The organism is Streptomyces sp. NPDC006326, assembly GCF_040612915.1.
Classification (GTDB): Bacteria; Actinomycetota; Actinomycetes; order Streptomycetales; family Streptomycetaceae; genus Streptomyces.
Map to the genome: position 1 here is coordinate 1 of NZ_JBEXRC010000026.1, position 56621 is coordinate 56621.

At 70.3% G+C, this 56621-nt stretch carries 53 protein-coding genes and 1 pseudogene (1 of these 54 running past the window's edge); 33 read left to right on the top strand and 21 right to left on the bottom strand.

The features are described from left to right. Positions 1 to 247: 247 nt before the first annotated feature. The 5 genes from ABZ128_RS20630 to ABZ128_RS20650 are packed head-to-tail and all read right to left on the bottom strand — an operon-like array spanning position 248 to position 6118. Complete coding sequence (locus ABZ128_RS20630) at positions 248 to 1276, bottom strand: LacI family DNA-binding transcriptional regulator (RefSeq protein ID WP_356850098.1); 1029 nt, start codon at positions 1274 to 1276, stop codon at positions 248 to 250. Further along, the gene (locus ABZ128_RS20635; protein WP_356850100.1) at positions 1264 to 2883 is read right to left on the bottom strand and encodes a glycoside hydrolase family 13 protein; all 1620 of its coding nucleotides are present in this window, start codon (positions 2881 to 2883) and stop codon (positions 1264 to 1266) included. The genes ABZ128_RS20630 and ABZ128_RS20635 overlap by 13 nt, the downstream gene beginning before the upstream one ends. Before the next feature lie 60 nt (positions 2884 to 2943). Beyond that, complete coding sequence (locus ABZ128_RS20640) at positions 2944 to 3801, bottom strand: carbohydrate ABC transporter permease (RefSeq protein WP_356850102.1); 858 nt, start codon at positions 3799 to 3801, stop codon at positions 2944 to 2946. Beyond that, positions 3798 to 4835, bottom strand: coding sequence for a sugar ABC transporter permease (locus ABZ128_RS20645; RefSeq protein ID WP_356850104.1), 1038 nt, complete (start codon positions 4833 to 4835; stop codon positions 3798 to 3800). Before ABZ128_RS20645 ends, ABZ128_RS20640 begins: the two co-directional genes overlap by 4 nt. 8 nt (positions 4836 to 4843) lie before the next feature. Beyond that, positions 4844 to 6118: an extracellular solute-binding protein gene (locus ABZ128_RS20650; protein WP_356850106.1), complete on the bottom strand. Its 1275-nt coding sequence runs from the start codon at positions 6116 to 6118 to the stop codon at positions 4844 to 4846. A 222-nt stretch (positions 6119 to 6340) separates the two neighbouring features. Between ABZ128_RS20650 and ABZ128_RS20655 the strand changes: the two genes are divergently transcribed. From ABZ128_RS20655 to ABZ128_RS20670, 4 genes are all read left to right on the top strand, one after another. Beyond that, positions 6341 to 7960, top strand: a complete 1620-nt coding sequence (locus ABZ128_RS20655) for an alpha-amylase family glycosyl hydrolase (RefSeq protein ID WP_356850107.1) — start codon at positions 6341 to 6343, stop codon at positions 7958 to 7960. A gap of 25 nt (positions 7961 to 7985) precedes the next feature. Further along, complete coding sequence (locus ABZ128_RS20660) at positions 7986 to 9017, top strand: LacI family DNA-binding transcriptional regulator (RefSeq protein ID WP_356850109.1); 1032 nt, start codon at positions 7986 to 7988, stop codon at positions 9015 to 9017. 105 nt (positions 9018 to 9122) lie between these two features. Further along, entirely contained in the window at positions 9123 to 10016 is an 894-nt protein-coding gene (locus ABZ128_RS20665; protein WP_356850111.1) for a phosphatase PAP2 family protein, read from the top strand. A gap of 156 nt (positions 10017 to 10172) precedes the next feature. Then, positions 10173 to 11069, top strand: a complete 897-nt coding sequence (locus ABZ128_RS20670) for an immunity 49 family protein (RefSeq protein WP_356850113.1) — start codon at positions 10173 to 10175, stop codon at positions 11067 to 11069. A 165-nt stretch (positions 11070 to 11234) separates the two neighbouring features. Here the strand turns inward: ABZ128_RS20670 and ABZ128_RS20675 are convergent, their stop codons facing one another. The 3 genes and pseudogenes from ABZ128_RS20675 to ABZ128_RS20685 form a co-directional block, all read right to left on the bottom strand. Continuing rightward, complete coding sequence (locus tag ABZ128_RS20675) at positions 11235 to 12404, bottom strand: hypothetical protein (protein WP_356850114.1); 1170 nt, start codon at positions 12402 to 12404, stop codon at positions 11235 to 11237. Beyond that, on the bottom strand, positions 12401 to 12559 hold the full coding sequence (locus ABZ128_RS20680; protein ID WP_356850116.1) for a DUF397 domain-containing protein: 159 nt from the start codon (positions 12557 to 12559) through the stop codon (positions 12401 to 12403). The genes ABZ128_RS20675 and ABZ128_RS20680 overlap by 4 nt, the downstream gene beginning before the upstream one ends. Continuing rightward, positions 12556 to 12923 (bottom strand): annotated as a pseudogene (locus ABZ128_RS20685) (Scr1 family TA system antitoxin-like transcriptional regulator); the annotation flags it as partial. The pseudogene ABZ128_RS20685 and the gene ABZ128_RS20680, both read right to left, overlap by 4 nt. A gap of 360 nt (positions 12924 to 13283) precedes the next feature. On the opposite strand from ABZ128_RS20685, the gene ABZ128_RS20690 reads away from it, so the two are divergent. Then, the gene (locus ABZ128_RS20690) at positions 13284 to 14087 is read left to right on the top strand and encodes a helix-turn-helix domain-containing protein (RefSeq protein WP_356850118.1); all 804 of its coding nucleotides are present in this window, start codon (positions 13284 to 13286) and stop codon (positions 14085 to 14087) included. Between the two features lie 67 nt (positions 14088 to 14154). After that, the gene (locus tag ABZ128_RS20695) at positions 14155 to 15603 is read left to right on the top strand and encodes a hypothetical protein (protein WP_356850120.1); all 1449 of its coding nucleotides are present in this window, start codon (positions 14155 to 14157) and stop codon (positions 15601 to 15603) included. Here ABZ128_RS20695 and ABZ128_RS20700 read toward each other — a convergent pair. Continuing rightward, positions 15600 to 18587, bottom strand: coding sequence for a bifunctional [glutamine synthetase] adenylyltransferase/[glutamine synthetase]-adenylyl-L-tyrosine phosphorylase (locus ABZ128_RS20700; RefSeq protein WP_356850121.1), 2988 nt, complete (start codon positions 18585 to 18587; stop codon positions 15600 to 15602). The two genes, ABZ128_RS20695 and ABZ128_RS20700, sit on opposite strands and share 4 nt — an antisense overlap. Before the next feature lie 243 nt (positions 18588 to 18830). Between ABZ128_RS20700 and ABZ128_RS20705 the strand changes: the two genes are divergently transcribed. The 3 genes from ABZ128_RS20705 (at position 18831) to ABZ128_RS20715 (ending at position 24773) form a co-directional block, all read left to right on the top strand. Then, positions 18831 to 21692, top strand: coding sequence for a PIG-L family deacetylase (locus ABZ128_RS20705; RefSeq protein WP_356850123.1), 2862 nt, complete (start codon positions 18831 to 18833; stop codon positions 21690 to 21692). Positions 21693 to 21928: 236 nt separating this feature from the next. Next, positions 21929 to 24010 carry a PIG-L family deacetylase gene (locus tag ABZ128_RS20710; protein ID WP_356850125.1) on the top strand — a complete coding sequence of 694 codons (2082 nt, stop codon included), beginning with the start codon at positions 21929 to 21931 and terminating at the stop codon, positions 24008 to 24010. A 73-nt stretch (positions 24011 to 24083) separates the two neighbouring features. Continuing rightward, a complete protein-coding gene (locus ABZ128_RS20715; protein ID WP_356850126.1) occupies positions 24084 to 24773 on the top strand; it encodes a response regulator in 690 nt (229 codons plus the stop codon). Positions 24774 to 24775: 2 nt separating this feature from the next. Here the strand turns inward: ABZ128_RS20715 and ABZ128_RS20720 are convergent, their stop codons facing one another. From ABZ128_RS20720 to ABZ128_RS20735, 4 genes are all read right to left on the bottom strand, one after another. Next, complete coding sequence (locus ABZ128_RS20720; protein WP_356850127.1) at positions 24776 to 25234, bottom strand: hypothetical protein; 459 nt, start codon at positions 25232 to 25234, stop codon at positions 24776 to 24778. 131 nt (positions 25235 to 25365) lie between these two features. Next, a complete protein-coding gene (locus ABZ128_RS20725; protein WP_356850129.1) occupies positions 25366 to 26331 on the bottom strand; it encodes a hypothetical protein in 966 nt (321 codons plus the stop codon). Further along, positions 26328 to 28157 (bottom strand): alpha/beta hydrolase, encoded by a 1830-nt coding sequence (locus tag ABZ128_RS20730; protein WP_356850131.1) that lies wholly within the window; start codon positions 28155 to 28157, stop codon positions 26328 to 26330. Before ABZ128_RS20730 ends, ABZ128_RS20725 begins: the two co-directional genes overlap by 4 nt. A gap of 7 nt (positions 28158 to 28164) precedes the next feature. Further along, positions 28165 to 28584, bottom strand: coding sequence for a hypothetical protein (locus ABZ128_RS20735; protein WP_356850133.1), 420 nt, complete (start codon positions 28582 to 28584; stop codon positions 28165 to 28167). A 231-nt stretch (positions 28585 to 28815) separates the two neighbouring features. On the opposite strand from ABZ128_RS20735, the gene ABZ128_RS20740 reads away from it, so the two are divergent. After that, positions 28816 to 29145 (top strand): hypothetical protein, encoded by a 330-nt coding sequence (locus ABZ128_RS20740; protein ID WP_356850134.1) that lies wholly within the window; start codon positions 28816 to 28818, stop codon positions 29143 to 29145. A gap of 63 nt (positions 29146 to 29208) precedes the next feature. Continuing rightward, entirely contained in the window at positions 29209 to 29634 is a 426-nt protein-coding gene (coaD, locus tag ABZ128_RS20745) for a pantetheine-phosphate adenylyltransferase (protein WP_356850135.1), read from the top strand. Positions 29635 to 30091: 457 nt separating this feature from the next. Here coaD and ABZ128_RS20750 read toward each other — a convergent pair whose 3' ends face one another. Beyond that, positions 30092 to 30637: a hypothetical protein gene (locus ABZ128_RS20750; RefSeq protein ID WP_356850137.1), complete on the bottom strand. Its 546-nt coding sequence runs from the start codon at positions 30635 to 30637 to the stop codon at positions 30092 to 30094. A 156-nt stretch (positions 30638 to 30793) separates the two neighbouring features. Between ABZ128_RS20750 and ABZ128_RS20755 the strand changes: the two genes are divergently transcribed. Next, positions 30794 to 32044 (top strand): DUF262 domain-containing protein, encoded by a 1251-nt coding sequence (locus tag ABZ128_RS20755; RefSeq protein WP_356850138.1) that lies wholly within the window; start codon positions 30794 to 30796, stop codon positions 32042 to 32044. A gap of 13 nt (positions 32045 to 32057) precedes the next feature. Beyond that, entirely contained in the window at positions 32058 to 32741 is a 684-nt protein-coding gene (locus ABZ128_RS20760; RefSeq protein WP_356850139.1) for a hypothetical protein, read from the top strand. Positions 32742 to 33087: 346 nt separating this feature from the next. Here the strand turns inward: ABZ128_RS20760 and ABZ128_RS20765 are convergent, their stop codons facing one another. Continuing rightward, positions 33088 to 34680 (bottom strand): hypothetical protein, encoded by a 1593-nt coding sequence (locus tag ABZ128_RS20765; RefSeq protein WP_356850140.1) that lies wholly within the window; start codon positions 34678 to 34680, stop codon positions 33088 to 33090. A gap of 128 nt (positions 34681 to 34808) precedes the next feature. Here ABZ128_RS20765 and ABZ128_RS20770 point away from each other — a divergent pair, with 128 nt between their 5' ends. Both ABZ128_RS20770 and ABZ128_RS20775 read left to right on the top strand, forming a co-directional pair. Further along, on the top strand, positions 34809 to 35261 hold the full coding sequence (locus ABZ128_RS20770; protein ID WP_356850141.1) for a GntR family transcriptional regulator: 453 nt from the start codon (positions 34809 to 34811) through the stop codon (positions 35259 to 35261). Between the two features lie 27 nt (positions 35262 to 35288). Then, the gene (locus ABZ128_RS20775) at positions 35289 to 35852 is read left to right on the top strand and encodes an HD domain-containing protein (protein ID WP_356850143.1); all 564 of its coding nucleotides are present in this window, start codon (positions 35289 to 35291) and stop codon (positions 35850 to 35852) included. Here ABZ128_RS20775 and ABZ128_RS20780 read toward each other — a convergent pair. Next, positions 35845 to 36318, bottom strand: coding sequence for an NUDIX domain-containing protein (locus ABZ128_RS20780; protein ID WP_356850241.1), 474 nt, complete (start codon positions 36316 to 36318; stop codon positions 35845 to 35847). The two genes, ABZ128_RS20775 and ABZ128_RS20780, sit on opposite strands and share 8 nt — an antisense overlap. A 2-nt stretch (positions 36319 to 36320) precedes the next feature. Continuing rightward, positions 36321 to 37061 carry an XRE family transcriptional regulator gene (locus ABZ128_RS20785; protein WP_356850144.1) on the bottom strand — a complete coding sequence of 247 codons (741 nt, stop codon included), beginning with the start codon at positions 37059 to 37061 and terminating at the stop codon, positions 36321 to 36323. A gap of 702 nt (positions 37062 to 37763) precedes the next feature. Between ABZ128_RS20785 and ABZ128_RS20790 the strand changes: the two genes are divergently transcribed. The 8 genes from ABZ128_RS20790 to ABZ128_RS20825 all read left to right on the top strand — a co-directional run bounded on the left by ABZ128_RS20790 (position 37764) and on the right by ABZ128_RS20825 (position 43647). After that, entirely contained in the window at positions 37764 to 38021 is a 258-nt protein-coding gene (locus ABZ128_RS20790) for a DUF6284 family protein (protein WP_356850145.1), read from the top strand. Beyond that, complete coding sequence (locus ABZ128_RS20795) at positions 38018 to 39085, top strand: hypothetical protein (RefSeq protein WP_356850146.1); 1068 nt, start codon at positions 38018 to 38020, stop codon at positions 39083 to 39085. Before ABZ128_RS20790 ends, ABZ128_RS20795 begins: the two co-directional genes overlap by 4 nt. Then, positions 39082 to 39420: an RRQRL motif-containing zinc-binding protein gene (locus tag ABZ128_RS20800; protein ID WP_356850147.1), complete on the top strand. Its 339-nt coding sequence runs from the start codon at positions 39082 to 39084 to the stop codon at positions 39418 to 39420. Before ABZ128_RS20795 ends, ABZ128_RS20800 begins: the two co-directional genes overlap by 4 nt. A gap of 31 nt (positions 39421 to 39451) precedes the next feature. After that, positions 39452 to 39967, top strand: coding sequence for a hypothetical protein (locus tag ABZ128_RS20805; protein WP_356850148.1), 516 nt, complete (start codon positions 39452 to 39454; stop codon positions 39965 to 39967). Then, the gene (gene traA / locus ABZ128_RS20810; RefSeq protein ID WP_356850149.1) at positions 39967 to 40590 is read left to right on the top strand and encodes a plasmid transfer protein TraA; all 624 of its coding nucleotides are present in this window, start codon (positions 39967 to 39969) and stop codon (positions 40588 to 40590) included. Before ABZ128_RS20805 ends, traA begins: the two co-directional genes overlap by 1 nt. A 27-nt stretch (positions 40591 to 40617) precedes the next feature. Further along, a complete protein-coding gene (gene traB / locus ABZ128_RS20815) occupies positions 40618 to 42654 on the top strand; it encodes a plasmid transfer protein TraB (RefSeq protein ID WP_356850150.1) in 2037 nt (678 codons plus the stop codon). Between the two features lie 198 nt (positions 42655 to 42852). Continuing rightward, entirely contained in the window at positions 42853 to 43311 is a 459-nt protein-coding gene (locus tag ABZ128_RS20820) for a hypothetical protein (RefSeq protein WP_356850151.1), read from the top strand. Positions 43312 to 43317: 6 nt separating this feature from the next. Then, positions 43318 to 43647, top strand: a complete 330-nt coding sequence (locus ABZ128_RS20825; RefSeq protein WP_356850152.1) for a hypothetical protein — start codon at positions 43318 to 43320, stop codon at positions 43645 to 43647. A 41-nt stretch (positions 43648 to 43688) separates the two neighbouring features. On the opposite strand, the gene ABZ128_RS20830 is transcribed toward ABZ128_RS20825, so the two are convergent. Next, positions 43689 to 44672 carry an HNH endonuclease gene (locus tag ABZ128_RS20830; RefSeq protein ID WP_356850154.1) on the bottom strand — a complete coding sequence of 328 codons (984 nt, stop codon included), beginning with the start codon at positions 44670 to 44672 and terminating at the stop codon, positions 43689 to 43691. Positions 44673 to 44897: 225 nt separating this feature from the next. Between ABZ128_RS20830 and ABZ128_RS20835 the strand changes: the two genes are divergently transcribed. The 5 genes from ABZ128_RS20835 to ABZ128_RS20855 all read left to right on the top strand — a co-directional run bounded on the left by ABZ128_RS20835 (position 44898) and on the right by ABZ128_RS20855 (position 49439). Then, the gene (locus tag ABZ128_RS20835; RefSeq protein WP_356850156.1) at positions 44898 to 45449 is read left to right on the top strand and encodes a DNA cytosine methyltransferase; all 552 of its coding nucleotides are present in this window, start codon (positions 44898 to 44900) and stop codon (positions 45447 to 45449) included. Beyond that, entirely contained in the window at positions 45446 to 46336 is an 891-nt protein-coding gene (locus ABZ128_RS20840) for a bifunctional DNA primase/polymerase (protein ID WP_356850158.1), read from the top strand. The genes ABZ128_RS20835 and ABZ128_RS20840 overlap by 4 nt, the downstream gene beginning before the upstream one ends. 196 nt (positions 46337 to 46532) lie before the next feature. Further along, the gene (locus ABZ128_RS20845; protein ID WP_356850159.1) at positions 46533 to 47651 is read left to right on the top strand and encodes a DUF3631 domain-containing protein; all 1119 of its coding nucleotides are present in this window, start codon (positions 46533 to 46535) and stop codon (positions 47649 to 47651) included. A gap of 261 nt (positions 47652 to 47912) precedes the next feature. Next, positions 47913 to 48107, top strand: a complete 195-nt coding sequence (locus ABZ128_RS20850; protein WP_324615668.1) for a helix-turn-helix domain-containing protein — start codon at positions 47913 to 47915, stop codon at positions 48105 to 48107. 66 nt (positions 48108 to 48173) lie between these two features. Then, positions 48174 to 49439 (top strand): site-specific integrase, encoded by a 1266-nt coding sequence (locus ABZ128_RS20855; protein ID WP_356850160.1) that lies wholly within the window; start codon positions 48174 to 48176, stop codon positions 49437 to 49439. Between the two features lie 75 nt (positions 49440 to 49514). Here ABZ128_RS20855 and ABZ128_RS20860 read toward each other — a convergent pair whose 3' ends face one another. Next, positions 49515 to 50876 carry a glutamine synthetase family protein gene (locus tag ABZ128_RS20860; protein ID WP_356850162.1) on the bottom strand — a complete coding sequence of 454 codons (1362 nt, stop codon included), beginning with the start codon at positions 50874 to 50876 and terminating at the stop codon, positions 49515 to 49517. Between the two features lie 172 nt (positions 50877 to 51048). Between ABZ128_RS20860 and ABZ128_RS20865 the strand changes: the two genes are divergently transcribed. The 4 genes from ABZ128_RS20865 (at position 51049) to ABZ128_RS20880 (ending at position 53475) form a co-directional block, all read left to right on the top strand. Then, positions 51049 to 51453: a hypothetical protein gene (locus ABZ128_RS20865; protein WP_356850164.1), complete on the top strand. Its 405-nt coding sequence runs from the start codon at positions 51049 to 51051 to the stop codon at positions 51451 to 51453. 68 nt (positions 51454 to 51521) lie between these two features. Continuing rightward, on the top strand, positions 51522 to 52187 hold the full coding sequence (locus ABZ128_RS20870; RefSeq protein ID WP_356850165.1) for a DUF3105 domain-containing protein: 666 nt from the start codon (positions 51522 to 51524) through the stop codon (positions 52185 to 52187). After that, positions 52184 to 52930 carry a DUF305 domain-containing protein gene (locus tag ABZ128_RS20875; RefSeq protein WP_356850166.1) on the top strand — a complete coding sequence of 249 codons (747 nt, stop codon included), beginning with the start codon at positions 52184 to 52186 and terminating at the stop codon, positions 52928 to 52930. Before ABZ128_RS20870 ends, ABZ128_RS20875 begins: the two co-directional genes overlap by 4 nt. Before the next feature lie 125 nt (positions 52931 to 53055). Continuing rightward, a complete protein-coding gene (locus tag ABZ128_RS20880; RefSeq protein ID WP_356850168.1) occupies positions 53056 to 53475 on the top strand; it encodes a CBS domain-containing protein in 420 nt (139 codons plus the stop codon). Between the two features lie 23 nt (positions 53476 to 53498). Here the strand turns inward: ABZ128_RS20880 and ABZ128_RS20885 are convergent, their stop codons facing one another. Together ABZ128_RS20885 and ABZ128_RS20890 are read right to left on the bottom strand one after the other, a co-directional pair. Then, positions 53499 to 54395: an alpha/beta hydrolase gene (locus ABZ128_RS20885; protein ID WP_356850170.1), complete on the bottom strand. Its 897-nt coding sequence runs from the start codon at positions 54393 to 54395 to the stop codon at positions 53499 to 53501. Then, complete coding sequence (locus ABZ128_RS20890) at positions 54392 to 55084, bottom strand: DUF998 domain-containing protein (RefSeq protein WP_356850172.1); 693 nt, start codon at positions 55082 to 55084, stop codon at positions 54392 to 54394. The genes ABZ128_RS20885 and ABZ128_RS20890 overlap by 4 nt, the downstream gene beginning before the upstream one ends. A gap of 270 nt (positions 55085 to 55354) precedes the next feature. Between ABZ128_RS20890 and ABZ128_RS20895 the strand changes: the two genes are divergently transcribed. Continuing rightward, on the top strand, positions 55355 to 56621 hold the 5' portion of the coding sequence (locus ABZ128_RS20895) for a DUF4352 domain-containing protein (RefSeq protein ID WP_356850174.1). The gene runs 131 nt beyond the window's last position; 1267 of the gene's 1398 nt are visible here — the first part of the coding sequence; its start codon is at positions 55355 to 55357; its stop codon lies beyond the right edge, outside the window.

Below are 56621 nucleotides of genomic sequence, written 5' to 3' on the forward strand. Positions count from 1 at the left end.
AGGCCATCGCGAAGCGACGCGAACGAAGAGAGCGCCCTTGACGGCCCGGCACGACACGGAAGGACAGTGGACTGACGGGACGCCCCCGGACCCTCTCCGATGCCGGGTGCGGGTATCCCGCCCCCCGAAGCCCCCGCCCCACCCTCCAACCCGGTCCGGCAGGGGCGGCGGTGTCCCGCGTCCTCTGCCTTCGCCTTCGCAGCCGCCCTGCGGGCGGGTGGGCAGCCGCCGGGTGCGGGTGGGGTGCTCAGGGGGCGGAACCTCCCCCCGGCCCCTCCCCCGTGGACCCCCTCACCACCAGCTCCGGCTGGAAGACGTACTCCGTGCGCTGCACCGGGGTGCCGCCCACCGACTCCAGGAGGGCGCCGACCGCCGCCGTCGCCATGGCGCGGACCGGCTGGCGGACCGTCGTCAGCGGCGGGTCCGTGAACGCGATGAGCGGCGAGTCGTCGAAGCCGACCACCGACACGTCCTGCGGTACGCGCAGCCCCCGTTCGCGGGCCGCGCGGATCACGCCGAGCGCCATGGGGTCGCTCCCGCACACGATGCCCGTGCAGCCGCGGTCCAGCAGGGCACCGCCCGCCGCGTGGCCGCCCTCCACCGTGAACAGGGTGCGCTGGATGAGGCCTTCGGCCTCCGCCTGCGGGACCGCCGCGAGGAAGCCGGCCTCCTTGCGTGCCGAGGGCACGTAGCGCGTCGGCCCGATGGCCAGGCCGATCCGGCGGTGGCCCAGGTCCTCAAGGTGGCGTACGGCCATGTCCGCCGCGGCGCGGTCGTCCGGGGAGATGAACGGGGCGTTCACGTGCTCGTTGAAGCCGTTGATCATCACGAACGGCACCCCGCGCGCGGCGAGGCGCTGGTAGCGCGCGGGGTCGGCCGCCGCGTCCGCGTGCAGCCCGGACAGGAAGACGATGCCGGTGACGCCCCGCTCCTCCAGCTGCTCCACCAGTTCGTCCTCGGTGGCCCCGCCGGGCGTCTGCGTGCACAGCACCGGCGTGTAGCCGTGCCCGGCCAGCGCCTGCTCTATGACCTGCGCGAACGCGGGGAAGATCGGGTTGGTCAGTTCGGGGATCAGCAGTCCGACCAGACCGTTGCTGCGGCGGCGCAGCCGCACGGGCCGTTCGTAGCCGAGCAGGTCCATGGCGGCCAGCACCTTGTGCCGGGTGCCGGCCGCCACGCCTGCCTTGCCGTTGAGCACACGGCTGACGGTCGCCTCGCTGACCTGGGCCTGCGCGGCGATGTCCGTCAGCCGGAGCGGGGAGGTCACCCCTGCCACCACACCGCCGTGTCGGCGGGCAGCGTGTCCGGGTCGGCCGGGTCCGTGCTGGCCAGCAGGACGGTGCCGGGCGCCGTCATCCGCACCGGCTCGCCGGTGGTGTTGACGGTGCACACGAAGTCCCCGCGGCGGAAGGCCAGTACGCCGGCCGGGGCCTCCAGCCACTCCACCGCGTCGCCCGCCCCCAGGGCGCCGTGCTCGCGGCGGATCCGCAGCGCCGCCCGGTACAGCTCCAGGGTCGAGCCCGGGTTCCCGGTCTGGGCGGCGACGCTCAGCCCCGCCCACTCGGCCGGCTGCGGCAGCCAGCTGCCGCCCGTCCCGAAGCCGTACGGGGCCTCGTCGCCGGACCAGGGGATCGGCACGCGGCAGCCGTCGCGCAGCCCGTCCTGGCCGTTCTCCTTGAAGAACGACGGGTCCTGGCGGACCTCGTCGGGCAGGTCGACGACCTCCGGCAGGCCGAGTTCCTCGCCCTGGTAGACGTACGCCGAGCCGGGCAGCGCCAGCATCAGCAGGGCTGCGGCGCGGGCCCGGGCGAGGCCCTGTGCGCCGCCGCCGTAGCGGGTGACGTGCCGTACCACGTCGTGGTTGGACAGCACCCACGTCGTCGGAGCCCCGACGGGGCGCATCGCGTCGAGCGAGTCGTCGATGGCGGAGCGCAGCGCGTCCGCGTCCCAGCCGGTGTTGAGGTAGTGGAAGTTGAAGGCCTGGTGCAGCTCGTCGGGGCGCAGGTAGAGCGCGGTGCGCTCGGCCGTCGGCGTCCAGGCCTCGGCGACGCCAATGCGGTCGCCGGCGTATTCGTCGAGGACCGTGCGCCAGGAGCGGTAGATCTCGTGGACGCCGTCCTGGTCGAAGAAGGGCAGCACCTGGTTGCCGAGGAGCTTCAGCTGCTCGTCGTGGCCGAGGTCGGGCAGGCCGGGGGCCTTGACCAGGCCGTGGGCGACGTCGATGCGGAAGCCGTCGGCGCCGAGGTCGAGCCAGAAGCGCAGGATGGAGCGGAACTCGTCCTGGACCGCGGGGTGTTCCCAGTTGAAGTCGGGCTGCTCGGGGGCGAACAGGTGCAGGTACCACTCGCCGTCGGCGACGCGGGTCCAGGCGGGGCCTCCGAAGATCGACTCCCAGTCGTTCGGGGGCAGTTCGCCGTTCTCGCCGCGTCCGGCCCGGAAGTGGAAGCGTTCGCGCAGCGGGCTGCCGGGGCCTTCGCGCAGTGCCTGCTTGAACCATTCGTGCTGGTCGGAGCAGTGGTTGGGGACCAGGTCCACGATGATCCGCAGGCCCAGTGCGTGCGCTTCGCGGATGACGGCGTCGGCGTCGTGCAGGGTGCCGAACATGGGGTCGATGGCGCGGTAGTCGGCGACGTCGTAGCCCGCGTCGGCCTGCGGGGAGGCGTAGAAGGGGCTGAGCCAGACGGCGTCGACGCCGAGGTCCTTGAGGTAGGGCAGGCGGCTGCGGATGCCTTCGAGGTCCCCCATGCCGTCCCCGTTGGAGTCGGCGAAGCTGCGCGGATAGACCTGGTAGATCACCGCTTCTCTCCACCAGCCGGGCCGCGTGCCGGTCGTGGTGGGGAGGTCACTGTCCGAAGCCAGTGCGTCGGCGAGGTGCTGGGTCATGTCGTCCTTGTGAGATCGGGCCGGGGGTGTGTGGGGGCGGGCGGGGGCTGGCCGGGGTGGTCAGCCCTTGGTCGCGCCTGCCGTCATCCCGGCGACGAGGTGACGCTGGGCGAAGAGGAAGAAGAAGGCGGCGGGGATGGCGATGAGGACGGAAGCGGCGCTCATCGCACCCCAGTTGGAGGTGTACTGCGTGACGAAGGTCTGCAGGCCGCCGGCGAGGGTGAGGTGTTCGTCGCCGACCATGAAGGCGGAGGCGTACGCGACTTCGCCCCAGGCGGTGATGAAGGAGTAGAAGCCGGTGACGGCCAGGCCGGGCTTGGCCAGCGGGAGGATGAGGCGCCAGAAGGTGCCGAAGGGGTTGAGCCCGTCGACGCGGCCGGATTCGTCGATCTCGACCGGGATGGTGTCGAAGAAGCCCTTCATCATCCAGGCGCAGAACGGCACCGCGATGGTGAGGTACGTGATGATCAGGCCGATCGGCTGGTTGAGCAGCCCCAGCTGTCCCATGAGGTTGTACAGCGGGACGATGAGGATGGCCATGGGGAACATCTGCGTGATGAGCAGGGTCCACATCAGCGGCTTCATGCCGGGGAACTTGAACCGGCTGACCGCGTAGCCGGTGGTGGCGGCGATGAACACACCGAGGACGGTGGTGACGCCGGCCACGAGCACGGAGTTGCCGAACCAGGTGAGGAAGGAGGTCGACTCCAGCAGGTACCGGTAGTTGTCGAGGGTGGGTTCCTTCACGAAGTCCGTGGAGATGGCGTGCTTCGCGGGCTTGATGGAGGTCAGCAGGACCCACAGCACCGGGAAGACGGCGATCACGGACGCGACGATCAGGGTGGCGTGCAGGCCGGCGGAGGCGAGCGGCGAGCGCTGCCCCCTGGTGCGCGGGGTACGCGGGGTCGTCACGGTCACCACACCTCTCCCTGCTTGCGCAGCGAGCGCCGGTAGACCAGCGCGAAGATCATGAGCAGGGCGAGGATGAGCACGCCCCAGGTGGCGGAGCCGGCGAAGTCGCGCGGGCTGGCCACGAAGGCCTCGCGGAAGGCCTGGGTCACGAGGATTTCGGTGGAGTCGCCCGGTCCGCCCCGCGTCAGCAGGAAGATCACCGGGAACATGTTGAAGGTCCAGATGGTGGAGAGCAGGATCACGGTCATGCTGACCGCGCGCAGCCCGGGCAGGGTGATGTGCCGGAACCGCTGCCAGGCCGTGGCGCCGTCCATCTCGGCGGCCTCGTAGAGCTCCCCGGGGATGGACTGCAGCCCGCCGAGCAGGGCGACCATCATGAAGGGGATGCCGAGCCAGACGTTGACGGCGACGACGGAGAACTTCGCCCAGGTGGGGTCGTCGAGCCACGGGATCGCGGAGATGCCGCCACCGTCGAGGATCTTGTTGAGGATGCCGCTGTCGCGGTTGAAGAGGAACCGCCAGGCGAAGACGGAGACGAAGCCGGGGACGGCCCAGGGCAGGATGAGCGCCATCCGGTAGGCGGCGCGGCCCCGGAAGTCCCGGTTGAGCATGTTGGCCAGGGCCAGTCCGAGCGTGAAGGTGATCGACACGCACAGGACGGTCCAGGCGATCGTCCAGGCCAGCCGCTGGAGGAAGACCGGGTCGCCGAGGACGGCCGCGTAGTTGTCGAGCCCGACGAAGTGGTACGTCGCGTCGATGTGGCGGACGCCGATGGTGCGGGCGACGTTGCGCTCGTTGGCGTCGGTCAGCGACAGGTAGATGCCGCGGACGAGCGGCCAGCCGATGATCACGCCGAGGACGAGCACCACCGGGGCGACCATGGCCCAGGCGTACCAGTGGGTGGCGAGGGCGCGCCTCAGTCCACCGCGGTTCCCGCTGTTCGCGCTGTCAGTCCTGCGGCTCCGGCCGCGGGCGGCGACGGTGTCCTTCCCGTCGCTGCCCGCGGCCTTCGCCACCGACTGGCTGGTGTCAGCAGCCATCGTTTTGTTTACTTCCAGCCCTTGAGGATCTTGCGGAACTCGACGCCGGCCGCCTTGGCCGCGTCCTCCGGGCTCGACGCCCCGGTGATCGCCTTGGTGTACTCGACCTTCAGCGGCTCGAAGAGGGAGCCGTTCTCGGGGATCCAGGCACGCTCGACGGCCTTGTCCACGGCCGGCTTGAAGAACTGGACCATCTCGCTGGACTTGACGTCGGGCTGCTCGTAGGCGGCGGTCCGCGTCGGCAGCAGGCTCAGCTCCTTGGCGGACTGGACCTGCACCTCCTGGGAGGTCATGTACTCGACGAAGGCGTGCGACGCGGCGCGGTTCTTGGAACCGGCGAAGACGGCGAGGTCGTGGCCGCCCTGCGGGGAGCCGGCCTTGACCGAACCGGCCGGGACGGCGGCGATGCCGAGGTTCGCCTTGTCCTTGAACTGCTCGCCGGCGTAGGTGTCGGCGACGGCCCACGGACCGTTGATCATCATCGCGGCTTCGCCGGTCTTGAAGGCGGTCTGCATGTTGACGTAGCCGTCGGTGGCGTTGGTGATCGCGGCGCCGGAGGCGACCAGGTCGCGGGCGGTCTTGAACGCCTTGACGCCGGCCGGGCTGTCGACGGTGACCGCCTTGTTCTTCGCGTCGACGAGGTCGCCGCCCTCGCCGTAGATGAGGGGCAGGAACCAGTAGGAGTCGTCGCCGCGCAGGTAGAGGCCGGCCTTGCCGGACTTGGCCTTGATGGCGGCGGAGGCGGTCTTCAGCTCCTCCAGCGTCTTCGGGGGCTGGACGCCGGCGTCGGCGAGCATCTTCTTGTTGTAGAAGAGGCCGAGGGTGTCGATGACCTGCGGCACGGCGTAGGTCTTGCCCTCGAACTTGCCGCTGGCCGCGGCCTGCGGCAGGAACTCGGCGTCGACCTTCTTGACGGTCTCGGCGGGGACCTCGTCGAGGTAGCCGAGCGAGGCGAAGTCGGCCACCCAGCCGACGTCGGCGCGGATCACGTCGGGGGCCTCGGAGCCGCTGCTGAAGGCGTTCTTGACCTTGTTCTGCGCGTCGCCGTACGGGACGTTGACGTACTTGACCGTCACCTTCGGGTGCTTCGCGGTGAACGCCTCGGCGATCTTCTGGAAGCTGGCCTTCTCGGCGTCGTTCGAGGTGTCCCAGTAGGTCACCGTGCCGGAGAGCTCCCCGCCGGCCTTGGTCTCGCCACCGTCGTCCTTGGTGCCACCGCCGCAAGCCGTCGCCGCGAGCGCCAGGGTCGCGACCAGCGCGGTGGCCGCTATGCCACGCCGCATATGAACTCCTTCGATGATCCCGGCCGCTCCCTCGCGGTCCCGAGTTGCCGAGAACGTAACAAGCCCGAAAGCTGTCCGAAAGAGCTTGCGGCAATTTTCTGCAAGCGGAGGGGATCGTTACATCCGCGTGTCCGTACGGTGGCCGCAGCTTGCTGTTAGTTCGAACCACCTTCGGGTGACCAGGCCCGCAACCACGGGGCGTGTGGCGGCGTTGACCCCGATATGACCCATGAGCTGACCGCACCCCGGCTTGCAAGCGCTTCCAGCAAGACCGCCGCAAGCGCCGGCTGGTGGCGCGATGCCGTCATCTACCAGGTGTACGTACGGTCCTTCGCGGACAGCGACGGCGACGGCGTGGGCGACCTGCGCGGGGTGCGCTCGCGCCTGCCGCACCTGGCCCGGCTCGGGGTCGACGCCGTGTGGCTCACGCCCTTCTACGTCTCCCCCCAGGCGGACGGCGGCTACGACGTGGCCGACTACCGGGCCGTCGACCCGCTCTTCGGGGACCTCTCCGACGCCGACGAGCTGGTCCGCGCCGCCCACGCGCTGGACTTGCGGATCATCGTGGACGTGGTCCCCAACCACACCTCCGACCAGCACCCCTGGTTCCGGCAGGCCCTCACCGACCCCGCCGCCCGGGGCCGCTACCACTTCCGCCCCGGCCGCGGCCCGGGCGGGGCCCTGCCGCCCAACGACTGGGAGTCCGTCTTCGGCGGCCCCGCCTGGACCCGGACCGCCGACGGCGCCTGGTACCTGCACCTCTTCGCCCCCCAGCAGCCGGACCTGAACTGGGAGCACCCCGAGGTCGCCGAGGAGTTCGCGTCCGTCCTGCGCTTCTGGCTCGACCTCGGCGTCGACGGCTTCCGCATCGACGTCGCCCACGGCATGGTCAAGGCGCCCGGCCTGCCCGACATCGGGCACGGGGCCCAGGCCACCCTGATCGGCACCGAGCCGCTCCCCTTCTTCGACCAGGACGGGGTCCACGAGATCCACCGCGCCTGGCGGCAGCTGCTCGACTCCTACGAGGGGCCGCGCATCGGCGTCGCCGAGGCCTGGGCGCCCAGCTCCGAGCGGCTGGCCCTGTACGTGCGCTCCGACGAGATGCACCAGGCGTTCAACTTCCGCTTCCTGAACTGCCCGTGGGACACCGCCGCGATGCGCACCGTGATCGACGAGTCGCTGAGCGCGACCGCCTCGGTCGGCGCGACCACCACCTGGGTGCTGTCCAACCACGACGTCGTCCGGCACGTCACCCGCTACGGCGGCGGCCGGCAGGGGCTGGCCCGGGCCCGGGCCGCGGCGCTGCTGATGCTCGCCCTGCCCGGGTCGGCGTACCTCTACCAGGGCGAGGAGCTCGGCCTGCCGGAGGTGGCGGACCTGCCCGACGCCGTCCGCCAGGATCCGGCCTTCCGCCGCACCGCCGGGCAGGACGGACTGCGCGACGGCTGCCGCATCCCGCTGCCCTGGTCCGGCGAGGAGCCCCCGTACGGCTTCGGCCCGGCCGGCGCCTGGCTCCCGCAGCCCCGGGACTGGGCGGCGCTGAGCGTCGCCGCGCAGACCGGTGACCCGCACTCCACCCTGGAGCTGTACCGGGCCGCGCTGGAGCTGCGCCGGGCGCTGCCGGGTCTCGGCTCACCGGACGCGGGCCCGCTGACCTGGCTGCCCTCCCCGGAAGGGATGCTGCTGTTCACCCGGCCCGGCTTCGCGTGCAGCCTCAACAGCCGCTCCGAGCCGGTCGAAACGGCCTCGCCGGGGCGGCCCGTGCTCTCCAGCGCGCCCGTGGAGACCGACGGGCGCACCGTCCTTCTTCCCCCCGATTCGTGCACCTGGTGGGCTTTGTAGCGTGCGACCGGTACAGTCCAATCCCGTGACCGCACGGCTAGCCGACATCGCAGCCCAGGCGGGGGTCAGCGAAGCCACAGTCAGCCGGGTGCTCAACGGCAAGCCCGGTGTGGCCGCGGGCACCCGCGAATCCGTGCTGGCCGCGCTCGACGTGCTCGGCTACGAGCGGCCCGTGAAACTGCGCCAGCGCAGCGCGGGCCTCGTCGGCCTGATAACGCCCGAGCTGGACAATCCGATCTTCCCGGCGCTTGCCCAGGTCATCGGGCAGGCCCTGACCCGGCAGGGGTACACGCCGGTCCTGGCCACGCAGACGCCCGGCGGGTCCACCGAGGACGAGCTGACCGAGATGCTCGTCGACCGCGGCGTCTCCGGCATCATCTTCGTCTCCGGGCTGCACGCCGACACGACGGCCGACATGGGCCGCTACGACCAACTGCGCGCGCAGGGCGTCCCGTACGTCCTCATCAACGGGTTCTCCGACAAGGTGCAGGCGCCCTTCGTCTCCCCCGACGACCGGGCCGCGATGCACCTGGCGGTGACCCACCTGACGGCGCTGGGGCACAGCCGGATCGGTCTCGCCGTCGGGCCGAAGCGGTTCGTGCCCGTGCTGCGCAAGATCGAGGGCTTCCGGCTCGCGATGAAGGAGCGGCTCGGACTCGACGGGGCCGAGGCGGAGGAGCTGATCCAGCACTCCCTCTACTCCCTGGAGGGCGGGCAGGCCGCCGCGGCCGCGCTCATCGCGCGGGGCTGCACGGCCATCGTGTGCGCGAGCGACATGATGGCGCTCGGCGCCATCCGGGCGGCCCGCCAGCAGGGGCTGCGGGTGCCGCAGGACGTCTCGGTCGTCGGCTTCGACGACTCCCCCCTCATAGCGTTCACCGATCCGCCGCTGACCACCATCCGGCAGCCGGTGCAGGCCATGGGGCAGGCCGCGGTGCGCACGCTGCTGGAGGAGATCGGCGGTACGCCGGCCCCGCACAGCGAGTTCGTCTTCCTGCCGGAGCTGGTGGTCCGCGGGTCCACCGCTTCGGGACCGCGGCAGCGCCGGGGAGCGTAGGGGGGACGTGGGGGATCCCCTCGTCCGCAGGGCTGAGCGAGCTGCGCTCAAGACCGTCCAGAGGGATGATCGGAGGCAGGAAGCCATCTGGCAGACTCTCTCCCCATGGGTGAAGCGAGCGTGAAGGCACTGGAAACCCGGACGGATGTCTCGTCACCCAACGTGACCGAGAGGGATACCCGCCCGGAGGGCCGACATACCCTGCTCACCCGGCTCCGCGCCCCGCGCCGGCCCCGGATCTGGTTCGAGATCCTGCTCATCGGGGTCAGCTACTGGACGTACTCGCTGATCCGCAACGCGGTGCCCGAGCAGAAGACGGCCGCCCTCGCGAACGCCGACTGGATCTGGCGGGTCGAGCACTCCCTCGGCATCGCCGTGGAACAGTCCGTCAACCACGCCGTGAATTCGGTGACGTGGCTGGTCGTGGGGATGAACTACTACTACGCCACGCTGCATTTCGTCGTGACGGTGGGCGTCCTGGTGTGGATCTACCGCTTCCATCCCGGGCGCTACGCGGCCACCCGGCTGATCCTGTTCGCCACGACGGGCGTTGCCCTGGTCGGCTACTACTGCTTTCCGCTCGCCCCGCCGCGGCTGATGAACGGACAGCACTTCGTCGACACGGTGCTGGTCCACCACACCTGGGGCTCCATGGCCTCCGGCAACCTCAAACACATGTCGAACCAGTACGCGGCCATGCCCTCCATGCACATAGGGTGGTCGCTCTGGTGCGGGCTGACGATCTTCGCGGTCGCCTCGGCCCCCTGGGCCCGGATCCTGGGCCTGCTCTACCCGGCCGCGACCCTCGTGGTGATCGTCGCCACCGCCAACCACTTCTGGCTGGACGCGGTGGGCGGCATGCTCTGCCTGGCCTTCGGCTACTCCCTCTCGCGCGCCTGGTACGGATCGCTGCCGCACCGGCTGCCGCGCCGCCCCGTGTACGCGGGCCCGCATCCGGCGACGGCGGCCGTGCTGAACCGCTTCCGCGGCGACCGCTGACCGGTCCGGCGCCGCGGCCGGCAGGCCCGTCCCGCTCCCCCGCACGTAACCCGCCACCCCGTTCGGACCGCAGCCCGGCCGCGCCCTCCGGGGGCGGTGTCAGTGGGCGTTGTCAGCGTGCGCGTCGCAAGGTGGAACGATCAAGGAGGCGGCGGCGTGCAGGACGTGATGCGGCACGAGGTCAGCGGGCACCGGTTGTCCCAGGCACTGGACGACGTCACCGGACGGGTCTACGACCACTGGCACGGGCTGCGGTACGGGGGGCTGCTGTCCCTGAAGGGGCTCCGCGAGACCCGCGACGACCTCCTCGACCACGTCGGCGCGCAGACGCAGGCCGACCCCGCGCTGAGCGGAGCCGTCGTACGCCGTGCGCTGCGGACGGCCGCCGAATGCGCGCTCGGGGAGCTCTCTCTCGGCTGCTTCCCCGACGGCGACTTCGAGGTGCCGTTCCCGCTGCTCGATGAGGAGCTCAGCAGCATGGACATCTCCTTCGGTGACGCCGTCGACCAGGCGCCCACCGCCCGGACCTGGCTGGACGCCTTCGCGTTGTGCGTCGTCAGCGGGGCGGTGCGGGAGGGGGACCGCGTCATCGGGCTGCTGCTGCGCAATGACTTCGCGCCCGCCCTCCACGACGGCGTGCCCTACTCGCCGCTCGACTCGCACTCCGACCCGGCCGAGCTCGCCGAGATGGACGCGCTGTGCCTCTACCTCACCCGGGCGGCTGGGCACCTGCCGCGGGACTGGCCGGACGCGACCCTGTGCAAGCCGGACGCCGCCGAGCGCGCGGAGGCAGCCCGCCGGCTGGACGGCCTCGGCGTGCTCACGCCGGACCAACGGCTGCTGCGCGTCCTGCTCGACGACTACCAGCCCGCCTTCGAACGCGCCCTGGCCGGGAACCTCGCCGGCCTCCGCGAGGGCGCACACGCCGACGCGGCCCCCCGCACCTTGTTCCCGGCCGGCACGATCGCCGTGGCCGCGCTCGCCGTCCAGGTCCACGGCTGGCGGCTCGGCGTCACCTCCGCCTACCTCCCGCAGAGCCTGCTGCACGCCTGATGGCTTCGCCAGGCGGCCGCCCGACATCGTGAGCCGGATCGGGGCCTCGGCCAGCTCGTCCGGGGCGGCGTCTCTCCACCCGCCGGGCGAGGCCGAGCCCGGCGGGGAAGACGGCGGGTAAGGGGGCGACGAGGACGGTCGCCGAGGCCCTGACGGCCGTCGAGGTCAGCGGGGGCGTGCTGCGCGCGCCTCCCGCCACCTCTGCAGCAGTCCTGGCCGGGCGGCGGGCACGAGCTCCGGTACGGGGGCGGCGGGCCCGCTCCGACCCATCTGCGCCAAGGCCTCGGTCAGGGTGCGGACATAGGACTCGTCGGCCAGGATCCGCGTGCTTTCCCAGGGGTAGGTGAGACGCTCCGCCGACGCCAGGATCCGGCGCAGCAGGGGCGCCGCCGCAGCGGCCGGGGCGCCGATCGCGCCGAGACGGCGGACGGCTTCCCGGGTCGGCAGGGCGGGCAGGCCCGTCCACTGCGGGTCCACCTCCGCCAGCAGCACCGGTACGGCAGGTTCCGGGTCCCCGGTGATCCGCCAGTACGCGTGCGCCGCGGCGACCCGGGTCCACGCTCCGGGCGATTCCGTCAAGCCGCGGACGGTGCCCGCGTGCGCGGCGGCCAGCGGGCCGAGATCGGCGAGGAAGGGCAGGCCGTGGCTGCCGGTCCCGGATGCCACGGCCGCGCCGCACACGTCGAGGGCGAGCGCGGGGTCGCCGGTGACCCGCCAGTGCGCCCAGGCGGCCATCCGTGGGTGGAGGCGGCCCGCGAGCTCGTCCCGGCCGGTGGCGTACGCGGCCAGCCGGTCCGCGGCGACGGCGGCCGGGGGGCCGATCCGGCCGAGGACGCGCAGGGCGTCGTAGGCGTACGGAGTCTCCAGGTACCGGACGACGTCGGGCACGGCGGGCGCGGCGGCCGGGCCCCACGCGGCGAGGAGTTCGAGCGTGACGGTGCTCGCGTGGTACTGCTCCGGCTCCTGCCGCAGGCCGGGCAGCACCGCCGGGAGCAGCTCCGCGGCGGGCATCGCGCCCAGGATGCGGCCTCCGGCACGCCCGCTGGGGAGCCGGTTGCGCTTCGCGAGGTCCCGCAGTGCGGGCAGCGCCCGGACGTCGCCCATCCCGGCGAGGGCGAGCGCGAGTTCCTCGACGCGCCCGAGCCGCTTGTCGAGGGCCTCGGCGATCCGATCCGCGTGCGCCGAAACGGCGGGGCCGGCCTGGGCCACCGCCCGGGCGGCGTCCCAACTGTCGGGCACGTGATCGCAGACGGCCGTGACGACGACCTCCCAGCACCGCGGATCCGGCCGCCGGTAGCGGACCACGGCCTTGACGGCCGAACCCAGTGTTCTCACGCGGTGGCGTGAGTGACGAAGCCGGTCCAAGCGGCCGGGGTGAGCGTCAGCCTGTCACCGTCGGCGACCTTGGAGTCTCGTACGAGGACCGTGCCGTGGCTGCTCTTTACCCAGTCCAGTGCGGAAAGGACGCCGACCGAGGGCTTGATGCTCATCTCTCTCCCAGCACTTTCTCGATGAGGGACCTCGACTCCCGCGGGCTGAGGGCCTGTGAACGGATGATGCCACAACGGAGTTCGAGGATCTGATGTCCTTGGCGTCGGTGACCATGCGGCTCATCAGTTGAGCAGGTGCTCCAGCTGCCTGCGGAGCACATCCCGTCCGCCGATCGGTGGCTCCAACGTGACCTGCTCCAACACGAAGGAGAGCGAAGGCGACGGCTGCCGGTGGAACATCTCCTGGCGCGCCATGCGGACGGTTACAGAGATCCCGGACCTTCTTGGGGTAGCGCGCCTTTTCGACGTCCACCTTCATCGCGGTGATCGTTCCGCCCGCACCGAGAACCTCGTCCGCCTTGTCCGGGAACTCCGCGTGAATCAGGAAATCCGTTTTGGCCGGATCGAGGTTTACGCGACCCGGTGGGCCAATATCCGGAACCGCCCGACGCTTAAAGAAAAACAACCGGGGGAAATGACCTCTCCCCACCTCCCCCCTCCCCCTCTCACCCGGACGGGTGAATCACCCCAACCCGGCTGGCGCATATGCCAATTCGCCGGGCACTCTGTATCTCGACAACCCCATAAACGCGAACGGCCCCCGTGCGGGATTGCAGTCCCGCCCGAGGGCCTCGCCGCTGAGGAAGACAGGACCCTTCCCGTGGCTGAACAGCAGCTTAGCGCGCCCTCACGCGCTCCGTACCGCATTCAGAGGCCCGGTGTCATGCACGAGAAAGACCGGCAGCCCGAGCGCTACGTCAAGATCGGCAACCACCTCGCCCAGCACAGCGAGTTGAGCCTGACGGCGATCGGCCTGTCCACGCACATCCAGTCCCTGCCCACCGGCGCGGATGTGTCGATCAAGGCCCTGGCGCAGCGGTTCACCGAAGGCGAGACCCGCATCGCTTCGGCCCTGCGGGAACTGGAAGCCCACGGCTACCTCTCCCGTACCCGGGAGCGGCTCCCTTCGGGACAGATCGTCACCCGTACGGTGTCTTACAACAACCCGCCCGCCAGGCGGTTGAAGGCGGCGGAGCGCCCTGTCCCGCCCCCCGCGACGGCACCCGCACCGGCCCGGACGCAGGCTCCGGACCCCGATCCGGAGCCTGAACCGGAACGCGAACCGGAACCCGCCCCGCCTGCCTCCGAAGCCGAGCTCCAGGCGCGGGAGCTGCTGGCCCGGCTGCGGCTGCGCGATCCCCGGCTGGTGCTGTCCGAGCGCGACACCGTGAAGCTGGCGCCCGCCGCGGCCGTCTGGCTGGAGCGCGGGCTGACGCCGAGCGCCGTCATCGACGCCCTGACCCGCTCGCTGCCGGTGGTGCCCATCCACTCCCCGTCGGGGCTGCTCGCCCACCGCCTGCGGGAGCTGCTCCCGCCCCGGCTGCCGGATCCCGGCGCGGCGCACCCCGTACCTCCGGACCGCACGGTCCACCCCCTCCGGACCTGCGACGGCTGCGACCGCGCCTTCCGCTCCCCCACCCCGGGCCGCTGCCGCGACTGCCCGCCCCCGGACGTGCGGGCGGCGTAGCCCGGCCACGGGGGCGATTGGAGTATCCCCGTGTGCACTCCCCGCGCGGGGCCGCGAGCCTGGGTGCATGAGCAGGCGCAGGGTGGTGGTGCAGGCGCCCGACGAGCGCGGTCTGCGTCAGGTCACCATCGACGGCGCACCGGCGGGCAGCGCCTGGTCGCAGCGTGATCTGCGCAGGCAGCTGCGCCGCGCGGGACTGCCGGCGGACATGGACCTGGAGGACCGGGCCGCCGTGTCCTGGCGCGGGGCGGACAGCGCCTCGTGGCCCGACCGCGCGGGGCGCCGACGCGCCACGATTACGCTTCTGGTCGCGGGTCTGCTCGTCTCCGCGCTCCTCCTCGCCGACATCGGCACGGTGGACGCGCTGGGAGCACTGACCTTCTCGGGACGTCTGACCGGTGTTCTGTTCGTGCTCTCGGGGGCGGCGCAGGTGGTCGCGGCGGCCCTGGTGTTCGACTTCTGGGGGAAGCGGACGCTGCGGTTCTCGGGCGTGATGGTGGTGCTGGGGGTACTCATCTCGGTCGCGACGGAGGGCCTGCTGCTGGCGGTGTGGTTCCAGGAGCGCGAGTGGACGCCGTACCTGCCGGTGTTCCTCGCCCTCTCCCTCTGGTCCCTGTGGGCGGTCTGGGCGATCTGGCGGGAGCGGGCCTGGAAAGGGATCACCCACCCCAGGAGTTTCACCGCAGCCGTGGCGGTCACCGCTCTGCTGACCTTGGCCAACTTCTCCTACTCAGCCTTGTACCAGCCCCATGCCGCACTCTTCCATTTCAAGATGGAGGCGAAATTCGGGAAACCGATTCCAGATCCGGAACTCCCCCTCGTCTACCTTCCGGTGAAGCTCCATGTGACGAACGACGGGGTCGTTCCGGGATACGTCCTCAACAGTGCCTACTGGGTGGAGGGACGGGAATCCGCCTTCGACGGGAAGAAGGCCGAGCCGGACCCGAAGGAATGGCGGATGGACGCGGAAGCCGGTGTCGACACGGAGCTTCACGTGCAGCCCATCGCGTACCGGACGATCAACAGCGGCCCGGTCCTTCCCGTGGACGCCTGGATCGCGCCGGGAACCGACTTCACCAAGGAGTTGGTGGTCCAGATCCCCACGGACGCGAAATACGATCTCATCACGGCCAAGTGGACGGCCATCTTCCTGAGGGAGGACCGCGGAAGGATCGACAAGCGTCTGCAATCTCCGGTCTTCTCATGGAAGGAGAAGACCGACAGGTTCTTCGACTGTTCGCCCGCCCCCTGCCCCGATTACGTAATTCATCACGCGAAGGTGTGGCACAACAACAACATCATCAATGTCACGCGCAGGCCCCGCTACGTCAGTTCGACCCGTTGGCTCAGCAAGCAGGGCAGCGCAGTCGACTCTCGGATTTCCCCACTCGATTCCAGAGGCCGCGTGTCCGCCGACGCCGAGTCCGCCGAGCGGTACGGCGTCGACCAGTACGTCTCCGGGCTCACGGCGATCCCCTTCGTCTCGCTGCTGGACCTGAAAACGCCGAGCTCCTAGGCGCCGTAGAAGAGGTCGTCGACCACCGCGCGGGCCCGGCGGGTGGTGCGGCGGTAGTCGTCCAGCATTTCACCGACCGTGCCCTCCGCGTAGCCCAGGTAGCGGCCGACGGCGGACAGTTCGCGGGCTTCCGAGGGGAAGGTGTCGCCGGCGCGGCCGCGGACCAGCATGACGGCGTTGCGGACGCGGGTGGCGAGTACCCACGCCTCGTCCAGGATCTGCGCCTCCTCCGCCGGGATCAGCCCGGCGGCCTGGGCGGCGGCGAGGGCCTCGCGGGTACGGGTGGTGCGCAGGGAGGGCTGCGACCAGGCGTGGCGCATCTGGATCAGCTGGACGGTCCACTCGACGTCGCTGAGGCCGCCGCGGCCGAGTTTGGTGTGCAGGGTGGGATCGGCGCCGCGGGGCAGGCGTTCCGACTCCATGCGGGCCTTGAGCCGGCGGATCTCGCGGACCGCGTCGTCGCCGAGGCCTTCGTCCGGGTAGCGCAGCGGGTCGATCAGGTCGATGAAGCGCCGGCCGAGGTCGATGTCGCCGGCGACCGGTTCGGCGCGCAGCAGGGCCTGGCTCTCCCAGGTCAGCGCCCAGCGCCGGTAGTACGCGGCGTAGGAGGACAGGGTGCGGACGAGGGGGCCGGAGCGGCCTTCGGGGCGCAGGTCGGCGTCGATGAGCAGCGGCGGGTCCGCGGTGGGGAGTTGCAGCAGGCGGCGCATCTCGGCGATGACGGTCTGGGCGGCCTTGGCGGCTTCCTGTTCGTCGACGCCCTCGCGGGGTTCGTGGACGAACAGGACGTCGGCGTCGGATCCGTAGCCGAGTTCATGGCCGCCGAAGCGGCCGACGCCGATGATGGCGAAGCGGGTGGGCAGGGTCTCGCCCCAGTGGTCGCGTACGGCGGCACGCAGCGCTCCGGCGATCGTGGCGGCGGTGAGGTCGGAGACGGCGTCGCCGACGCGGTCGACGAGGGCGCCGGGGTCCTCCTCGGCCGGGCTGTCCTCCGTACCGTAGGAGCCGATGATGTCGGCCGCGGCGGTACGGAACAGCTCGCGGCGGCGGACTCCGCGGGCGGCGGCGACGGCCGCTTCGGCGCTGCCGGCGCGCCCGACGGCGGCGAGCACCTCCTGCTCCAGGGCCTCCAGGGTGCGCGGCTGGAGCCCTTCGGGGTCGCCGAGCAGGGCGACGGCCTCGGGGGCGCGCATCAGCAGGTCGGGGGCGAGGCGGCCGGCGGACAGAACGCGGGCCAGGTTCTCGGCGGCGGCGCCCTCGTCCCGCAGCAGCCGCAGGTACCAGGGGGTCTTGCCGAGGGCGTCGGAGACCTTGCGGAAGTTCAGCAGGCCGGCGTCGGGGTCGGCGGAGTCGGCGAACCAGCCGAGCAGGACCGGCAGCAGGGTGCGCTGGATGGCGGCCTTGCGGGTGACTCCGGAGGCGAGGGCCTCCAGGTGGCGCAGGGCGGAGGCGGGGTCCGCGTAGCCGAGGGCTTCCAGGCGCTGTCCGGCGGCGCGCGGCGAGAGCCGGGTCTCGCCGGGGGCGAGCTGGGCGACGGCGTCGAGCAGCGGCCGGTAGAAGAGCTTCTCGTGGAGGCGGCGCACGACGGAGGCGTGCCGGCGCCAGGCCTTGGTGAGCTCGGCGACGGGTTCGGTGCGCAGGCCGAGGGAGCGGCCGAGGCGGCGCAGGTCGGCCTCGTCCTCGGGGACGAGGTGGGTACGGCGCAGCCGGTAGAGCTGGATGCGGTGCTCCATGGCGCGCAGGAAGCGGTACGCGTCGCCGAGCTGGGCGGCGTCCGCGCGGCCCACGTAGCCGCCGGCGGCGAGGGCCTGGAGGGCGTCGAGGGTGGTGCCGGAGTGCAGGCCGGCGTCGCTGCGGCCGTGGACGAGCTGGAGCAGCTGGACGGCGAACTCGACGTCGCGCAGGCCGCCGGGGCCGAGTTTGAGTTCGCGGTCGACCTGGGAGGCGGGGATGTTGTCGACGACGCGGCGGCGCATCTTCTGGACGTCGGCGACGAAGTTCTCGCGCTCGGCGGCCTGCCAGACGAGCGGCGTTATGGCGTCGATGTACTGGGCGCCGAGGTCGGGGTCGCCGGCCACCGCGCGGGCCTTGAGGAGGGCCTGGAACTCCCAGGTCTTCGCCCAGCGCTGGTAGTAGGCGAGGTGGGAGGAGAGGGTGCGGACCAGGGGGCCGTTGCGGCCCTCGGGGCGCAGGTTCGCGTCGACGGGCCAGATCGTCCCTTCGACGGTGGTCTCCGAGCAGATCCGCATGAGGTGGGAGGCGAGGCGGGTGGCGGCCTGGATCGCCTTGGCCTCGTCGGCGCCGTTGACGGCCTCCCCGACGAAGATCACGTCCACGTCGGAGACGTAGTTCAGCTCGTTGCCTCCGCACTTGCCCATCGCGATGACGGCGAGGCGGCACTGCGCGGCGTCCTGGGGGGCCGCGGCGCGGGCGATGCGCAGGGCCGCGCGGAGGGTGGCGGTGGCGAGGTCGGCGAGTTCGGCGGCGGTCTCGGCGAGGTCGATGGTGCCGCAGACGTCGCGGGCGGCGATGGAGAGCAGGCAGCGCCGGTAGGCCACGCGCAGGGCGATGGGGTCGTGGGCCTGGGCCAGTCCGAGCTCGAACTCGGCGAGGCCGGGGTGCAGGTCGGCGGCCTCGTAGGTGACGAGCGCGTGCCAGTCGCGGGGGTGGCGGGCGAGGTGGTCGGCGAGGGCCTCGGAGGCGCCGAGGACGCCGAGGAGGCGGTCGCGGAGCGGTTTGGCGCTGACGAGGGTGTCGAGGAGGACGGGTCGCTCCTCCTCGCTCTGCGCCTCGGCGAGCCGGACGAGGCCGAGCAGGGCCAGGTCGGGGTCGGCGGTGGCCGCGAGGGCGTCGAGCAGCACGGGATCGGTGCGTACGGAGGCGAGCGCGGCGGAGTCCAGCAGCCGGGCGGCGGCCGAGGGGTCGGTGAAGCCGCTGCGCAGCAGCCGGATGAAGGTGCTGCTCCTGCGTCCCGGGACTGTCATCCCGCCGCCTCCCGCGTACGTCGCCGCCACTGGCCTGGCCTGCCTGAACTGAGCCTAGCCGGAGCAGGCGTTCGACTCACCGGGGCGTGGGTCCACGTATCATGAGGCGGATTATCTGCTTATCCGACTACTTACCCTGACTGCTCGTTCGACTGTTCGTCCGCTCGCTCCCCCTGTTCACCACGGAAGGCTTTCGCGGCCTCCGGCGGGGTCGTCCCCGCTCGACCGGCCACGAGGACCCAGATGCCCGACGGATCCCAGCCCTGGCTGTCCGGCCCCGCCTGGGACCCCTCCGCGCCGGCGCCCGCGCCGCAGCCGCCCGTCCCGCCGGGCGGGCACCCCTGGGATCCCGCCCCGGCCGGCCACCCGGCCCCGCCGCAGGGCGCGTACGGGGGCGGTGCGGCCGGCGGCCCGGTCGGGAACGGCCCCGCCCGGGGCGGCCCGACGCCGCCGCCCGAACACGCCTGGGCCCCGGGCCCGGAGGGCCCCCAGGGCATCCCGTCGTACGCCGACGCCCGGGGCGGGCCGGCCGCGCCGCCTCCGCACGGCTGGGCGCCCGAGCAGGCCGCAGGCCACTTCGCCCCGCCGCACGCCCCGTACGGCGGCCCGACCCCGCCCCAACACCCCTGGCCCCACGGCCCGGAGGGCCCCCAGGGCATCCCGCCCCAGGCCGGCGCGGCCGACGGCCCCGTCCCGCCGCAGGGCGGCCACCGGGGCGGCGCGGCCGTGCCCCCGCCCGAGCACCACACCGTCCCGGCCCCGCGCCGGGCCGGGCACGGCGTCCCCGGAGCCGGGGCTGCGGGCGGGGCGCAGCCGTACGGGCCGGGTCCCGCCGCGCACACCGGCTCCGCCGCGGCGCCCGCCCGGCGCGGCGACGGCGGGCGCGGCTCCCGGCGCCGGGGCGCAGCCGCGTCCGCCGGCGCCCGCCGGTCCTCCCGCACCGGCGCCGCCGAGCCCGGGCGGCCCCGTACCGGCCGCGGCAGCGGCGAGGCCGCGGCCCGGTCGCGCCGGTCGGAGGACGGGCGGCAGCGGCGGTGGGGACGGGTCGTCAAGGCCGTCGGGTTCTGCGCCGCCGTCACCGCCGCCGTCATGTTCCTGCTCCGCGGAAGCGAGGCCATGGCGGCGCTCGCCGCCCGGCCCGCCCCCACCCCCCGGGCCACCGTGGCCCCCGTCGAGGCCCCCGACCCCGGCAGGGTGCTGCAGATCGTCGCCCACCCCGACGACGACCTGTACTTCATGAACCCGGACCTGCGCTATTCCCTGCTCACCGGCCACCCGGTCACCACGGTGTACCTGACCTCCGGCGAAGCCGACGGCATCAACGCCGTCGAGGCCAAGCAGACCACCACCCCGGCCAACAAGCCCGCCTACGCCGAGGCCCGCCAGAACGGGATACGCGCCGCCTACGCCCGGATGGCCACCGGCGACCGCGGCAGCGCATGGAAGCGCACCGTCGTCCCCACCCGGGGCGGCGGTCAGGCCGAGGTCGACGTCCTCGTCGCCAAGCCGCAGGTCAACCTGGTCTGGCTGCAGCTGCGCGAGGCCGGCAGCGTCTACGACTACGTCCCCGACAGCCTGCACGGCCTGTGGGACGAGAAGGTCCCCCGACTGGAGTCGGTGCTCGCCTCCGGCAGTCCGGTCAAACAGCGCTTCTCGTACGGCAAGGAGCAGCTCGTCCGGACCCTCGTCGGCCTCCTTGAGCAGTACCGGCCGACCACCGTCCGCTCCCAGGACCCCACGCCCGGCCGGTTCCCCGACACCAGGCGGTACACCGACCACCAGGACCACTTCTACGGCGCCCGCTTCGTCCAGGCGGCCCTCGCCGCCTACGCCAAGGACGTCAAGGACCGCCCGCACTTCGCGGTGCAGAACTACCTCGGCTACGTCAACGGCTCGCTGCCCAGCACCCTCGACCCGGCCGAGGCCAAGGAGAAGCTGGACATCCTGGGCGTCTACGCCTGGCTCGACAAGCAGAACCACTGCGGCAGCACCGCCGGCTGCGGCGACCTGAAGGTGGCGGACCACCCCGAGGGCAACCACTGGACCTCGACCGTCAACTACGCCCGCGGCACCGGCACTTCCTGGCTGACCTCCGACCGGGCGTACGGGCTGTGGGCCTTCAAGGTGCTCGACGGCCAGGTCGCCGTCTGGCACCGGGCCGGCCTCCTCGGCAGCTGGAGCGGACCGCGCCTGCTCCCCGGCACCGGCATGGACCCCGGCATCTCCACCGTCACCCTGCCCGGCGGCCGGATCGCCGCCTTCGGCACCCGCACCTCCTTCGGTGCCCGGCCCGCCGAGTACCGGCGCGAGGTCGTGTACGCCGTCCAGAAGGCCCCGGGCTCCGAGGAGTTCGGCGAGTGGCAGTCCCTGGGCACGCCCGAGGCCGCCGACGAGAACTGGACCTCCGACATCAGCGGCCCCGCCGTGTCCGTCGACGGCGGCGGGCAGCTCGCGGTGTACGTGCGCGACGGCGCGTCCAGCCTGCGCGGCCGGGTGCAGCAGGCGAACGGCGGCTGGGGCCCGTGGGAGCAGTACGGCGGCACCGACCTGCACGGCACCCCGGTCACCGCCACGGACGGCGCCGGGCGGCGCATGGTGTTCGCGAGCACGACCAAGACGGTGACCGGGTGGGCGCAGCCCAAGCCGGGCGCCCCCCTCGGCCGGGCCACCGCCACCGGGCTGCCGGACACCACGCTCCCGCTGACGGCCGAGGGCCGCGAGGGCGGGGTGCGGCTGTGGTTCCGCAAGCCGGGCTCGGGCAACGTCCGTACCGCGCTGGTCACCGCCGACGGCGGGCTGAAGGTGAACCACCTCACCGACCTCGGCGGGCTCCAGGGCTTCGGCTCGGTGACGGCGAGCGGGCACGTCCTGGCGGGCCGTACGGCGGGCGGGCAGCTCGGCTCGGACCTCGGCCCGGGCCGGCCGTGGGCGCGGTCGGAGCTGATGTTCGTCGGGGCGCCGTCCTCCACGATGACCGGGAAGGCCATGGTCAGTCTGGCCGTGCTGGGGCTCGACGCACGGCTGTACGTGAGCTCTTCGGCGGACGAGGCGGACGCCCACCTGGCCCCCTGGCAGCCGGTGGGCCCCCGCAACACGGGTCCCTGACTCGGCGGGCCGCGGCGAACGCGACCCGTCCGGAGAGGAGTCGGCCCGGGCGGATGTCGCCTCCGTCCACATGCCGGGCACGAACCCGCACCGAACCGCCGCACGGCACAATCACATCCGGTCGTTTTCGGAAAGCAGCAGTCATCGAGGAAATCGGTGAACCAAGTCCCCCGATTTGGCCTCTCACTGACTGCTCAGCGGTTTTTCCCGCCCGGAACGACCCCAAGGCGTGACCGATGCCGATTGCCCGTCGCCGCTTCCTCCTCGCGGCCCTGCTTCCCGTGCTCACCGTCGGTGCCACCGGCGTGCTCGCCGTCGCCACCGGCGAGCAGACGTCCGCCGAGGCCACCCAGGAGAAGAACCCGGCCGCCGCGCTCCCGGCGAGCGTCACCGCCGGATCGGTCGTCCAGGTCGTCGCGCACCCCGACGACGACCTGTTCTTCATGAACCCCGACCTCAGCCGCTCCCTCACCGCCGGCACCCGGCTCACCACCGTCTACCTGACCTCCGGCGAGGCCGACGGCCGCAACGAGGCCCACGGAGCCGACGCCCGCGACCCGGAACAGCCCGCCGACCGCGCCCACTACGCGGAGGCCCGGCAGAACGGCATCCGGTCCGCCTACGCCCAGATGGCCACCGGCGACCGCACCAGCCCGTGGCGGCGTACGGTCATACCCACCGCGGGCGGCGGTGCGGCCGAGCTGGACGTCCTCATCGCCCGGCCGCAGGTGAGCCTGGTCTGGGTGCAGCTGCGCGAGGCCCGCAATCCCACGGCGGACAATCCGGACAGCCTGCGGGGCCTGTGGAACGGCCGGATACCCGCGCTGGGCGCCCAGCTGAGCTCCGGCACCCCGGTCCGGCAGGACTACGCGTACACCAAGGACCAGGTGATACGGACGATAGCCGGGCTCCTGGACCGCTTCCGGCCGACGACGATACGCATGCAGGACCCGACGCCGGGCCGCTACCCGGAGACCGGCAAGTACACCGACCACCAGGACCACATGTACGGCGCCCGCTTCGTGCAGGCCGCCCTCGCCTCGTACGCCGCGCAGGTCACCGGCCGTCCGCGGTTCTCGGTGCAGAACTACCTCGGCTACCACAACGGCAGCCTCCCGCACGCGCTGGACCCGCAGACCGCCGAGACGAAGACCGGCTACCTCAGGACCTACGCCTGGCAGGACCACCAGAACTACTGCGGCAGCCCCTCCGGCTGCGGCGACCGCAAGGTGGCGGGCAGCCCCACCGGCCGCAACTGGGCCCAGTCCCTGCGCTACGCCCGCGCCGACACCACCTCCTGGCTGGTGGAGGGCACCCCCGGCCGGCTCTACGCCTTCGCGGCCCTCGACGGCCAGATGGCCGTCTGGACCCGCCAGGGCCGCACCGGCGGCTGGACCGGCCCGGCCCTGCTGCCCGGCACCGGCATCGACCCGGGCGCGAGCACCGCCCGCCTCCCCGACGGGCGCGTCGCGGTCCTCGCGACCCGTACGGCCTTCGCCGCCGCGCCGGCCGACTACCGGCGCGAGATCGTGTACGCCGTGCAAGCCGCGCCGAACGGGCCGTTCGGGCCGTGGCAGTCGCTCGGCACCCCCGAGACGGCGGACGAGGAGGGCACCTCCTCGATCAGCGCGCCCTCGGCGGCCCTGGACCCGCAGGGCCGCCTGGCCGTCTACGTCCGGGACTCCCGCCGCACCCTGCGCGTGCGCGAGCAGCAGCCGGACGGCGGGTTCACCCCCTGGCAGCGCCTGGGCGGCGACGACCTGCAGGCCGACCCGGTCACGGCGGCCGACGCCGCGGGCCGCCGCCACGTCTACGCCACCACCAGCAAGACGGTCCTGGCCTGGACGGCGCCCGCCCCGGGCGCCCCCCTCCAGGGCCCCTTCCACACCGGGCTGCCCGCGACCACCGTCCCGCTGACGGCGGTCCCGGAGGGCTCGGGCGTCCGGCTCTACTTCCGCCGGCCCGATTCGGGGGTGGTGCGCAGCGTCCTGGTCACGGCGGGCTCGGGCAAGCCGCAGCTCTCCAGCATCTCGGAGGCCGGCGGCCGGGCGGGCTACGGCGCGGTGAGCGTCGCGGGCCGCCTGCTGTCGGGCCGCGCGGACACCGGCACCATCGCCGCGACGGGCCTCGGCGGGCCGCCGGCGTGGACGGAGTCCCGGATGCTCTACGTGGGCGCCCCGTCAAGCGTCCTGGAACCGGCGGGCGCCACGACGACGACGGTCCTCGGCCTGGACGCCGAACTGCACGTCACCACCACTCCCCCGGCCACCCCGGACCCCCACCACACCACCTGGCACCGCGCGGTGCCCACCCCCTGACCCACACGGAGGCGGCCCCGCGCCGACCAGCGCGCCGGGGCCGCGGCAGGGCCGGCGCAGTGGCACCATCGCCGTGTTCCGACCCGAGGACGCCGGGGGTGCCGTGAAGGACGCCGCAGACCTGATCAACGCGCTCACCGCACTGGCGTGGCCGCTCATCGTCGGCGTGGTGGTGTGGCGCCTGTTCCCGATCATCAAGAAGATCGTCCGGACCCGGGGGTTCACCGTCAAGGTCGCGGGCGCGGAGCTGTCGGTGCAGGCGCTCTCGGAGCAGCTGGTGCGGACGACGTCCCAGATCCAGAGCAAACTGGCCTCGATCAGCACCACCGGCCCGGCCGGCGCAGCCGGGTGGGAGGAGCTCCCCGCCCGGACCCTGCGCCGGGTCCTCTGGGTGGACGACCACCCCGCGGACAACGCCTACGTGACCGCGCAGTTGCAGGCCCTGGGCGTGGAGGTGGTGCAGGCCACCTCCACCCGCGAGGCGGTCGCGGCCGTCGCGGCCGCCGTACCGCCGTTCGACGCGGTCCTCTCCGACCTGGACCGCACCCAGGACGACGGCCCCCACCCGGACACCGGCCTGGAGCTCGCCCGGGAGCTCCGCGCCCGCGGGGAGGACGTACCGCTGTTCGTGTACACCTCCCCGGCGGCGGCTGCCAGGAGGCCCGAGATCCTCGCCGCCGGCGTCACCGGCCTCGCCACGACGTCGACGGCCCTGTTCGAACTGCTGCGCGGGATCGGCTCCTTCCCCCGCACGAACGACTAGGCCTACGGGGTCTGCGGCGCGGCGGGGTGGACCGGGGTGACCTTGCCCGGCGGGAGGAAGCAGGGCGATGTCACCTTGAGGGTGGCGAGGCCCTCGCCCTTGGCGCGGTCAAGGACCCCGGTGATGCCTTCCATCCAGAAGTCATCGGGCTCCGTGCGCATGCTGACCCAGGGGTAGGGGCCGGACATGTCCTCCTCATCCGACGAGTTGTACGTGTGGCCCTGCTTCAGCCAGGCATCCCGCGCCTGTAGGACGACGTTCTTGGCCTCGGCCCCCGGAACACCGGTGAGCTTGTAAAAGAGGGTGACCTGCAGTCGGTCGTCAGGGCCGTGGTCGTCTCGGGCGATGCAGGGGCCGATGGTCTCGGGGCCCGTATGTTCCAGAGTCGGCTTGGGTGACATGCCGTCCACCGCCTGGTGGATGATCTCCTCCGCCCGGTCGATCGCCTGCTGCTCGTTCATCGTGACCTGCCGAGCTGCCTTTCCGTCATGCTCCTGCGCCCCGCACGCGGTCATCATGAACGTCAGGGCCGGCAGTACAGCAGCCGCGAACGCCTTCCGCAGGTTCGCGGCCTTTCCCATCGGGAATCGGCTCATACGTCTGCCGACGACGGGCCGTCGACGGGCGTCGTCACCGCGACGCGGACCGCGCCGGTGGTCGAGGCCGCGATTTGTACGACCGTGCGCTCTTCGGGGTGGCCGGCGACGACGGCCGGGGTGCCCTCAAGCGTCGGCATGTGGCGGACCTTCCAGCCCGCGCTCTGGAAGTACGCCTCCACGCGTGCCAGGGCCCGTACCCTCTCCTCCTCCGACAGCGGCTCCGTCGACCAGGTGTGATGGACCGAGGTCCCGGACTCGTCCCGGACCGTGCTGAGGCCTTCCCCGGGCTGCGTGGGCGCCGACCCGACGCGCAGGGCGTCGTAGATCCGGCTGGAGTGGGCGAGGGCGCGTCGCGCGGCGGGGTCGTCGGCCTGCGGGGTCTCGAACGCGGCGGGGTCGGCCGCGGTCGACGCCGACGCCTTGCCCGGCGGGAGGAAGCAGGGCGATTTCACGCCGATAGAGGCGAGGCCCTCGCCCTTGGCTCGATCCACGACGCCGGTCATGGCGTCCATCCAGAAGTCGTCGGGCTCTGTACGCATGTAGATCGCCGGGAAGGGGCCGGACCAGTCGACCTCGCCCGACGTGTTGTATTTGTAGCCCTGCTTCAGCCAGGCGTCCCGTGCCTGCCGCACGAGGTTCTTGGCCTCGGACCCGGGAACACCTGTCAGTTTGTATGCGACAGTGACCTGTACGCGGTCGTCAGGACCGTGATCGTCCCTGGCGATGCAGGGGCCGACGGGCAAGGGGCCCATGCGCTCCAGTGTCGGCTTGGGGGACATGCCCTCCACGGCCTGCTGGATGATTTCCTCTGCCCGGTCGATCGCCTGCTGCTCGTTCATCGTGACCTTCTTCGATGGTTTTCCGCTGGTGTTCTGTCCGCCCTCCTGCGCGCCGCACGCAGTCATCGTGGTCGTCATGGCCAGCAGCGCGGCAGTCGCGATTATTCTTGGCAGGTTCACGGTCGTCCTCCGGTAACAATCTTCGCCAGGCTGCCGAGGGGCTTCTCGTCCCAGTACTGGGAGTGCGCGGGCATGATCTCCCAGTCCGTGCCCGGAAGCTTGCCGTCGGGGACCTTGAAGACCTGGCCACCGAAGTCGTCGGAGGTCGGGTCGGTTCCGTGCACGATCGTGTGGTCGTCGAAGAGATCCCAGTAGGCCTTCGGGCTGAGTGGGTCCCGGGCCGGCGGCGGGGCGGCGTTGATGAGGTCGTTCTCAGCCGTGGCCGCGAAGACGTGGTCCGGCGGAATGTTCAGGTCCTTAGCGTGATCCACGCCCACGCCCGGACTGCCCACCATGATCGCGTTCTCGACCGGCAGGTCAACGTGCATGCTCATCGTCTCGCCGACGACCAAGGACCCGTAGCTGTGTCCCAGGAGCGTCTGCTTGACGCCGCCTTCGCGGTGATTGGCTTCCTCGATCCCCTGGATGAAGTTGCCGAACGGCTCCTTCGCCTGGTCGGCCCATTTGGTCTCCGTCGCATCGGTCATGATGCCCTGCGGGGCGTCGTAACCAAGCCACACGATCGATGCCGTCTTGCGGCTGGGATCCTCGCGCTCCGCCTTCCACTGGAGTGCATCGGCCCTGCCGATGTCCCCATCAATGGACTCCAGCTTCGCGAACGTCCCGGGCACGTACGTCACCACGTTGTCGGCCGTGTCCGGATTTCCGATGGAGACGATGGCGCGCCCCATGTCCTTGCCGTCGAATCCGAGCAGATAGGGGCGGTTGCTCTCGCTCGTGAAGCTGTCGAAACGTTTCTGTATGGCATCCATGCCCTTGTAGCCGTTTTCGATCTGCTTCCTCTTCTCGTCCCACTCCTTCCACTCCTCGGTCGGGACCATCGCGCCCTTCACCTCGCGACCCGTGATGGGGCTGATGTACGGCTTGTAGTGCTCCGGTTCCTTCTTGAGCCAGGCGTCGTACTCCACCTGCTTGGCTCCGCGTTGTTCCGCGAGCACGATGCGGTTCGCGTCGTCGCGTACGTCGGAGGGGAGACCGTCGAGCGCTCCGATGCTCGCGGGGTGCATGGACACGTAGGCGTCGCGCTGCTCCTGGGAGAGGCCGTTCCACCAGTTGGCGTTGTCCTGGGGCCAGTCGTTCTTGGGCGGCGGCTTGATCGTGTGGAGGTAGGCGTCGGCCGCGTCACGCACGCCGTCCGTGTCCGACGTGACGTCCGTCCAGTCCCGGGCTGACACGGTCAGGTCGTCGTCGGCCTTGAGGGCCCGGATCTTCGGCGCCCACTTCGCGTCCGCGTCCGTGGCCTCCTTGAGCGCGTCGGCGATCCGGTCCGCGTACCCCATGGCTTTGCCGTAGTTCGGGTTCGGGTGGATGTTCGCCGCCTGGCGCTCCAGTGCGTCGGAGGTCGGGTTGCCTCCGGCGCTCCCCGTCACCGTTCCGCCTTCGGTGACCTTCTCGGCGCCCGGCTTCTGACCCGCCGGATACGCGACCGAGCCGTCGTCGTTCACCCTGCAGCCGTCCGCCTGGGCGTCGTCGATCGCGGCGATCAGCTTCCGCTTGGCGGCCGCCATGTCGTAGGCGAACCCGTTGAGGGCCGTGCTGATCACGCCGCATTCGGTCAGGGTGTAGTGGAAGTTCTTCGCCAGGGCCTGGAGCTGCTTCTGTGACGCCTCCGCGGCCTCACCCTGCAACGACTTGCGCATGCCGGTGGCGACGGTGTTCTCGACGTGGTCCTTGGCCGCCTGGGCCGCGTGACCCATGGCGCTGTACCCGTCGGCGGCGTCCTCGAACTCGGAGGGCTTGAAGGCCTTGAGGGTGGCGTAGTCCATCCCGCCGTCACCGGCCCTTCGCCTGGCCGCCGACGGCGTCCGTGTCCGCGTACTTGGCGTTCAGCTTGTTCATCTCGGCGTTGACCGCCTCATCGGTGGTCAACACGTCGCGGCCCACCTTCTCCAGGATGCCCTGGAGCGAGCCGCAGCGTTCGCTGACGCTTTCGGCGTACTTCTTCCAGGAGTCGTACACCTCCTTCTGCGCGGCAGCGCTCAGGCAACCGGTGGTGTCGCCGATCCCTGTCTGGCCGTCCTCCAGTTTGGTCAGCGCGGTGCCGATGGTCTGGCGAAGGGAGCCCACGCCCTGGCCGGCGGTGTTCCACGCCTTCTGACTGGACTTCAGGCCCCCTGTGACGGCGCTCGGCCCGGCGCTGGGCTCAACCGGGACATGGTTGAGCCGCATCGCCACGGACTGGTCACCGCTCACATCGGCTTTGATCTTTTCTCACTCGTCCCACGCCATGCACAGCCCCCGTTTGCCCTGCCGATCACTCCGGCCCAGGACACTACAGCGCACCTGCACCACACAACCCGCGTGGTACGGGGGCCTCCTGAGTACCCGTACTCAGGAGGCATGAGTACCTGCCCCGCCGGCCGAAGGGGGAGGTGGCTCCGCTCAGGAGGACTTGTCGGTGAGCTATGTCGGTAGCGTCCGACCGTGACTTTGACTGACCTGAGGGACGGCTTTCGCGATGATGACCAGCGGCAGTGCGTCCAAGCAGTCGTTCACAGTCGCCTCGCGGATGACCGGGAGCCGCAGGAGTGTCGCTACCTGATGCGCTTCTGGTGGCAGCTGCGCATGCCGTACCAGGAGGTTTCGCTTGAGGAACTGCTCCTGAACGTCGGCAGGCAGAAGCTGGACGCCGTCATGGAACTGATCAGCGCCATCCGGTCCTCCCACGACGAGATCGATGCGTGGCTTGCGGCTGCGGAGAAGAAGTTCCCGGTGATTCAGGATCGCGGCTTCAGCTTGGACAGTGACGGCTGAGGAACGAGCGTCGCCAAGCGGCACTTCACCACCGGGAGCGGCCGCTTGCTACTCTGCCCGATCATGCGAGCCCTCTTCCCAGGATCCTTCGACCCGGTCACTCAAGGGCACCAGGACGTACTCCGGCGCGCCGCCCTCCTGTTCGACGAGGTCGTCGTATGCGTGATGTTCAATGCGAAGAAGACCGGCCGCTTGCCCGTCGCTGAACGGCTGGACCGGCTCCGCGAGGTAGCAACCGACTTGCACAACGTCACGGTCGACTCCCACACGGGCGGCCTGCTGGTCGACTACTGCCGCCGAGTCGGAATCGACGTCGTCATCCGCGGAGTCCGCGACGTTCCCGACCTGGAGTACGAACTGCCGATGGCCCGCATGAACTACGAGCTGGCCGGAATCGAAACGCTCTTCCTCGCTGCAGACCCCGCCCTGGCCCACATCTCCTCCACCTTCGTCACCGCGATGAGCCAACCGGACCGGGTCCGCGAATGAGGAGACCGCCCAAGGACCGCAAGACGGCGGAGCCGACGGTCCACAACCCTCGCCCCCATGCGATCTTTCCAGCTGACCAGATCTGACCTGCGGCTACAACACCGGCAGGTTCTTGCGGAGTTCGCGGCGGTGACCTCCGAGCGATATCCCTCCCACTCCTGCTTCTTGTTGCGCAGGAAGTCGTGCACCACTCGACCCACCAGCCAAACCCGGCTCCACGTGCTTGCCAACCAGCACCGGGAAGGCCGTCATTGGTCATCGCCGGCCACCCCGGGCCACCCTCCGACGGCCCACAGACGGCCCAGGCCTGGCCCAATCACGCCTTACGGCGGCTTCAACACACGGATCCGGAGGCACCGTGCGCCTCACGCGTCTCAGCAGGTCAGCGCCCTACAAACAGCACGCAACCTTTCGGCCGTCCACGAATAGGCCGCGGACCGGCGATCTGAGGTAGGGCTTACGTGATCAGATTCGCTTCGGTGCTGCCGTAGGCCTTGCCTCCGGGCCAGATCACGACGCATCCCTGGCTCTGGGCGAGGTCGAGTAGGTCCTTGCGGGGCTTGGAGGGCAGGAGGATGGCGCGGGCGGCGTGGTCGACGAACCTGCCGTAGTCCGCGAGCTGGCCGATGGCCATGCGGACACTCTCGCGGGTGACGCTGCCCTTGGCCTCCACGAGGAGACCGAGCTGCGTGGAGTAGAGGTCGGTGAACAGCGGGCGACTCTCCCCAGGCGGGAGCATCCTGTGCCGGCAAGACTCGTGACCCTTACCCGTGAGGTAGTCGGCGAAGCCTTTGACCAGCCCGGCCTCCGGGCGCTCAGCTTCGTAGGACTCGCCGTTGAGGTTGACGAACGACTTCTCTGTCTCGTTCCGTTCGAGCGGGAGCGCGTCCACTATGTTCGGACTGTCTCTGAGGAGGCGTCCCAGCTTGGTGGAGGGGTTCTTCGGATCGGCGTCAACCGGCTTAAGACGGAAGATGATGACCCTACGCAGCGGGCCGCCCAAGGGTCCCATCCCTCAACCAGGGGCAGATGCGGAGGACGAAGCCCCCGCTACACGCGGAATGACGGCAGAACCTCCTTGTAACGCCCTAGAGTTAGCCAGTAGCTGGCGGATACAGCGCCTGCGCCCCTGCCACGGGCGCCAACGAGAGTGGGAGATATGAGCGACGCAGGAGATTCCGATAGCCGAATTTACTTTGCGATGGATTCAGAGGATGAATTTCGCGAAGACTACGAAGCGCCCGGAAATTTGACGTTTAGTCAAGTCCAAGGAACGGTTATTTATACCTTGGACTGGACTGTTGGGACCGTGATCGAGCAGATCGATAGCGATCCGGATGATCCAGATTCCAGCGGCTCGCTTCTAACATCTCCGCCTTTCCAGCGCCGCACGGCGTGGAATGATGAGAAGCAGAGCCTTTTCATTGAATCTCTGATGCTGGGCCTCCCGGTCCCCCCTCTGGTGCTGGCCGAGAGCAACGTAAATCCTAATCAGTTCTATGTCCTTGATGGTAAGCAACGCCTCACGGCACTGCGAGAGTTCCTCAAGAATCCAGAAGATCCGCTCCGTTTGAAGGGGCTGGAACTTCTGGGCGGCAAGCTAAAGGGGATGACGTACGAACAGATTCGCACCCAACAGGAGACGAGGGGATTCGCGCGTTCCCTGCTGGCTCAGCCCATCCGAACAATTGTTGTGCGAAATTGGCGGACACCAGCCCTCCTGCATCTCATCTTTTCTCGTTTGAATCGGCAGAGCGTCCCCCTCGCCTCGCATGAACTGCGTCAAGCACTCTATCCAGGCCGTCTGACGAACTTTGTAAACCATCGGAGCGGCAAGAGTCAGGAGCTACTTCGCGCAAGGCGGCTCCCTGGCGAGGACCCGCGGCTTCGGGATGCGGAGACCCTTCTCCGATTCATCGCCTTTAAGACGAATGTCGATAAGTATCGTGGAGACTTGAGGGACTTCCTGGATCGAGTCCTAAAGGGCGGGAATGACCACTTCGGGGACATCGAAGAGGACCTGAACAGCCTGGTGGTGTCGATGGAGGCAGCCATCAACGTGACGTTTGAGATCTTCGGCGATGTGGCATTTCTTCGATACGATGGTGGTCGCAGAAAATACATGCCCCGCTTCAACGTGGGCGTCTTCGAGGTCATGACCTGGTATTTCACTGATCCGATCGTCCGGCAGAAGGCTTTGGAAAACAGTCCGGCTGTGGTTGAAGCTTTCCAGCGGTTGAACCTCCAGAATTCAAAGTTCGCGGGATTTCTAACTTCGACCACCAAGACGCGAGATGCATCCATCGGGCGCCTAGATATTTGGGGAGTCGCTCTCGGAGAAGCCATCGGGATGGAATTGCGACGCGAAGAATATGCGCACAGCTTCCTGCCCATCGCTCCGCGAGCCTAGCGAGGTCTAGAAAGTGTTTCTCGGTGAATCAATTGAATCGATTCATGGGATTTCGCGGCGCGGCCTTAAGCTCAAGTGGCGACTTCAGGACCTGGCTGCCAATCTGCACATTACGCCCGCCCTTGTGCCGAACAGCCAGGCAGACATCGATCACCTTCACTCATTTAGAGTGCTGGCGCACTCCGAGGTGCAGGCCTATCTAGAAGATGTGACGGAGCAGATCCTCACGGTGACGGAGGATCGGGCAGTCTACAGCGGGATGCTGACTCACGCTGGCCATCATCTGCTCGTTAGTTCATCGCTGACGCCGCTAGCCAGTAAGGGGCAGGCCGTGAACGCCAGATTCCCGCTCTACGACGCAAGGCTGGCATGTGCTGCCGTTGCGGCGGATTCAGCGCAGCTTGTGGCCGCGATAAAAAGGCACCGTAAGAACATCAAGGACAACGGTGGCGTAAAGGCAGGTAACGTTCGGATGCTGCTGCATCCACTGGGCTATCGAGAGTCGTTCTTCGCGATCGGTTTGCTAGACCTCCTTGATGATTTCGGCCGTGAGCGTGGGAACGTTGCTCACGGAGCTGGCGCTGCCGTTGTAAATATTCCAACTGGATCAACGGAGTTGAGCCGCATCACCAAAATCATCCCTGGCCTGATTCGCATCGACCAGTACGTTCCGCGATTGCTCATGCCGGCATCCTGAGTCGACCTCCCAGTGGAGCCATCGGTCGGCGAAGCGGCTTTGGTAGGCGTCCTAACCAGGTTGGGGCCGAGCATGATCAGGGGGCAAATACGCCGGTTGGCAACTCGGCCAGCCGTTGGGTCTGACCGCATTGCGATCGAATGGCTCCCTGGTCTTGCTCGACGCGGTACCCGAATCGGGGAGGTGGATAAGCCGTGGAGCCGACCGCCCAAGCCGCAGCAGGGTTTCCCCACCCATCAACTCTGAGCCGTAGGCGTGTGGTCGGCGGCTGGGGTGGAGCGGGGCGGAGATAGGACCCAGCTTCCCACCTCCATCAGAGGCTGCATGACCGAACCCGACCACGACCTCAGAGCCGGAATGCGTTTCGCAGCTGGTGCTCGATGGAACGACGGAACTCCTTGTCCTCCTCCGTGCGCATCTTCCGCTGCTTGATCAATCCACCAATGTCTTCGGAGATACTTTGAAGGACCTCACACAATTCACTCGGACTAAGCTCCGGCGTCACGACATAAGTACCGATTCTACGCTGAGTGCACGAGCGCACGAGCGGATGTCCCATAACGCCCGATGTGACATTTGATGAGAAATTGAACGCTTCAGGGATGACTGAAAAAGTGAGCCGGCTCCGAAGTCGCCCGTTGATCTTTGCCGGGCCCGAGAATTCCACCTCATTGACCCATTCAGGAAACCTGTCCCTTATTTCTCCGTATGCGTAAGAGTAGGCTTCTACTTCAGATTGCCCATCCAGTCGCTCACGCTGCTCTTTGGCTCGCACTAGTTGGACCTCACGGTCCGCCTCAATCAAAGCCGCCAATACGCGCCCGGCAAGATCTTCCGGGATTTCGACACCCCGAGGAAAAGTGAATGTAAGGCAACCGGATTCCTTGACCCTCACCCCCTGAGGACTATCCGCCAAGTCGCCCAAGACTTTCCACAAAGCGCGCTGCCACAAGGAGAAGTCGTCTGTTGGCGGAACATCCGTGAGGTCGATCTCCAATCGAACTTGACGTGATCCGACCAGGGCTCGCACTGCATCCACGCGCGCGGGTCCGTTCGCGGATCGAACTCGACGCTTCTGAGCCTCTCTCACGGCCATCCGGTTGGGAATGAATGCCTCTCGAAATGCCTCCCACCGGATAATCCATCCGAAGACGAACCCGAGCGCTCGTTGAGCCTCATCCAAGGTCGCAATTTCGATCGCACCATGATATGAAACGATGTCCCTGAACCACACATACTCGCCCGGATCCCCCGAGAAAGCAGTGGCGACAGAGGCTTCGCTAATTTCGGTAATCTCACGATAGAGGAAGTCGAAACTCTTTGGATCGGAAATCTCATGACCCATCGGCTTCCGATGGAAGCTGTCTCGCCCACGATACTGATCCGCCCAGTGATTGTAGGCCAATTCAAAAGCCTTGAAACTACTGCGGAGACTCTGTGACGGGGATTCTTCGGAGATTTCCCTCTCCGCTCGCTCCAATAGCTCCCGCACGGCGGGGTCTTTGACTGCCCGGGAGAGAGTCACCTCTTGGATATCAACATCCCATACTGCGTCCACCAGTGATCGGACGTACGACGAAGTCGCAGCGGCCCACACAGTAATGTTCTGCTGATCAACCTCAAGGCCCTCATGCTGCACCAGATTGCGAGTTCGGTGCAGTCGTCGCACATCCGGCCATGTCGCTGTCTTCCATCGACTTCCCAAACTTGCCTTAACTATATCCATCAACTGCTCGAAGCCTGCCTTTGATGGGACACTCAAGGTTAGATAGGTAGCCGCGAAATGAGTAACTCTCTCATTCACGGCATCAAGAAGCACGACGGCCATTGAACGGGTTATAAAGGAACCCGAGATGCTTGCTCTATCAGCCGAATCAGCAAGCGCGCGAAGCTGAACCAGGTTGGTGACTGTCTCTGGCGACAGGGCAACAGGAGGCATGCGTGCCACCGTACGGGCATAGCGTTCCCTTGTCCTAGAGTTCCTTCCGCTTCGCCACCCACCCCCGCTGCGCGGCATGCGAAGCTGGACCAAGCGGCCACAGCAAGGCATCGCCGCGTTCAAGGCCGATGAAGGAGGGACGGGTGACCAGGCCTAGCCCCCGCGGGACATACTTGACCATCTCTGAGGCTCTGCGATCACGGATCGCTGACGGCGCCTATCCAGACGGCCTCCCGTCTGAGGCTGCTATCGGGCGGGAGTTCGGTGTGGCACGCACGACTGTCCGACGCGCTCTTCACGCCCTGGAAGAGAGCGGCGACGTCGCAACAGTCGCCGGCGTTGGCCGGCAGGTCGCCGGCGCCTCTTCGACCGCACCCTACAAACGGATCATGGCGGACCTCCTCGATCGCATTCAGGCGGGCGAACTACCCGTCGGCTCTCGCCTCCCAAGCGAGGCTGAGCTCACGGCCGCGTATGGCGTCGCGCGGGGCACCGTCCGACGCGCTGTGCGCGAGCTGGAGGCTGCGGGGCATGTTCAAGCTCAGCACGGAGTTGGGCGGTTCGTGAGCCCGGCGTCCTGAAACCGCGACATCTTCGGAGGCATTCGCATGCACTTGGCCAAGTGGGCTCACGATCTTGCGGAGTCCCTGCTCGCTGACAGCCTGCCGACGCGGTGGGCTCACTCTCAGCGCGTCTACTCGCAGGCCCTGACGTTGGCACCGGCCCTGGGAGACGATGCGGAGCTGCTGGCTGCAGCGGCCATCGCGCACGACGTTGGATACGCGCGGGTTGCCGTCGAAACGGGGCAGCACATGATCGATGGGGCTCGGTATCTCCGCGACGTTGTTGGTGCCGACCCGCGGCTGTGCAGTGTCGTGGCCTTCCATACCTCCTCCCCGTGGGAGGCCGCCGAGCTGGGGCTCGACGAGGCGCTCGCCGAGTTCGGGCCCGCAGAGCCAGCCCTCGTCGATGCGATCACCTATTGCGACCTGACCAGTAGTCCCGTTGGTGCGCTTGTTGACCCAGCGGAGCGGCTGAAGGAAGTGCTGGACCGGTACGGCCCGGATCACGTCGTGTTCCGGGCTGTGTCTGCCGCTCGGCCGGAGCTTCTGGCCCGGGTCGCTCGGATCCGTGAGCGCAGCCACAAAGTCCAGCCGTCACGGATTAGCTGATCGTCGTCACCGGGGAGCCTCGGAACCCCTCCTCCAGGCGCCGGCGCGTGGTGGGCGATACGTCCAACGCATCGATCTCTGCCCGGGGGACCCATCGAACCTCCAGGGATTCCGAGCTCACCCTGATCTCTCCGCTGACCGGGCGAGCACGGAAGCAGAGGGAAAATTCCTGTCGGACCTCTCCGTCCGCGAACGCGATGACGTGGCCCGGGTCGGTGAAGATGCCGACCAAGCCGACGACTTCAGTGACGATTCCCGTCTCTTCCAGGACTTCGCGGACCACCGTGCCGGCGATGTTTTCGCCGATCTCTTGGACACCCCCCGGCATACCCCAGCGCCCGTTGTCAGACCTGCGCTCCATCAACACATCCCCCGCGTCGTTGACGACGAACGCCGTCACGGCGGGCACGATGCTGTTGGCTTTCGGCGCATCGGGATCGTTGAAGTAGTCAGTGCGGTTGCCCATGGTCACCTCTCGACGGGAACGGCTTCGGACCAGACCTTGTCGAAGCTCTGCTGATACGTGGAGACCAACTCGGCGCCGGCCACCTTACGCAAGTGGAGAACGGGCGTGAGCGGGGCACTCACCCCGTACACCTGCGTGTTCACCAGCCACTCGTCATCCGAGCGGTAGAGCGAGTTGTGTAGCGTCGACCGGTGCAGACGGAACTCGATTCCAGGCACCGAATACAGGGGGCGATAGAGCTTCATGACCTCTCGAACCTTGTAGGCCACGCCTTCGCCGATCTCTTCCTCCTCCCCTCGGCGCCGAATCTCCGGGCTTTCCGGGTCACCGAGCAGGATGCGAGCCCGTACCCCTCCGGCCGCCTTCAGCCGGAGCAACTGGGCCCATCGGGGATTCTCGGCGAGGAAGACGCCCGCGTGCACCAACACGCCGATCTCGCGCTCCGCGCGCCCAAAAAGCTGCAGCCAAAGGTCGGCCGGCACGTAGGAGCGATGCGGGTAGACCTTGAGGACTTCGGCGTCTGCGGCGTCCTGGCGTTGGCTATCGGGCAGGCCGTCAGGCCAGAGGTAGCCCTCGTCCTCCCGGAGCAGAGCCGAGATGGCAAGACGGTGGCGCCGATAAGGCGCCCGCCCCTTGGTGATCCATCGCTCGACCGTCTTCGGGTAGGCGCCGAGACGCTCAGCCAGGGCATCCGTGGTCACGCCTTGCGTCAGCATCGCGGACCTTAACCGCTCGTTCGCCATCTCTCCCCCAGGGACGTCTAGGGACGCGCTCGCCCACCAGGACGGCACTCAGGACGTCCCAAGTCGTCCAGTGACGTGGTGACTTCGTCCCGCCCCTCAGCGGCACTCTGATGACACATCGCACGGCGGATCGGCTGGAGCCCGGAGCTTGACAGCCCCAACCAGAACCGCCACTGTGAGATACACGTTCAAGCATGTATCTCATGCAGGGATGGCGGTACTTCACGCTGACCTGCGTGGATTCCTGCCATGAGCTGTGCACGGAAGCGGGCCCGCCTTTGGCACGGGGCCCAGCGCTGAGGGCGGGGACGCTGCAATCCCGCTAAAGGCCAGGGGGCAGGGCTTCGGCTCGACTGGCGAGGTGGCCCGGTGACCGCGAGCAACGGCCGGCGTGTGGGGACGTGGTCCCCCTTGCAGTGCGAGACCTGTGCCCATGAGATCCGGAGGTTCGTAGTGATCCGCTTAAGACCCTGGGCCGCTGCTGCGCTGGACCGGCATGGCGGCGTTGCCCTCCGCGTCACCTGACCCGCCGCACGCGCTGCGGCCGGCTGCCTCCCCCGCCCGTCCCCCGTCGCTTTCGGCGTACGGGCGGGGTCGCAGGGAGTCGGAGTTCTTCCCGCTCCACCAACGAAGTGCAGCCCCGGCGCGGGAACGCCGGGGCTGCTGTTCGGGCCCGTTCCTGTGTGAGAGGAGCAAGACCCAATGAAGTTCATCGTTGCACGTCAGAACCCCGTTACCGTCCTGCCGACGGATCTGGAGCCTACGGACGCCGAACTGGCGGCGCTCGAGGCGGAGATGTCGGTCGTCTCCGCCGAGGTCGAGCTGCTGGACGCGCTGATCGCGCTGCTGGACCGGCCCGCGTCGGAATTCGACGCCCGCCGTATCCGCCGAGCGCACAACCGGGTGCTGTCCGCCCGCCGGGACCTGGCCAACTGGCAGGGTCCGAAGGAGGCCGCGTGAGCACGGGCCGGACGCTTACCCGAGCGCAGAAGGTCGTACTCGGCGCCGCGTTCGTGCCGATGCTCGTCACCGGCGCGTCCGGCGGGGTGGGCACCTTCTCGAACATCAAGGGCGCCTACGGCTCCGGAACCGCGCTGGGCGCGGTCGCCGCCGGTGAGGGAGCGACTGCCGTCCTGGCCTTGGTCCTGCTCGGGCTGACGATGCTCGGGCAGGCCTCCCCAGCCGTGGTCCGAATCGGGCTGTGGCTGTTGCCTGCGGCCGCCGCGGTCATGGCCGCTATGGCCGCCGAGGGAACGGGCCGCACCGTGATCTACGCGGTCACTCCGATGGGCATGTGCGTGGCGGCCGAGGGCATGGCGTTCCTGGCTCGGCGGATCGTGGTCCACACCGACGGCCGGGACGCCGAAGCCGAACACAGGGCCGCCACCGTGATCCGGTCGCTGGCCTACCACCGGGCCCGTGCCGCGAACCATCCCGACGAGAAGATCCGTGCCCGCTCCGAGCGCACGTCATGGAAGCTCGCTCGTCGGATCGGCACCGGGGATGCCGCGCTCGGCACGAGCCTGTTGGACGTGCAGCGTGAGCGTGTCACCGACGGAGCCGACGCCGCCCTGGCCGACATGTTCACGGCGCCCGTCACACCGGAAGTTCACGCCGTCACGGCCGCCGTGACGCCCGCCCTCGCTCCAGCCCCCGAACCGTGTACCAGCTCCTCCGCGGGGACGGCTGAAGGCGAGGCCGTCATGGCTGCCTGTGACGGGGAAGACACGCAGGTCAGCCCGCAAACGTTGGACGTCGAGGAAGCGGCCGTCACGGTGCCCGTCACGCCCGTGACGCTGGATGAGGTCGCGGCCGTCACGGGCGTGCCCACGCCCCACCCGGCGGAACCGCTCACCGACGAACAGCTCGTCGTCGTGCTGCGGCACCTGCGCTACTCCGCCGACCCGCCGCTGTCGTATCGGCAGGCCGTGACAGCCTTCCGTGACGCCGGGTTCGTCGGGGGCGAGCAGCGCGTCCGTAAGGCCTGGGGTGCGCTGATGTCCCAGGAAGAGTCCACGCCGTGACCGGGCTGCCGGTCTACCCGTGGCGCCTGGCCCCTGACGGTCTGGCCACGCGCCGACAGCTCCGCGCCGCCGGTCTGCGGCCGGGAGGGCAGGACGTCGTCGCGCAAGTAGAGCGGCCCCGCCGTCGGCGAGGGCCGCTGGTCGCATTCCTCTACCGGCTCGATCTGGCCTTGCCTGTCCGGCCGATGACCCCGGCTCGCTGGGCCGCGCTTGAGCGGGCGAACGGGGCCCGCCGTGTCTGCCCGGTTTGCCGTCGCGATGCCGGCTACGTCATCCCGGTCTCGCTCGGCATGTGCGTGCCCTGCCAGACCGGAACCGAGCAGTACGCCGCCTGAGCCCTGCCCAATGCCGTGAAGGAGTTCTGCTGTGTCTCGTCGTACGCGCTCGCAGGCCGCGCAGGCGGCTTTCCCCACCACCGTGCACATTCCTCGGCAGCGGGGCCGGCGCCGTCAGGTACCGCCGGTCATCGTCGTCGTCTCGGAACAGCCCACCCTGACCGCCCGCGCCACTGCGGCGACGGGCCGGTTCGTATGGCGCCACCGCCGTACCTGGGCCCCGACGGGCATCGCCGTCACGCTGCTCGTCGTGGCTGCGGTTCTTCACCTGTTGGCCCCGTGGACGGGCCTGATCGCCGCTGCGGCCGGTCTCGCTCCGCTGGGGCACCTGGTCTGGCTCGCCAGGACCCGTCCGGCCGGTAGGACCGTGTGGGCCTGGCGGATTTCCCTCGCGGTGCTGGCCCTGGCCGGACTCAGCTGGCTGTCCCTGGCCCTGTGGTTTGGCCCCGCGAGCGCGGCGCTGATGGGCCTGTGGTCGCTGACCACCCTCACCGTTCAGATCCTGTGGCTGACCGCTGGCCGCACCACCTCTAAGGGGCACAGCTGATGTCCACCAACTCGTGGATGCCGACCAGCGGCAACGGCGCGCAGCGCCCCGGCAATCCCCCGGCCGGCGGCCAGCGCCGGACCACCCCGCAGGGCGGTGGCCAGCAGAGCACCGCTGGACAGGGTGGAGCGAACCGCTCGCGGACGACGAACCGGAGCAAGTCGCGGGAGTACCACTTCCACATCAACGACAACAGCGGTGGCCCCCGCAGCGGGAGTCAGCAGGGCGGACGCGCCGGTCAGGGCCGTGGCCAGGGCGGTGGCGGGCGGGTACACAGCCCGCTCGGTGACCCGGAGTTCTTCTCCAACGTCGACATCCGCAACTACTGCGAGAGCGGCCGGGGCCTGTTCCTGCAGATGTCGTTCGAGCTGGCCAACGCCGCCGAGCTGCTGAACGCCGTCCTTAAGGAGGTTCCGGACCCCGAGGGGCGTCCGTTCGGATCGCGGATGCGGGCCCGGCGGGTGTCCAAGCGGCTGCAGAAGGCCGCCGAGGATGCCCGCGACACCGCGAAGAACCTGGCCGCGACGTACGCGGCGTTCCAGCGCGAGTTCGATCCCGAACTCGCCCCCTATCAGTCGAAGCGCCCCCGCCAGGGCGGCCGGCGCTTCGACTTCGGCTCCTAACCCACCGACCGGCAAGGAGGTCAGGCCATGTCCCGAGCCACCGTTCAAACGGAGGACCAGCAGTACGACGCGCAACTGCGTGCCGCCCACGGCGACGGGGGCGGCGTCGGTGAATACCTGCTTCACCGCGCGAAGCCGCACCTTCCCCCGTGGCTGGCGGGCACCGGTGTAGGCCTGGCCTCTCTGCCCGCTCACTACTTCTGGTCCGGACAGCCCGGCGTCACAGCCGGGCTCACACTCGCCTCGGTCACCCTGACCGGGCTCACCTGGTGGGCCGGCCGCTCCACCACGCAGCAACGGCGCCTGCACTCCGCCGTCACCGTGGCCGCGGCCTCCACCTGGTTCACCGCAGCAGCCATTGCCGGCCCCGCGGCGGGCCCGCTCGGGGAGCTGTACTTCATCGGCGCCCCGGCGCTGGCCCTGTCGTGGAACATCCGCCAGATCCTCCGCCGCAATGTCGACGGACCCTCTGCCGGAACGGACGGCGGGTTCCTGGAAAAGGTCGGGCTGGCGAAGACGCAAGTGGTCCGCTCCGAGGTCGGCCCCAACAAGGCCACATTCGACCTGCAGCTCCCTCGCGGGGAACTGACCAGCACGGACGTGTCCAAGAACCTGGAGCGGATCGCCGGCGCCCTGGACGTCCCCAAGACCGCGGTCCGCATGATGGAGAGCCCGGACTCGGCCTCCCGGGTCACGCTCACGGTGGTACCGCTGGACCTGCTCAAGAACACCGTCCCCTGTCCCGGGCCCTCCAACCCGGGCGGCTCCATCGCGGACCCGGTGGTCGTCGGGATCTACGAGGACGGCACCGAAGCAGTCATCTACTTCCCCGGCGACCCGGCCGCGGCGCGGAACGCGGCGCACTTCCTGGTCATGGGGATGACGGGATCCGGGAAGTCCGAGGGTGGGCTGACCGCTCTCGCCGAGGTCCTCACCCGATCCGACGTGATCGTGTGGGCCTCCGACCCGGCCAAGGCCGATCAGACGCTCGGCCCGCTGCTCCCGGCGATCGACTGGGCCGCACTCGACATGCCCTCCACCAGGGCCATGGTCGAAGCGATCAAGGCCGCGATCCCTGTCCGTACGGCATGGCTCGCCAAGTACGGATACAAGCAGTGGGAACCCGCGTGCGCCGAGGTCCAGGCGGACGGATCACCGGGCATGCCCTACCTGATCGGCTGGTTCGAAGAAGCCGCCAAGACCATCCGCGAGACCGACGACGATGTCTTCACCGGCATCGCCCAGGAAGCACGCTCCGCCGGGGTCTCTCTGGTGATCTCGATGCAGCGGGCATCCGGCAACCAGGTCTCCACCGACACCCGCGCCTCGTTCGGTTCCTCCTGGTGCCACGGCGTACGTACCGAGCAGGACGCCCGCTTCGCCCTCGACGACGACGTCCTCGACGCGGGCGCGTCGCCGCACACCTGGAAGGACAAGAAGCCCGGCTACTCCTACCTCGTCGCCAACGGTGTCCCGGAGACCTTCTGGGCGACCCCGCTGCGCGACTACCTCAGCAGCACCGACTACCTGACCTGGGTCGTGCTCGCCTTTGCGGAAGCGCGCGCCGGAATCGACCCGGTCACGGCCGGCGTCGCGGCCCGCACCGTCGACCGGGCGTTCACCGCCCGCACCCGCTACCCCCTGCCCGGCACCACACCCGAGCCGGAGATGCCCGTGGACGAGTACGAAGCGGATGACGAGTACGAGGTCCACGACGTCGAGCCGTACGACGAGGACGCCGACAACGAAGAGTTCACCGACCCTGAGGCAGAGCTACCCGAAGTCGAAAGCGTCGTGGAGTTCGGTCAACCCGTCGTAGAGACGCCGCGGGTGAAGCTCACCGCCGCGCAGGCGCGTGCCGCCATGGAGGAACTGCTCGACGAGTTCGAGGAGGAAGAGCGGCTGATCGTCGGTCCGTCGGACTTCATGGAGCACTGCGACCGCCACGGGCGCTCCCGTTCCTGGGTCTCCGGACAGGTCTCCGCGTTCGTCATGGCGGGCCGTCTGGCCGAGACGAACGAGGTCGGCCGCTACCGGATCGTCCCGTACCGCATGGCGGCCTGACGCGTCAGACGCGTCTGACAGCCCTGACACCGAACAGCGCCGAAACACAGGTCATACGCGTGCGCGAGGGGTGTCAGACGGGTGTCTGACGCGTCTGACACCCCACCCGGCGCCCGGCCTGACACCCCTGACACCCACACCCGAGCGGGGTCCGGCCCATCCGGCACGGGCCCCGCCGTCCTCTCCAGGGAGCCCGTCATGTCCTACGAGACACAGCCCGCGCCCCTCCGGTACGGGGAGGCCGTCCTCCACCCGCCGGCCCTGCCCGAGGCCCGGACACTGCCCGCCGAGATCCCGCCCGGCGTGCAGGTCGTCACCCTCCCCAGCGGCGCCCGCACCCTCGCCTACGCCCCCGTGACCGCTGCCGAGCCGGTCCCGGTCCAGCGGATCCCGGTCTGGGCCAAAACCACCGCCCTGCTCGCCCCGACCATCGGCGGAGGCATCGGAGCCGCATCCGTCGGCCTCGCCTACGCCGCCCCCGGGCTGATCGCCCTGACCGAAGCCCTCTGGGCCGCCGTCGCCCTGATCGCGGCGGGCGGCGCCGCGCTCTTCCTGGGCCGGGCCCGCCGGGCGCCGGCGTCCACGCACATCACGCAGCACATCACCGCGACCGGCCTGTTCGGCCGCGCCACCGGTAGCACCATCCACCACCGGTAGCCGGGTATGGCCGCGTACCAGTGCCTGAACTGGGACGATGCCAGCCATTACGACCGAACGCGGGACCTGCCCTGTGTCCTCTGCGGCAGACCTACCCCGCTCCGCTCCCACGCGAGCGAGCCCGTCCACAAGGTGTGCGCCGAGGACTGGAACGCGGACAACGCGGACCAGCCTCGCCGCTACACCCTGCCCGTCAAGGACCAGCCGCAGGATGACGTCGGAACGTGGCGCTTCCACAACGACGGCGCCAACACGGCTGCCAAGCGCCGCGCTCCCAGTGTTGAACTGTGTCCGTCGGCCCCTGGCGATGTGGCCGTCGGGCTCTTCGCCGCATGAGCCGCCTGCCCTCTCGGGGTCGGCGCTGGTCTGGGGTTGTCTCAGGCGGTGATTGCCATCTGCTGGGCCTTGGCCTGCTGGGGCACATGGATCTGGTGCGGGGTGCGGTGCAGGTCCCAGTGGGCAGCAAGCCAGCTGCGGTGGTCCTTGTTGAGGACGGCTGTCACCGGCTTGCCGTGCAGCTGGGCGTAATTGTCGTAGCTGGCCAGCTGGGGCGAGATATCCAGGGTCGCGGTGGCCGGGTGGACGGCAATGAGCCCGAGGTCGAACAGGCGGTGCAGGTCACGCCGCAGCAGCAGGCCGCCGCTGGGGTGGTGCTGGCCGTCGGTGGCGTAGCTGTAGAGGTGCGCGGCTTCCAGGACCGCGGCGGGGGCCGGGCCGGTGAAGGCGCAGACCTGGCCGTGCTCGTTGAGCAGGCGCCTGCGGAACGCCGCCTGCCCGACCCGGACCCGCACCATGGCGGACTTGTGCCCGCCGGGGATGGCGGCCTGCTGTGCGGCGTCGGCGATGTCGACGCTGGTGGGCTGGCCGCTCGCCAGAATCGCGGCGCGCATCTTGTCCCAGGCGAACGGGCGAAGGCTCTGCTGCGACTTGGGTGAATCGCACAGAGCGCGCAGTTCGGCACCGGTCAGGAGTCCGGCCATGTCGACCCAGTTGACGCCGTGCCTGGACCGGTAGGTGATGACCTGCTTGGTGTGGGCGATCGGGGTGTCGAACTCCGCCTTGCAGTCCCAGCACAGGTACGTGGGGGTCTTCGTGCGGCGGGCCTTGAAGCTGGCTCGTTCGCATGCCGGGCAGGTGTAGGTGTCCTTCACGGCCGACCCGACGTCGATGCCTTCGATGACGGAGACCCCGAGCAGGGACTTCTTGTCCCACAGGGCGATCACGTCGCCCACGGCGATGGCCGCGTGATTGGGGACGGTGCTGTCCCAGCTGTAGTGCCGTGACGGCTCGTCGTCGTAACCGTCATTGCCTCCGTGCGTCCGGTCGTCGTCGGCCACCGCCAGCACCAGCCACGCGCCCATCGCTGCCCCCTCACCGCGGCCCCCACCAGGCGGCCGCACAAGATCCACGGTCCCGGCAAATCTATCCGCACCCACCGACAACAGCCGACGGCCCAGACGGCGGGAGGCCTGCTCGGGGTGCTCATGCAAGGAGACTCAATGGGCAACGTCCTGTCGTTACCTGCCCTCGCGCCGGGCAGTCGACCCCGCGTACTCGATCTGTGCTGCGGTGCCGGTGGGGTGTCCATGGGCTACCACCTGGCCGGCTTCGAAGTCGTCGGCGTCGACAACCGGCCCCAACCCAACTACCCATTCACCTTCCACCAGGCCAACGCCCTCACCTTCCCCCTCGACGGCTTCGACCTCATCCACGCCTCCTGGCCATGCCAGCACTTCGCCCGCGTCACCGCCTGGCGCGGCAGCAGGGACGACCACCCCGACCTCCTCACCCCCGGCCGCGAACGCCTCCAGGCATCCGGCATCCCGTGGGTCATCGAAAACGTGCCCGAATCCCCCCTGCGCCCCGACTACCTCCTCTGCGGCTCCCAGTTCGGCCTCAACGTCCGCCGACACCGCACCTTCGAAACCTCCTGGGCCGGCGGCGGGGACCTCCTGCCGCCCTGCTGGCACCACAAGGGCCTCCTCGCCTTCGAGCACAAGAACGAGCGGGCCTACGCCGACGCCATGGGCTGCACCTGGATGAACAAGACCGAAGCCCGCCAATCCGTACCCCCCGCCTACACCCACTGGATCGCCACCCAATACCTCACCCACACCCGACAGGAGGCCGCAGCATGAACGCCCTGCTCACCGCAGCCCTCGCCTCCGCCGACCGCGGCTGGCCCGTCTTCCCCCTCCGCCCCCACGACAAGCGGCCCGCCCTCCACGGAGAAGACCACTGCACCCTGACCGGCCCGTGCGCAGCCGGGCACGCGAAATGGGAGCAGCGCGCCACCACCGACCGGGCCGCGATCGTTCGCTGCTGGACCCACAAGCCGTACAACGTCGGCATCGCGACGGGCCCGGCCGGGCTGCTCGTGGTGGACCTGGACCGGCCCAAGCCGAACAGCAAGAGCGACGCGCCTGACGGCGCGACGACCTTCAAGGCGCTCTGCGAGCGCGCCGGGCAGGCCGTCCCCACCACCTACCGGGTGTGGACCCCCAGCGGCGGGGAGCACCTGTACTTCACCGCCCCGGCCGGACTTCGGCTCGGGAACACGGCGGGCAGGATCGGCCCACATATCGACACCCGCGCCCACGGCGGATACGTCGTCGCCCCCGGCAGCACCACCCCCGCCGGAACGTATGCGGTCATCGAACCCGACCCCGTGGCGGAGCTGCCCACGTGGATCCCGCCCCTGCTCGAAACGCCCAAGCCCACGGCCACGGTCACACCGCTGAGGCTGCCGGCCGTCAGCGGAACCCTGGCCGCGAACGCCGCCCTGGACCGGGAATGCACCTTGGTCCGGGCAGCCCCCGAAGGGGAGGGCAATAACACCCTCAACCGCAGCGCCTTCAAGGTGGGGCGCTTCGTCGCGTGGGGCGACATCCCCCGGCGCGAGGTTGAGCAGGCCTTCCAAGCGGCGGGGGAGGCGCGCGGACTCACCGTCGCCGAGTGCCGCGCCACCATCCGCAGCGCCCTCGACAGCTCGGCCCGCACGGTCCGCACCCGGGAGACCGCGTGAGCACCCACCTCCATCCCCGCTTGGAAGGCCCTGCCCACGCCCCGGACGGCATCAGCTCCGCCGAACCGGCGCCCGCCGCCGTCGGCAGGGGTGCGCCGAGGGTCGTCGCCCGTCAGGGCGTCCCCGCAGCTCTTCGCCCGAACCCGCACACGCCCGTGCCCTCGCGGCACGCCCAGAACGACAGGAGGAACGCCGCATGACCACGCTGCAGACCATCGACGGCGCCGCCCTGCTGAACGAGGTGGAAGTCTTCCACCGGCGCTTCAACGTCTTTCCCAGCGAGGCCGCATACGTTGCCGTCGCCCTCTGGGACGCGCACGCTCACCTTCTCGACTGCTTCGACGCGACCCCGCGCCTGGCGTTCCTCTCTCCGGAGCCCGGGTCCGGCAAGTCGCGCGCGCTGGAGATCGTCGAGACCTTGGTGCCGACGCCGATGGTGGCCGTCAACGCCTCCGCCGCCGCGCTCTTCCGCGCGGTCTCCATGGGGGACGGCCGCCCGACGGTCCTCTTCGATGAGATCGACACCGTCTTCGGCCCGAAAGCCGGAGACAACGAGGAACTGCGCGGCTTCATCAACGCCGGACACCGCCGCAGTGGAGTCATGTACCGGTGCGTCGGCGACGGAGGCAATCAGACCGTTGTGCCCTTCCCCTCGTACTGCGCCGTTGCCGTCGCAGGGTTGGGCTCGCTCCCGGACACGATCCTGACGCGGTCCGTCATCGTCCGCATGCGCCGGCGGGCACGTAACGAGCACGCCGAGCCCTTCCGGTCCCGGCTCCACACCACCGATGGACATGCCCTGCGCGAGCGGCTCGCCGCCTGGGCCGACGCCGTCCGCGAGCGGGTCAGCGGAGCGTTCCCCGTTATGCCGGACGGGGTCACCGACCGACCGGCCGATGTCTGGGAGCCCTTGCTCGCGGTCGCCGATGCCGCCGGCGGCGACTGGCCCGAGCGGGCCCGCTCCGCCTGCGTCGAGATGGTGACCGCCGCACAGAGCGATGACAAAGCCAGCCTGGGAGTCCGCCTGTTGACCGATCTCCGCGACCAGGTCTTCGGCGACATGCCGCGCCTGCCCACCTCGTCCGTGCTGGAGCAGCTCCGGGCACTGGACGAGGCGCCGTGGGGCGACATCAACGGCCGTCCGCTGGACGCCCGCGGGCTCGGCCAGATGCTCCGCGAGTACACCACCGCCGACAGTCGCCCCGTTGTCGCTCGCAACATCAAAATGGGCGGCGCCGTTCTGAAGGGCTACTACGCCGCCGATCTGCTGGACGCGTGGACCCGGTACTGCCCGCCGCCGGCCCCCCTCTCCTGAGGAGCGCTACCAGCGCTACCGCTGCTACCCCGCAGGTCAGCGCACTCGCGATCGGTAGCAGCGACGCCAGAGGTAGCGGAAGGGAACCGCTACCCGGCGCCGCCGGCCTTCTCGCCGAGCGGCTCATTCATCCGCTACCGCTACCCGATCCGCTACCCGAAAGAGGTCTCTGACCTGCGCGGTAGCGGAGTAGCGGCGGTAGCGGGCATCTCGGAGGGGTCTCCGGCCCCGACCTGAACGGAGGGGATCGACCTGCACGCCATTCCGCCCCGCTTCTTCAAGCCCGAGACTCTCGCCGAGCTCTTCGACGTGCCCGTCGAGACCGTCTACCAGTGGCGCAAGAAGCGCACGGGGCCGCCCGGATTCCGCGTGGGCAGGCACGTGCGCTACCACCCCGACGCCGTACAGGCCTGGATCGACCAGCAGATGACCGCTGACCTCAGCCAGGCCGCCTAGAACCGACCACACGAGGGCGGGCCCGTCACGGGCCCGCCCTCCCTCGTATCTCCAGAGAGGCCGCACGTGGCTGGACACATCCAAGACCGCTGGTTCAAGACGGAGCGCGGGCCCGATGGAACGCCCAAGCGGATCAAGACCGAGCGCTATGGCAGCGGCCTGCGCTACCGCGCCCGGTATATCGGTCCCGATGGCACCGAGAAGGCGAAGAGCTTCCCGGACAAGCAGAAGCGCCTCGCCGACCAGTGGCTGACCCAGATCGAAGTCGACATGTCTCGGCGGCAGTACATCGACCCCGCCGCCGGTCGGACCACGTTCCGGGAGTACGGCGAGAAGTGGCTCGCCAGTCAGACGACCGACCCCACCACCCGCGTACCCGTGTCGGTACAGCTCCGGAAGCACGCCTTTCCCTACATGGGGCCGCGGCCGCTGGACTCGTTCCGGCCGGAGCACATTCGCGACTGGCTGAGCAAGCTGGAGATCGCGGTTCCGGCGTCCTCGTACCGCCGGGTCATCTTCGCCAGCGTCTCATCGGTGCTCTCCGCGGCGGTGGACGACGAGTACCTAGCCCGCAACCCGTGCCGTGCGCGCAGTGTCCGGCCGCCAGCGTCCGTGCCGCCGCGGGTCACGCCATGGACGCGCGAGCGGCTCTTCGCCGTACGGGCCGCCCTGCCCGAGCGGTACCAAGCGATGGCCGACGCTGGCGGGGGCTGCGGGCTGCGGCAGGGGGAGATCTTCGGACTGCCGGACGACCCGGACGATTTCGAGGGCGAGTGGCTGCACGTGGTCAATCAGGTCAAGGTCGTCAACGGTCACCTGGTCTTCGCGCCACCGAAGCGCGGCAAGGAGCGAAAGGTGCCACTCCCCCGCCGCGTCGCGGAGGCGTTCCGCGAGCACCGCGAGGACTTCCCGCCCGTGGACGTGACGCTGCCCTGGTTGCGCCCGGACGGTCCGCCCGTGACGAAGCGGCTGCTGTTCTCCCTCTCGGGTGGCGGCGCCGTGCGCCGGACCGACTTCAACACGCGGGTCTGGAAGGTGGCACTCGTCCAGGCCGGCGTCATCCCGCAGCCGCGGGCGGGTGAGCGTCACCAGGCCGCCCGGGAGCACGGGATGCACGCTCTGCGGCACTTCTACGCGTCCGTCCTGCTGCACAGCGGCGAGAACATCAAGGCGCTGAGCACCTATCTCGGGCACACCGACCCCGGATTCACGCTCCGCGTCTACACCCACCTCATGGAGGGGGCCGACGGTCGAGCCCGGAGGGCTGTCGACGGCCTGTACGGGGACCACGATTCCGCGCCCGACGGCCCACAGACGGCCCAGGAGGGATGAGACGACTTCGGGCCGGTGGTCGTCGACCACCGGCCCGAAGTGTTGGACAGCTCCTACAAATGCCCTGAACTGCGGTTACAGCACCGGGAGGTTCTTGCGGAGTTCGAAGGCCGTGACCTCGCTCCGGTACTCCTCCCACTCCTGCTTCTTGTTGCGCAGGAAGAAGTCGAAGACGTGCTCGCCGAGGGTTTCGGCGACCAGTTCGCTGCGTTCCATCAGGGAGATCGCCTCGCCGAGGTTCTGCGGGAGGGGTTCGATGCCCATGGCGCGGCGTTCTGCGTCGGAGAGGGCCCAGACGTCGTCGTCGGCGCCCGCCGGGAGTTCGTAGCCCTCCTCGATGCCCTTGAGGCCGGCCGCGAGGAGTACGGCGTACGTGAGGTAGGGGTTCGCGCCCGAGTCGATCGAGCGGACCTCGACCCGCGAGGAGCCCGTCTTGCCCGGCTTGTACATCGGGACGCGGATGAGGGCCGAGCGGTTGTTGTGGCCCCAGCAGATGTACGAGGGGGCCTCACCGCCCGAGCCCGCCGTGCGGGCCGAGCCGCCCCAGATGCGCTTGTACGAGTTGACCCACTGGTTGGTGACCGCCGAGATCTCCGCCGCGTGCTTGAGCAGGCCCGCGATGAAGGAGCGGCCGACCTTCGAGAGCTGGTATTCGGCGCCCGACTCGTAGAAGGCGTTGCGGTCGCCCTCGAAGAGGGAGAGGTGGGTGTGCATGCCCGAGCCCGGGTACTCGGAGAAGGGCTTCGGCATGAAGGTGGCCTGGACGCCCTGTTCCAGGGCGACCTGCTTCATGACCAGGCGGAAGGTCATGATGTTGTCGGCCGTGGAGAGGGCGTCGGCGTAGCGGAGGTCGATCTCCTGCTGGCCGGGGGCGCCCTCGTGGTGGCTGAACTCGACCGAGATGCCCATCGATTCCAGCATGGTGATCGCCTGGCGGCGGAAGTCCATGCCCACGTTCTGCGGGGTGTGGTCGAAGTACCCGGAATTGTCCGCCGGCACCGGGCGGGTGCCGTCCAGCGGCTTGTCCTTCAGCAGGAAGAACTCGATCTCCGGGTGGGTGTAGAAGGTGAAGCCCAGGTCGGAGGTCTTGTTCAGGATCCGCTTGAGGACGTACCGCGGGTCCGCGAAGGAGGGGGAGCCGTCCGGCATCAGGATGTCGCAGAACATCCGGGCCGTTCCGGGGGCCTCGGCGCGCCACGGCAGTATCTGGAAGGTGCTCGGGTCCGGCTTGGCGATCATGTCGGACTCGTAGACCCGGGCGAAGCCCTCGATGGCGGAGCCGTCGAAGCCGATGCCCTCGTCGAAGGCCTGCTCCAGCTCGGCCGGGGCGACCGCGACGGACTTCAGGAAGCCCAGTACGTCGGTGAACCACAGGCGCACGAAGCGGATGTCGCGCTCCTCAAGCGTCCGGAGGACGAATTCCTGCTGCTTGTCCATGCCTTCATCCTCGCAGTTCAGACGGCCTGTGCACCACCGCCCGGGGGCCGCGGGCCCAGTCGGGCAGGCCCAGTATCGCCAGCCGTGGTTTCCGCCACATTACGCACCCCCGAAAGGTCGTGGCACCCCCGCACTGACCCCGGGCCCGTCATGAGCATTACCATCTGCGGCCATGGGGGGCGGGGAGCACACGCGGCGCGGACGCAACAGGCGTCCCGCCGCTCGGCGCGCCCTCACCGCGGTCGTGCTGTCGGTCCTGCTCGGGGCCCTGTTCCTGTGCCTGCGGCCGGGTGAGCCCCACCAGGCCGACGCGCAGACCGCCCGGGCCGACCGGAGCGCGCCGACCGCCCCGACCGCCCCGGCCCGGGTCGTGTGCGTGTCCCCCGACCGGCAGCCGGGCTGTTCCCCCTTCTCGCACGTGACCCCGGGCGTCCTGCCCGTGCCGCCGCCCGCCGTGACCGTGCCGGGGGCCGCCGCGGCCCCCGTCCCCCGCGCGGCGGATCCGCGTCCCGGCCGGCCGCCCGCGGCGCTCGCGCGGGCCCCCGACCTCCACGCCCTTCAAGTGCTGCGGGCCTGAGGGTCCGGCGCTGCGACGCGCACCCCGGATCCACCTCCCCACCCCCCTCAGCAGAAGGAACCGGACACATGGCCGGAAACATCCCGCCCCAGTACAACTCCCGCCAGGCGCGCATAGCCGAGATGCGCCGGGCCGAGCAGTCCCGCGACCGGCGCAACAAGGCCCTCGCGATCACCCTCTCGGCCGCCGTCGTCGCCGCACTCATCGGCTTCGGCGCGTGGGTGATGATCGACCAGCAGGACAAGAAGCAGGACAAGAAGGACGCCGAGGCGGCGGCCCGCACGGCGCCCGTGACCGGCGAGCAGAGCTGGGACGCCAAGACGCTGGGCCGCAACCACGTCGAGACACCGGTGAAGTACCCGATGAACCCGCCGGTGGGCGGCGACCACAGCCCCCGTTGGATGAACTGCAACGGGGACGTCTACAAGAACGCGGTCCCCGAGGTCAACGCCGTCCACTCGCTGGAGCACGGCGCGGTCTGGGTGACGTACAACGAGAAGGCGGCCAAGGCCGACCTCGACAAGCTCTCCGCGACGGTGTCCAAGACCCCGTACACGCTGATGAGCCCCGTCAAGGAACAGGCCGGCACCATCGTGCTCAGCGCCTGGGGCAAGCAGCTGACCGTGGACAGCGCGTCCGACGCCCGCGTCGCGCAGTTCTTCACCAAGTACGTGCAGGGCCCGCAGACCCCCGAGCCGGGCGCCGCCTGCACCAACGGGCTGGCCGAGAAGTGAGCCGTACGTACTGGGCGGCGGGCACCGCCGTCCTGCTCGCCCTGCTGACCGCCGTCGCGGCCACCGTCGCCGCGGCGAGCGGCGGCGACGGGCCCGGTACGGCCGCCCGCGCGCCGGGGCTCTACTCGGCGGACGCGGGCTTCGCCCGGGACATGGCCGTCCACCACCAGCAGGCGGTGGAGATGTCCTTCGTCGTACGGGACCGCACCCAGGACGAGGCGGTACGCGGCCTCGCCTACGACATCGCCAACACCCAGGCCAACCAGCGGGGCATGCTGCTGGGCTGGCTGGACCTGTGGGGCCTGCCGAAGGTGGTGGCCGACGAGCCGCCGATGTCCTGGATGGGAACCACGGAAGGCCACTCCGCGCACGGCGGCCACGACACGGGCGGCCAGGACGCGGGCTCCCACGGCACCGCCGGCCACGACATGAGCGGTCACGACACGGGCGGCCACGACATGGGCGGAGCCGCCGCCAAGCCCGGGGCGCTGATGCCCGGCATGGCCACCAAGGAGGAGATCGCGCAGCTCGGCGCCGCCCAGGGCCGGGACGCGGAGGTCCTCTACCTCCAGCTGATGACCGACCACCACAAGGGCGGCGTCGCGATGGCCCGGGGCTGCGCCGCCCAGTGCGGCACTCCGGCCGAGCGGGCGCTGGCCCAGGGGATGGTCGAGGCGCAGCAGGCCGAGCTCACCCTGATGGCGGACATGCTCCGGCAGCGCGGGGCTGCGCCGCGCGGGTGACGGGACACGCCCGTACGGTGGGGGAAGGCGCCCTTGTCGGCCCTTCCCCCACCGGCCACCGGGGGCGCCTCGGCGGGCGCACCCGCGCCCGGCCGCCACGGCATGCGTGCTCAGGAGGTGAGGCTATGACCACCGCGGCAGACATCATGCACTCCGGCGCCCAGTGGATAGACCAGTCCGAGACCCTGGACCGGGCCGCTCAGATGATGAGCCGGCTCAACGTGGGCGCACTGCCCGTCAGCGATGCCAACGAGCGACTGTGCGGGATCATCACGGACCGCGACATCGTGGTCGGGTGTATCGCCAAGGGGCAGGACCCGTCGAAGGTCACCTGCGGTGACATGGCACAGGGCACCCCGCGCTGGATCGACGCGAACGCCGACGTCTCCGAGGTACTGGAGGAGATGGAGACGCACCGGATCAAGCGGCTTCCCGTGATCGAGAACAAGAAGCTGGTCGGCATGATCAGCGAGGCCGACCTGGCCCAGCACCTGTCGGACGGGCAGATAGCGGAGTTCGTGGAAAAGGTCTACGCGAGGCGCTGAGCCTCCGGCGCCGGCCCCCGCGGCTACGGCCCCGGTCCCGGCCCCGGTTCCTGCGGCGGCCGCCCGCCCTCCGCCGCGTCGCCGACCGCCCGGGCCACCTGGTCCGGGCGGTCGAGCATGACCAGGTGGCCGGCCGGTGCGGCGGTCTCGAAGCGGGCCCCGAGCCGGCCGGCCAGCTCCTCCTGGCGTTCCAGCCAGCGCCGGGCCGCACGCCCGCCGGAGCCGTCGTCGGCCGCGAGGACGGTGACCGGCGCGGCCAGCGGGTGCCGGGCCCGCAGGGCGAGCAGCTCGGCGGCCTGGTCGCGGTAGCGGGCGTTCTCCAGCAGGGCCCCGCGCCAGACCCGGCCGGTGCGGTAGCAGCGGCGTACGAGGTCCCGCGCGGCCGGGTCGGCGCCGCCGGTGCGGGAGGCCCGTACGGCCGCGCGGCGCACCGCCGGCCCCAGGGCGGCCGGGAGCCCGGCGGCGCTCACCGCCCGGCCGAGCAGGCGGGCGGCGCCGGTGCGCAGCCCTATGGGCAGGGCCGTGCGGGGGCGCTCCTCCACGCTGGGGTCGACCAGGACGAGGGCGGCGGTCCGCTCCGCGTACAGGCGGGCGAAGGCCTCGGCGTGGAAGGCGGCGACGGAGTGCCCGGCGACGGTGACGGGCGCGCCGCCCAGCCCCAGTGCGTCCAGCAGCCCGGCGATCCGGCGGGCCTCCCCGGCGGCGGTCGGCGGCGCGGGGGCCGGGGCGCTGAGGCCGTGCCCGGGACGGTCGAAGCGGACCACCGTACGGCCCCGGGCGGCGAGCAGCGCGGCGACCGGGTCCCAGTCGAACCAGGCCAGGGCCAGCCCGGCGCAGAGCACCACGGGCGGACCGCTCCCCTCGACGACCACGTGCAGCGGGACCCCGTCCACCCGGACGAACCCGCCGGGCCCGCTCACGTACGGCGCTCCCGGTGGACGGAGTACGCGAGCAGGCCGAGCCACAGCGCCACGAGCAGCACCTGCAGCCGCTGCCCGGCGCCGAGCGCCCAGGTCCCGCGTCCGGCGGTGAACAGCATGACGGCGGTCAGGGTCCAGGCGGTGGCGAGCAGTTCCGCCACGACGAGGGCGGGGCCGCGCCGGGCCAGCGGGGCGAACCGGCCGTACCGGCGGGCGGCGAGGGTGAGCGCGAGCATCCCGAGGAGGGCCCCGGCCATGGCGAGAGCGCTGCTGACGGCATGGGCCTGATGGGTGGCGGGGACGAGTCCGGCGGTCTCCCGGGAGGCGCACACGGGGTCCGCGGTGGGCGCGCAGCTCAGCGGCAGCCAGGCGTCGGCGGCGGTGGCCGCGCCGAAGAGGGTGACGCCGGCCCAGCCGAGGACGGCCCACGGGCGGCGCGTGTCGGCGTGCCGCGCCGTCCGGATCAGGGCGAGGAGGCCGCCGGTGAGGACGAGCAGTCCGGCGGTGAAGTCGGTGGCGCGGAAGATCCCGCCGAGCGGCTGGTCCTGGGCGGCGAGCTCGCTGACGTACGTCTCGACGGGGTTCAGGCCGGTGGAGAGGACGACTTCGAGCACCCATGCGGTGTAGGCGGCGGCGCCGAGACCGACCAGGACGGCGACGAGCCGCGCGCTGCGGGTGTGTACGGGCATGGTCCTCCTCGACCCATCTCAACACGGCGGGCGCCGGTCCGGCGAGCGAGGGCGCCCGCCCGGCCGGCCCGCGTGCGGCCCCGTGGGGGAAGACGCGGCGGGGCCCGCCACCGTTGTCCCGGCGGGGCGTGGGACGCGCCTCCGGGAAGTCGGCGGGGCGGGCGGCCGGGGGGCGGGGGAAACCGCCTTGGGGCCCGGTCGGGGGGCGTGGCAGGCTTGGCGATCACCGCGCACCCGCGCAGCGCCTCCGGAAAGGGACCCCCGCCAGGTATGAGCACGCCGCCGACCCCGCCCAGCAGCCCGTCAGGTCCGCCGACCGAGGGGGCGGGAACGCCCATACCGGAGGCGGCCGGGCCGCTCTCCCTGGAGAAGACCCCCACGCCCACCCCCGAGCCGCAGCCCGCCGCAGCCTCCGCCCCGGGGCCCACATCCCAGGCAGAACCCGCGCCGGATCCGGCCCCCACAACCGCCGCCCCGGAGCCCGCGACCACGCCGGACTCGGAGCCCGCGGCCAAGACCGCTACGGACCCGGCAACCACGCCGGGGCCCGCAACCAAGCCGGAGCCCTCCGCCGCCTCCGCCCCGGAGCCGGAGCCCGCGACCACGCCGGACCCGGCTCTCGCAACCGCCGCGCCGGAGCCCGCGCCCGCACCCCAGCCCGGGTCCGCCCCGCAGCTCGCCGCAGCCTCCGCCCCGCAGCCCGCCCCGGCCCCCGCGCCCGAAGCCGCCTTCGCCCCGCCCGCTCCCGCGCCGCAGGCCGCGGCGCCGCAGGCCACCGCGCCGCAAGGCGCCGCCCCGTTCGGGGTGCACGGCGTTCCGGGCGCGCCCGGCGGCCCCGTGCCGCCCGCCCCCGTATGGGGTGCCGCCTACGGCCCGGGCCCCTGGGGCGTCCCCGCCCCGGCCGGCAACGGGCTGGCCGTCGCCGCCCTCGTCACCGGCATCGCCGGCCTGATCGGCGGTCTCCTCCCCTTCTTCTTCTTCATGGGCGGCCTCCTCGCCCTGACCGCCATCGGCCTCGGCATCGGCGCCATCGTCCGCGCCACCAAGGGCGCCGGCCGCCAGGCGATGGCCATCACCGGCACCGTCCTCGGCGTCCTCGGCATCGGCGCCTCCCTCGGCGGGTTCGTCCTCACCGGCGCCGTCCTCGACCGGGCCTCCGACCGCGCACAGCACCGCGTGCACGAAAAGGAGTGGGAGGACCCGGACGAGTACGACGAGGACTTCGGCGACGCCACCCCCGCCCCGCCCGCGCCGAAGCCCTCCCCCTCGCAGGTCCCCGGGATGACGACCCCGCTGCCGTTCGGCGAGACGTACACGTACCCCAACGGCATCAAGGTGTCGCTGTCGGTGCCGAAGAAGTACGTGACGAAGAACCGGTACCTGGAGGTCGGCAACGCGGTGCAGCTGACCATCACCATCACCAACAACTCCACGGAGACCCACAACGTCATCTACGCGGTGCCCAACGTCCGCGACGAGCAGGGCATGACCGCCAAGCTCGTCTTCGACGGCGAGCTGCCGAAGACGATCAAGGGCG

Coding starts and splice junctions, on each gene's coding strand:
- ABZ128_RS20635 (WP_356850100.1), bottom strand. CDS start 2,883: ATGACCCAGCACCTCGCCGACGCACTGGCTTCGGACAGTGACCTCCCC.
- ABZ128_RS20645 (WP_356850104.1), bottom strand. CDS start 4,835: ATGGCTGCTGACACCAGCCAGTCGGTGGCGAAGGCCGCGGGCAGCGAC.
- ABZ128_RS20650 (WP_356850106.1), bottom strand. CDS start 6,118: ATGCGGCGTGGCATAGCGGCCACCGCGCTGGTCGCGACCCTGGCGCTC.
- ABZ128_RS20655 (WP_356850107.1), top strand. CDS start 6,341: ATGACCCATGAGCTGACCGCACCCCGGCTTGCAAGCGCTTCCAGCAAG.
- ABZ128_RS20665 (WP_356850111.1), top strand. CDS start 9,123: ATGGGTGAAGCGAGCGTGAAGGCACTGGAAACCCGGACGGATGTCTCG.
- ABZ128_RS20680 (WP_356850116.1), bottom strand. CDS start 12,559: ATGAGCATCAAGCCCTCGGTCGGCGTCCTTTCCGCACTGGACTGGGTA.
- ABZ128_RS20690 (WP_356850118.1), top strand. CDS start 13,284: ATGCACGAGAAAGACCGGCAGCCCGAGCGCTACGTCAAGATCGGCAAC.
- ABZ128_RS20695 (WP_356850120.1), top strand. CDS start 14,155: ATGAGCAGGCGCAGGGTGGTGGTGCAGGCGCCCGACGAGCGCGGTCTG.
- ABZ128_RS20700 (WP_356850121.1), bottom strand. CDS start 18,587: ATGACAGTCCCGGGACGCAGGAGCAGCACCTTCATCCGGCTGCTGCGC.
- ABZ128_RS20705 (WP_356850123.1), top strand. CDS start 18,831: ATGCCCGACGGATCCCAGCCCTGGCTGTCCGGCCCCGCCTGGGACCCC.
- ABZ128_RS20710 (WP_356850125.1), top strand. CDS start 21,929: ATGCCGATTGCCCGTCGCCGCTTCCTCCTCGCGGCCCTGCTTCCCGTG.
- ABZ128_RS20720 (WP_356850127.1), bottom strand. CDS start 25,234: ATGAACGAGCAGCAGGCGATCGACCGGGCGGAGGAGATCATCCACCAG.
- ABZ128_RS20730 (WP_356850131.1), bottom strand. CDS start 28,157: ATGGACTACGCCACCCTCAAGGCCTTCAAGCCCTCCGAGTTCGAGGAC.
- coaD (WP_356850135.1), top strand. CDS start 29,209: ATGCGAGCCCTCTTCCCAGGATCCTTCGACCCGGTCACTCAAGGGCAC.
- ABZ128_RS20755 (WP_356850138.1), top strand. CDS start 30,794: ATGAGCGACGCAGGAGATTCCGATAGCCGAATTTACTTTGCGATGGAT.
- ABZ128_RS20765 (WP_356850140.1), bottom strand. CDS start 34,680: ATGCCTCCTGTTGCCCTGTCGCCAGAGACAGTCACCAACCTGGTTCAG.
- ABZ128_RS20770 (WP_356850141.1), top strand. CDS start 34,809: ATGAAGGAGGGACGGGTGACCAGGCCTAGCCCCCGCGGGACATACTTG.
- ABZ128_RS20775 (WP_356850143.1), top strand. CDS start 35,289: ATGCACTTGGCCAAGTGGGCTCACGATCTTGCGGAGTCCCTGCTCGCT.
- ABZ128_RS20780 (WP_356850241.1), bottom strand. CDS start 36,318: ATGGGCAACCGCACTGACTACTTCAACGATCCCGATGCGCCGAAAGCC.
- ABZ128_RS20785 (WP_356850144.1), bottom strand. CDS start 37,061: ATGGCGAACGAGCGGTTAAGGTCCGCGATGCTGACGCAAGGCGTGACC.
- ABZ128_RS20790 (WP_356850145.1), top strand. CDS start 37,764: ATGAAGTTCATCGTTGCACGTCAGAACCCCGTTACCGTCCTGCCGACG.
- traA (WP_356850149.1), top strand. CDS start 39,967: ATGTCCACCAACTCGTGGATGCCGACCAGCGGCAACGGCGCGCAGCGC.
- traB (WP_356850150.1), top strand. CDS start 40,618: ATGTCCCGAGCCACCGTTCAAACGGAGGACCAGCAGTACGACGCGCAA.
- ABZ128_RS20820 (WP_356850151.1), top strand. CDS start 42,853: ATGTCCTACGAGACACAGCCCGCGCCCCTCCGGTACGGGGAGGCCGTC.
- ABZ128_RS20825 (WP_356850152.1), top strand. CDS start 43,318: ATGGCCGCGTACCAGTGCCTGAACTGGGACGATGCCAGCCATTACGAC.
- ABZ128_RS20830 (WP_356850154.1), bottom strand. CDS start 44,672: ATGGGCGCGTGGCTGGTGCTGGCGGTGGCCGACGACGACCGGACGCAC.
- ABZ128_RS20835 (WP_356850156.1), top strand. CDS start 44,898: ATGGGCTACCACCTGGCCGGCTTCGAAGTCGTCGGCGTCGACAACCGG.
- ABZ128_RS20840 (WP_356850158.1), top strand. CDS start 45,446: ATGAACGCCCTGCTCACCGCAGCCCTCGCCTCCGCCGACCGCGGCTGG.
- ABZ128_RS20845 (WP_356850159.1), top strand. CDS start 46,533: ATGACCACGCTGCAGACCATCGACGGCGCCGCCCTGCTGAACGAGGTG.
- ABZ128_RS20860 (WP_356850162.1), bottom strand. CDS start 50,876: ATGGACAAGCAGCAGGAATTCGTCCTCCGGACGCTTGAGGAGCGCGAC.
- ABZ128_RS20865 (WP_356850164.1), top strand. CDS start 51,049: ATGGGGGGCGGGGAGCACACGCGGCGCGGACGCAACAGGCGTCCCGCC.
- ABZ128_RS20870 (WP_356850165.1), top strand. CDS start 51,522: ATGGCCGGAAACATCCCGCCCCAGTACAACTCCCGCCAGGCGCGCATA.
- ABZ128_RS20880 (WP_356850168.1), top strand. CDS start 53,056: ATGACCACCGCGGCAGACATCATGCACTCCGGCGCCCAGTGGATAGAC.
- ABZ128_RS20890 (WP_356850172.1), bottom strand. CDS start 55,084: ATGCCCGTACACACCCGCAGCGCGCGGCTCGTCGCCGTCCTGGTCGGT.